At 71.8% G+C, this 57,671-nt stretch carries 43 protein-coding genes and 1 pseudogene (1 of these 44 running past the window's edge); 31 read left to right on the plus strand and 13 right to left on the minus strand.

All coding sequences use genetic code 11. The features are described 5' to 3' along the window. Positions 1 to 54 precede the first annotated feature (54 nt). The 7 genes from Dsi01nite_RS16155 (at position 55) to Dsi01nite_RS16185 (ending at position 6,070) form a co-directional block, all read left to right on the plus strand. Entirely contained in the window at positions 55 to 723 is a 669-nt protein-coding gene (locus Dsi01nite_RS16155; RefSeq protein ID WP_308442052.1) for a DUF4097 family beta strand repeat-containing protein, read from the plus strand. Between the two features lie 35 nt (positions 724 to 758). Then, positions 759 to 1,535, plus strand: coding sequence for an alpha/beta hydrolase (locus tag Dsi01nite_RS16160; protein ID WP_203846967.1), 777 nt, complete (start codon positions 759 to 761; stop codon positions 1,533 to 1,535). 183 nt (positions 1,536 to 1,718) lie between these two features. Then, positions 1,719 to 2,153 (plus strand): VOC family protein, encoded by a 435-nt coding sequence (locus tag Dsi01nite_RS16165; protein ID WP_203846968.1) that lies wholly within the window; start codon positions 1,719 to 1,721, stop codon positions 2,151 to 2,153. Between the two features lie 20 nt (positions 2,154 to 2,173). Further along, a complete protein-coding gene (locus tag Dsi01nite_RS16170; RefSeq protein ID WP_239135924.1) occupies positions 2,174 to 3,022 on the plus strand; it encodes an SDR family oxidoreductase in 849 nt (282 codons plus the stop codon). Positions 3,023 to 3,054: 32 nt separating this feature from the next. Further along, the gene (locus Dsi01nite_RS16175; RefSeq protein ID WP_203846969.1) at positions 3,055 to 4,128 is read left to right on the plus strand and encodes an NAD(P)-dependent alcohol dehydrogenase; all 1,074 of its coding nucleotides are present in this window, start codon (positions 3,055 to 3,057) and stop codon (positions 4,126 to 4,128) included. Positions 4,129 to 4,196: 68 nt separating this feature from the next. Next, on the plus strand, positions 4,197 to 4,700 hold the full coding sequence (locus Dsi01nite_RS16180; protein WP_203846970.1) for a SigE family RNA polymerase sigma factor: 504 nt from the start codon (positions 4,197 to 4,199) through the stop codon (positions 4,698 to 4,700). Further along, a complete protein-coding gene (locus tag Dsi01nite_RS16185; protein WP_203846971.1) occupies positions 4,697 to 6,070 on the plus strand; it encodes a WD40 repeat domain-containing protein in 1,374 nt (457 codons plus the stop codon). The genes Dsi01nite_RS16180 and Dsi01nite_RS16185 overlap by 4 nt, the downstream gene beginning before the upstream one ends. Before the next feature lie 99 nt (positions 6,071 to 6,169). Here the strand turns inward: Dsi01nite_RS16185 and Dsi01nite_RS58710 are convergent. Next, a pseudogene (locus Dsi01nite_RS58710) lies at positions 6,170 to 6,441 on the minus strand (transposase); the annotation flags it as partial. A gap of 162 nt (positions 6,442 to 6,603) precedes the next feature. Here Dsi01nite_RS58710 and Dsi01nite_RS16195 point away from each other — a divergent pair. From Dsi01nite_RS16195 to fxsT, 5 genes are all read left to right on the plus strand, one after another. Further along, a complete protein-coding gene (locus Dsi01nite_RS16195; RefSeq protein WP_203846972.1) occupies positions 6,604 to 6,939 on the plus strand; it encodes a CU044_2847 family protein in 336 nt (111 codons plus the stop codon). Continuing rightward, positions 6,926 to 9,547: a trypsin-like serine protease gene (locus Dsi01nite_RS16200; RefSeq protein WP_203846973.1), complete on the plus strand. Its 2,622-nt coding sequence runs from the start codon at positions 6,926 to 6,928 to the stop codon at positions 9,545 to 9,547. Before Dsi01nite_RS16195 ends, Dsi01nite_RS16200 begins: the two co-directional genes overlap by 14 nt. Next, positions 9,544 to 9,870 carry a hypothetical protein gene (locus tag Dsi01nite_RS16205; protein WP_203846974.1) on the plus strand — a complete coding sequence of 109 codons (327 nt, stop codon included), beginning with the start codon at positions 9,544 to 9,546 and terminating at the stop codon, positions 9,868 to 9,870. Before Dsi01nite_RS16200 ends, Dsi01nite_RS16205 begins: the two co-directional genes overlap by 4 nt. A 176-nt stretch (positions 9,871 to 10,046) precedes the next feature. Continuing rightward, positions 10,047 to 10,757, plus strand: coding sequence for a TIR domain-containing protein (locus tag Dsi01nite_RS16210; RefSeq protein WP_203846975.1), 711 nt, complete (start codon positions 10,047 to 10,049; stop codon positions 10,755 to 10,757). Positions 10,758 to 10,769: 12 nt separating this feature from the next. After that, entirely contained in the window at positions 10,770 to 14,720 is a 3,951-nt protein-coding gene (gene fxsT / locus Dsi01nite_RS16215) for an FxSxx-COOH system tetratricopeptide repeat protein (RefSeq protein WP_203846976.1), read from the plus strand. A 352-nt stretch (positions 14,721 to 15,072) separates the two neighbouring features. Here fxsT and Dsi01nite_RS16220 read toward each other — a convergent pair whose 3' ends face one another. After that, entirely contained in the window at positions 15,073 to 16,638 is a 1,566-nt protein-coding gene (locus Dsi01nite_RS16220; RefSeq protein ID WP_203846977.1) for a DUF2142 domain-containing protein, read from the minus strand. Positions 16,639 to 16,874: 236 nt separating this feature from the next. On the opposite strand from Dsi01nite_RS16220, the gene Dsi01nite_RS16225 reads away from it, so the two are divergent. Together Dsi01nite_RS16225 and murJ are read left to right on the plus strand one after the other, a co-directional pair. After that, complete coding sequence (locus tag Dsi01nite_RS16225; protein WP_203846978.1) at positions 16,875 to 18,161, plus strand: LCP family protein; 1,287 nt, start codon at positions 16,875 to 16,877, stop codon at positions 18,159 to 18,161. 69 nt (positions 18,162 to 18,230) lie between these two features. After that, positions 18,231 to 19,853, plus strand: a complete 1,623-nt coding sequence (gene murJ, locus Dsi01nite_RS16230; protein WP_239135925.1) for a murein biosynthesis integral membrane protein MurJ — start codon at positions 18,231 to 18,233, stop codon at positions 19,851 to 19,853. On the opposite strand, the gene Dsi01nite_RS16235 is transcribed toward murJ, so the two are convergent. The 4 genes from Dsi01nite_RS16235 to Dsi01nite_RS16250 form a co-directional block, all read right to left on the minus strand. Continuing rightward, on the minus strand, positions 19,835 to 20,848 hold the full coding sequence (locus tag Dsi01nite_RS16235) for a sugar transferase (RefSeq protein WP_203846979.1): 1,014 nt from the start codon (positions 20,846 to 20,848) through the stop codon (positions 19,835 to 19,837). The two genes, murJ and Dsi01nite_RS16235, sit on opposite strands and share 19 nt — an antisense overlap. A gap of 40 nt (positions 20,849 to 20,888) precedes the next feature. After that, positions 20,889 to 22,772: an asparagine synthase (glutamine-hydrolyzing) gene (gene asnB / locus Dsi01nite_RS16240; protein WP_203846980.1), complete on the minus strand. Its 1,884-nt coding sequence runs from the start codon at positions 22,770 to 22,772 to the stop codon at positions 20,889 to 20,891. Between the two features lie 46 nt (positions 22,773 to 22,818). Beyond that, a complete protein-coding gene (locus Dsi01nite_RS16245) occupies positions 22,819 to 23,598 on the minus strand; it encodes a WecB/TagA/CpsF family glycosyltransferase (protein WP_203846981.1) in 780 nt (259 codons plus the stop codon). A 454-nt stretch (positions 23,599 to 24,052) separates the two neighbouring features. Continuing rightward, positions 24,053 to 26,701: a DUF6493 family protein gene (locus tag Dsi01nite_RS16250; protein ID WP_203846982.1), complete on the minus strand. Its 2,649-nt coding sequence runs from the start codon at positions 26,699 to 26,701 to the stop codon at positions 24,053 to 24,055. Positions 26,702 to 27,290: 589 nt separating this feature from the next. Here Dsi01nite_RS16250 and Dsi01nite_RS16255 point away from each other — a divergent pair. Continuing rightward, on the plus strand, positions 27,291 to 28,535 hold the full coding sequence (locus Dsi01nite_RS16255) for a D-alanyl-D-alanine carboxypeptidase family protein (RefSeq protein WP_203846983.1): 1,245 nt from the start codon (positions 27,291 to 27,293) through the stop codon (positions 28,533 to 28,535). Positions 28,536 to 28,651: 116 nt separating this feature from the next. Here the strand turns inward: Dsi01nite_RS16255 and qcrB are convergent, their stop codons facing one another. Next, a complete protein-coding gene (gene qcrB, locus Dsi01nite_RS16260; protein ID WP_203846984.1) occupies positions 28,652 to 30,280 on the minus strand; it encodes a cytochrome bc1 complex cytochrome b subunit in 1,629 nt (542 codons plus the stop codon). A 271-nt stretch (positions 30,281 to 30,551) separates the two neighbouring features. Here qcrB and Dsi01nite_RS58320 point away from each other — a divergent pair, with 271 nt between their 5' ends. From Dsi01nite_RS58320 to Dsi01nite_RS16270, 3 genes are all read left to right on the plus strand, one after another. Continuing rightward, a complete protein-coding gene (locus Dsi01nite_RS58320; protein WP_275423372.1) occupies positions 30,552 to 30,683 on the plus strand; it encodes a hypothetical protein in 132 nt (43 codons plus the stop codon). A 566-nt stretch (positions 30,684 to 31,249) separates the two neighbouring features. Next, positions 31,250 to 32,461, plus strand: coding sequence for an ABC transporter substrate-binding protein (locus tag Dsi01nite_RS16265; RefSeq protein ID WP_203846985.1), 1,212 nt, complete (start codon positions 31,250 to 31,252; stop codon positions 32,459 to 32,461). 115 nt (positions 32,462 to 32,576) lie between these two features. After that, a complete protein-coding gene (locus Dsi01nite_RS16270; protein WP_203846986.1) occupies positions 32,577 to 33,149 on the plus strand; it encodes a nuclear transport factor 2 family protein in 573 nt (190 codons plus the stop codon). Positions 33,150 to 33,207: 58 nt separating this feature from the next. Here Dsi01nite_RS16270 and Dsi01nite_RS16275 read toward each other — a convergent pair whose 3' ends face one another. Beyond that, positions 33,208 to 34,170: a D-2-hydroxyacid dehydrogenase family protein gene (locus tag Dsi01nite_RS16275; protein WP_239135926.1), complete on the minus strand. Its 963-nt coding sequence runs from the start codon at positions 34,168 to 34,170 to the stop codon at positions 33,208 to 33,210. 462 nt (positions 34,171 to 34,632) lie between these two features. Here Dsi01nite_RS16275 and Dsi01nite_RS16280 point away from each other — a divergent pair, with 462 nt between their 5' ends. The 7 genes from Dsi01nite_RS16280 (at position 34,633) to Dsi01nite_RS16310 (ending at position 42,340) form a co-directional block, all read left to right on the plus strand. Further along, the gene (locus Dsi01nite_RS16280) at positions 34,633 to 35,568 is read left to right on the plus strand and encodes an NAD(P)-dependent oxidoreductase (RefSeq protein ID WP_203846987.1); all 936 of its coding nucleotides are present in this window, start codon (positions 34,633 to 34,635) and stop codon (positions 35,566 to 35,568) included. Beyond that, the gene (locus Dsi01nite_RS16285; protein WP_203846988.1) at positions 35,555 to 36,646 is read left to right on the plus strand and encodes an alpha-hydroxy acid oxidase; all 1,092 of its coding nucleotides are present in this window, start codon (positions 35,555 to 35,557) and stop codon (positions 36,644 to 36,646) included. The genes Dsi01nite_RS16280 and Dsi01nite_RS16285 overlap by 14 nt, the downstream gene beginning before the upstream one ends. A gap of 666 nt (positions 36,647 to 37,312) precedes the next feature. After that, the gene (locus Dsi01nite_RS16290) at positions 37,313 to 38,335 is read left to right on the plus strand and encodes a hypothetical protein (RefSeq protein WP_203846989.1); all 1,023 of its coding nucleotides are present in this window, start codon (positions 37,313 to 37,315) and stop codon (positions 38,333 to 38,335) included. Continuing rightward, entirely contained in the window at positions 38,325 to 40,853 is a 2,529-nt protein-coding gene (locus tag Dsi01nite_RS16295) for a sensor histidine kinase (protein WP_203846990.1), read from the plus strand. The genes Dsi01nite_RS16290 and Dsi01nite_RS16295 overlap by 11 nt, the downstream gene beginning before the upstream one ends. Then, a complete protein-coding gene (locus Dsi01nite_RS16300) occupies positions 40,850 to 41,332 on the plus strand; it encodes a roadblock/LC7 domain-containing protein (RefSeq protein WP_203846991.1) in 483 nt (160 codons plus the stop codon). The genes Dsi01nite_RS16295 and Dsi01nite_RS16300 overlap by 4 nt, the downstream gene beginning before the upstream one ends. Beyond that, positions 41,329 to 41,778 carry a DUF742 domain-containing protein gene (locus Dsi01nite_RS16305; protein ID WP_203846992.1) on the plus strand — a complete coding sequence of 150 codons (450 nt, stop codon included), beginning with the start codon at positions 41,329 to 41,331 and terminating at the stop codon, positions 41,776 to 41,778. Before Dsi01nite_RS16300 ends, Dsi01nite_RS16305 begins: the two co-directional genes overlap by 4 nt. After that, on the plus strand, positions 41,756 to 42,340 hold the full coding sequence (locus tag Dsi01nite_RS16310; RefSeq protein WP_203846993.1) for a GTP-binding protein: 585 nt from the start codon (positions 41,756 to 41,758) through the stop codon (positions 42,338 to 42,340). Before Dsi01nite_RS16305 ends, Dsi01nite_RS16310 begins: the two co-directional genes overlap by 23 nt. 32 nt (positions 42,341 to 42,372) lie before the next feature. Here Dsi01nite_RS16310 and Dsi01nite_RS16315 read toward each other — a convergent pair whose 3' ends face one another. Genes Dsi01nite_RS16315 through Dsi01nite_RS16325 form a run of 3 tightly spaced genes read right to left on the minus strand, consistent with a single transcriptional unit; the run spans position 42,373 to position 46,723 of the window. Then, on the minus strand, positions 42,373 to 44,658 hold the full coding sequence (locus Dsi01nite_RS16315; protein ID WP_203846994.1) for a GAP1-N2 domain-containing protein: 2,286 nt from the start codon (positions 44,656 to 44,658) through the stop codon (positions 42,373 to 42,375). A gap of 15 nt (positions 44,659 to 44,673) precedes the next feature. Beyond that, complete coding sequence (locus Dsi01nite_RS16320) at positions 44,674 to 46,002, minus strand: TRAFAC clade GTPase domain-containing protein (protein ID WP_203846995.1); 1,329 nt, start codon at positions 46,000 to 46,002, stop codon at positions 44,674 to 44,676. 52 nt (positions 46,003 to 46,054) lie between these two features. Further along, positions 46,055 to 46,723 carry a hypothetical protein gene (locus tag Dsi01nite_RS16325; RefSeq protein WP_203846996.1) on the minus strand — a complete coding sequence of 223 codons (669 nt, stop codon included), beginning with the start codon at positions 46,721 to 46,723 and terminating at the stop codon, positions 46,055 to 46,057. A gap of 415 nt (positions 46,724 to 47,138) precedes the next feature. Between Dsi01nite_RS16325 and Dsi01nite_RS16330 the strand changes: the two genes are divergently transcribed. The 4 genes from Dsi01nite_RS16330 to Dsi01nite_RS16345 are packed head-to-tail and all read left to right on the plus strand — an operon-like array spanning position 47,139 to position 52,037. Next, positions 47,139 to 48,395 (plus strand): nucleotide sugar dehydrogenase, encoded by a 1,257-nt coding sequence (locus Dsi01nite_RS16330; RefSeq protein WP_203846997.1) that lies wholly within the window; start codon positions 47,139 to 47,141, stop codon positions 48,393 to 48,395. 11 nt (positions 48,396 to 48,406) lie between these two features. Next, positions 48,407 to 50,542, plus strand: coding sequence for a Gfo/Idh/MocA family oxidoreductase (locus tag Dsi01nite_RS16335; RefSeq protein WP_203846998.1), 2,136 nt, complete (start codon positions 48,407 to 48,409; stop codon positions 50,540 to 50,542). After that, positions 50,539 to 51,090 (plus strand): hypothetical protein, encoded by a 552-nt coding sequence (locus tag Dsi01nite_RS16340; protein WP_203846999.1) that lies wholly within the window; start codon positions 50,539 to 50,541, stop codon positions 51,088 to 51,090. Before Dsi01nite_RS16335 ends, Dsi01nite_RS16340 begins: the two co-directional genes overlap by 4 nt. Further along, positions 51,087 to 52,037: a radical SAM protein gene (locus tag Dsi01nite_RS16345; protein ID WP_203847000.1), complete on the plus strand. Its 951-nt coding sequence runs from the start codon at positions 51,087 to 51,089 to the stop codon at positions 52,035 to 52,037. The genes Dsi01nite_RS16340 and Dsi01nite_RS16345 overlap by 4 nt, the downstream gene beginning before the upstream one ends. Here the strand turns inward: Dsi01nite_RS16345 and Dsi01nite_RS16350 are convergent. Beyond that, positions 51,998 to 56,029, minus strand: coding sequence for an nSTAND1 domain-containing NTPase (locus Dsi01nite_RS16350; RefSeq protein WP_203847001.1), 4,032 nt, complete (start codon positions 56,027 to 56,029; stop codon positions 51,998 to 52,000). The two genes, Dsi01nite_RS16345 and Dsi01nite_RS16350, sit on opposite strands and share 40 nt — an antisense overlap. After that, on the minus strand, positions 56,026 to 56,700 hold the full coding sequence (locus Dsi01nite_RS16355; protein ID WP_203847002.1) for a hypothetical protein: 675 nt from the start codon (positions 56,698 to 56,700) through the stop codon (positions 56,026 to 56,028). Before Dsi01nite_RS16355 ends, Dsi01nite_RS16350 begins: the two co-directional genes overlap by 4 nt. Positions 56,701 to 56,752: 52 nt before the next feature. On the opposite strand from Dsi01nite_RS16355, the gene Dsi01nite_RS16360 reads away from it, so the two are divergent. Together Dsi01nite_RS16360 and Dsi01nite_RS16365 are read left to right on the plus strand one after the other, a co-directional pair. Then, positions 56,753 to 57,445: a PIG-L deacetylase family protein gene (locus tag Dsi01nite_RS16360; RefSeq protein WP_345004286.1), complete on the plus strand. Its 693-nt coding sequence runs from the start codon at positions 56,753 to 56,755 to the stop codon at positions 57,443 to 57,445. A 153-nt stretch (positions 57,446 to 57,598) separates the two neighbouring features. After that, positions 57,599 to 57,671 carry the start of a non-ribosomal peptide synthetase gene (locus Dsi01nite_RS16365; RefSeq protein ID WP_203847004.1) on the plus strand. The gene runs 5,426 nt beyond the window's last position, so 73 of the gene's 5,499 nt are visible here — the first part of the coding sequence; its start codon is at positions 57,599 to 57,601; its stop codon lies beyond the right edge, outside the window.

The raw sequence follows: 57,671 nt of genomic DNA on the forward strand, positions 1-57,671 counted from the left end.
AAGGCAACGTAGCGTTTCGAACGTCAGAAACACCCGGAACGAACCCAGGAGCGCATGATGCAGCACTTCGACACCCCGGCCCCGATCGCCGCCGTCCTGGACATCCCCGCGGGGCGCATCCAGGTCATCGCCGCCGACCGCACCGACACCGTGGTCGAGGTCCGGCCGGCCGACCCGTCCAAGAACCGCGACGTCCGCACCGCCGGGATGACCACGGCCGACTACGCCGACGGCGTCCTGCGGGTCCGCACCGCCGAGGCCGGGAACAAGCTCATCGGCCACTCCGGATCGGTGGAGGTCACCGTCCAGCTGCCGGTGGGTTCGCGGGTCGAGGCCAGGTCCGCCGCCGCCGAGCTGCGGGGTGTCGGCCGGCTCGGTGACGTCGCCTTCGACGGTGCGTACCGCCAGATCAAGATCGACGAGGCGGCGAGCGTCCGCCTCGCCGCGGTCGACGGCGACGTCGTGGTCGGCCGGCTCAGCGGGCCGGCGGAGATCAGCACCGCCCGCGGCAGCATCCGGATCGCCGAGGCGGTCCGCGGCACGGTCGTGCTGCAGACCCGGTCCGGCGACATCGCGGTCGCCGCGGCGGCCGGGGTGTCGGCCGCGCTGGACGCCGGCACCGGCTACGGCCGGGTCAGCAACGCCCTCAAGAACACCGGCACCGCCGAGCTCGACATCCGCGCCACCACCGGCCAGGGCGACATCACCGCCCGCAGCCTCTGAGCCCGCAAGCCCACTCGAAAACCAAAGGAGCAGTCATGACCGCGCAATGGACCGGAATGGTCACCGTCGACGACACCGCCCTGGCCGTCACCGACACCGGCGGCACCGGCACCCCCGTGCTCTACCTCAACGGCCAGTTCGCCACCCAGGGCTACTGGGGCCGGGTCATCGCCGACCTGGGCCCGCAGTGGCGGCACATCACCTACGACGAGCGGGCCCGGGGCCGCAGGTCGAAGCGCTCCGCGGACTACTCGTTCGAGGCCGCCGTCCGTGACGTCGACGCCGTGCTCGCGGCGAGGAACGTCGACCGGGCGCTGGTCGTCGGCTGGTCCTACGGCGCGGTCATCGGGGCGCACTGGGCCGCCCGCAACCCGCAGCGCGCCATCGGTGCGGTCCTGGTCGACGGCGCGTTCCCGCACGACTGGCTCGACGACGCGATGGAGGTGCGAATCCGTAAGCTGTTCAAGCGGATCAGCTGGTTCACCGTGCCGCTGCGCGCGACGGGCCTGGCGCCGCGGATGAGCGCGGCGGAGCAGGCCGAGAGCAACATCGAGCTCGGCAAGCTGTCCCGCGAGCGGGAGCTGGGCCCGGTGCTGGACCAGATCAAGGTCCAGACCCGCTACGTGGTCGCGTCGGGCACGTCGTTCGGCAGCAAGGGCGACGAGCAGGAGCGGATCCGGGCCAGCCTCGACCAGGTGCTCGTGCGCAACCCGAACATCAAGATCAGTGCGAAGGTCGCGAGCAACCACGGCGCGATCCTCAAGAAGGACGCGGTGGCGATCGCCCTGGCGGTTCGCGAGGTCGCGGCGTGACCCACGACGTCCCCCTCACTCCAGCGGCAGCTGGGGGAGGGGGACGTGGTGCTGCCACCCCGAGGGGTGGTCAAGGCCTCTCGGCAGCTCGAGGCGGGAGGAGATTCCGCCGGCCCGGCTTGTCGGCAGTTGTCGCGGGTAGCGTCTCGAACGGTGCTCGGCTGCAACTCCGAGGAGGTATCGATGACCCGGACAATCGCGCCGTCATTCGAGGGCGTGCATCATGTCGCATTCACCGTCAGGGACCTCGACAAGAGCATCGAGTGGTACAGGAAGGTCTTTCAGGGTGATGTGGTGGAAGGGAAGCTGGCGCATTACGGGCGCGAGTGGAGCGGATACGCCGAACTCGTCGTCGAGCCCCGAACCGGACTGACGATCGGCCTGCACCACAACAATGCCAACCAGGGCGAGGAGATGGACGAGACCCGCACCGGACTGGACCACATCTCGCTGAAGGTCGACGGTCGTCAGGGCCTGCAGGCCTGGGCGGACTGGCTCGACAGCCTTGGTATCGCGCACTCCGGCATCCAGAGCATGAAGGAGCCGTTCACCTTCTCCACGGTCGTGTTCCGGGACATCGACAACAACCAGCTCGAGGTCATAGCCGTCGACGTCTGACAATCGATGAGGAGACTGACGTGACCAGGGTGCTTATCACGGGATGCGGCACTGGTTTCGGACACGAGGTGGCCATGCGTCTGGCGGAGAAGGGCTTCGATGTCATCGCCGCCGTGGAGATCTGGGCCCAGGTGCAGACCCTGAAGCAGCAGGCAGCTCAACGCGACGTGCGGCTGCAGGTGGAGAAGCTCGACGTCACTGACGAAGGCGACCGCCGGAAGGCGTTGACGTGGGACGTCGAGGTGCTGGTGAACAACGCCGGCGTCGGCGAGGGCGGCTCGACGCTCGACATCCCGGCAGCGAACATCCGCCGGGAATTCGAGGTCAACGTCACCGGACCGCTGCTGCTGACCCAGGGCATCGCCAAGCAGATGGTCAAGCGCGGCAAGGGACGTATCGTGTGGGTCTCCTCGCGAGAGGGGCTCAACGTCAATCCCTTCACGGGTATCTACGCGGCGTCCAAGCACGCGATCGAGGCCATCGCCGAGACAATGGCGATGGAGCTGCAGGAGTTCGGTGTCGAGGTCGCCACCGTCAATCCCGGACCGTTCCTGACCGGCTTCAACGATCGAATGTTCCAGACCTGGCAGAGCTGGGAGGATGACCCGTCCGAGCGGCTCTTCGACTACGCGAAACTCGCCTTTCCGCGCGCCCAGTTCGACCCCGAGCCGGTCTACGCCACGATGACCGCCGTCGCCGCCGGCGAGGTGGACACGTATCGCAACCTGGAACCCAAGCAGATGATCGACGAGACCAAGCGCCTGCAGCAGGCGCCGTGGGACAGGAAGACGACGGACGGTTTGGGCACCCGGTCCAGGCAGCTTCAGGCCTCCTACGACATGGAGCCCGAAACCCCGATCGCTGTGTAGTCGTCGGCATCCTCCGCTGGGGAGAGCAGATCATGCAGATGCGAGCCGCTCGGATGTACGGGTACCGGCAGCCGCTCCGGGTCGAAGAGGTTCCGGTGCCCGAGATCAGCCCGGACGGGATCCTGGTGAAGGTCGCCGCGGCGGGCATGTGCCGAAGCGACTACCAGCTCGTTGACGGCTACTTCAGGGACCCGTTCCCGGTACCGTTTCCGTACATCCCCGGGCACGAGATCGCCGGTCGCGTGGCGGGGCTGGGCAGCGCGGTGCCGGCTGCGGCCCGCCTTTCCGAAGGCGACCCGGTCGTGGTCTACCCGAGCTGGGGTGACGGCACCTGCCGGCAGTGCCGCGAGGGCAACGAGCAGTTGTGCAGCGGCGACGGACGATGGGTGGGCTTCGGCCCGCCCGGGGGATTCGCCGAGTACGTCGCCGTGCCCTACCGCTCCGCGATCCCGGTGGCCGGGGCCGGTGCGGACACCCCGGAGACGCTCGCGCCGCTGACCGACGCGGGCGTGACCCCCTACCGCGGGTTGAAGAAGCTCCGCGACGCCGGCAAGCTCGGGCCGGGCCGCACGGTCGGCATCACCGGCATCGGTGGCCTGGGCGCCTATGCGGTGCAGTACGCCAGGCTGTTCGCGGGCGGCTCCACGGTGATCGCGCTCGGCCGAACGGACAGCAAGCTGGCCGTCGCGGTGGAGAACGGCGCACACCACGGGATCAACACCAGGGACCGGTCCGTCGCGGCCATCCAGGACGAGCTCGCCGAACGCACCGGCCGGCGCACCGTCGACGCCATCCTGGACTGCGCGGGCGCCACGGCATCGGTCTCACTGGGGTTCGACCTGCTGGGCGCCGAAGGCGCGCTGGTGTCCGTCGGGCTGATGAGCGACCGCGTCGAGCACCGTCTGTTCCCCTTCGTCGGAACAGAGCTGTCCTACCACGGATCGTTCTGGTCCAACTACAACGACCTCGTCGAGGTGCTGGCACTCGCCGAGGCCGGGAAGATCAGGCATAACATCACCAAGGTGAGCCTCGAGGACATCAACGAAAACCTGGAGTCCCTCGGCCGCGGCGGCGTCGTCGGCCGCCAGGTCATCGTGTTCGACTGAGTTCCCGGAAACTCGTTCCCAACCAACTGGCGGCCCGCACCACTCAGAGTGGGTGAAGGAGGCCGGGGTTGCGGGATGAACGGGAGTACGTCCAGTACGCGCAGACACGTCTGCCGGCGCTGCGCCGGTTGGCGTACCGGCTGTGCGGCGACTGGTCGGGCGCGGACGACCTGGTGCAGGAGTGTCTCGTCGCGCTCTACCGGCACTGGCGCAGGGCGTCGGCGGCCGACGAGCTCGACGCCTACGTGCGCACCATGCTCGTGCACACGTACCTGTCCGAACGGCAACGCTCCTGGAGCCGCCGGGTCAGCCCCTTCGCGGAGGTGACCCCGCCACCCGCCCCACCGGTTGCTTTCGAGCACCGCGTCGACCTGCTCGCCGCCCTGGCCAGGCTGACCCGCGGCCAGCGGGCGGTGCTGGTGCTGCGCTACTGGGAGGACCTGGACGTGGCACAGACCGCCGCGGCCCTCGGCTGCTCGCCCGGCACCGTCAAGAGCCAGACCTCCGACGCGATCGCGGCCCTGCGCCGCCTGCTGCCCAACTACGTGCCGGGAGGGTCGGACCTGCCATGAAAGAGCTGTTCGCAAGCCTGCCCGACGAGCAGGCACCCCCACCGCCACCCGGCTACCTCGACACCGTCCTCACCGTGGCCCGCCGCTCCGCCCGCCGCCGCCGCGCGGTGACCCTCGCGACCTGGGCGGCCGTGCTCCTGGCCCTTGTCGCCGTCGCTGTTCCGCTGGTACGGCCACCGTCACAGCCGGCCACACCCAGCACCCGGGCCACCCTGCCGTCCCGCTTCGCCGGGTACTCCGTCCTCACCGCCGACGCCTCCCGATCCCCGGCCGGGCGGGCGATCGCCCTGTACGGCTACGGCAACGGCGAGCTGTTCAACATGCACCAGCCGCTCGTCGCCGGCGCCGACGGGAACACGTACCGCCGCATCGCCGCGATGCAGGACCGTGAGCTGCCCGCCGCGTTGCTGTCCCCGGACGGCACCCGCGTCCTGTTCGGCGACGAACGTGGTGCCGTCACCGACCTGCAGCTGCTGGACCTGACCAGCGGCCGGCAACGGCCCGTCCCCGTCGGCCAGGCGGTCGGGGTGCGGCTCCTCGCGTGGTCGCCGGACGGCCGGTACGTGGCGTACAGCGCGGCACCCGTGTCCGCGAACACCGACAACGCCGGCAACTTCGTCGACCACGAGGTGGCCCGCACCGGCACGCTGCGGATCCTCGACTTCACCACCGGCAGCAGCACACCGGTGCCCACCGCGACCCCCGCATGGACGGCGGCGTTCGCCTCCGACAGCCGCCGCCTCGCGGTCCAGGTCGGCAAGCAACTGCACCTGCTCGACGCGTCCGGCGCATCGTCGGGGGTAGTCGAGCTTCCCGCCGACCGGCAGCTCGTGGGCAACGTCGGGTGGTCGCTGGACGGTGGCGCCTTCGCCACCATGCCAATGCCCGTCGGCGGCCAGGCCGACGGCAACACCGGCCACGACACGTACCTCACCGAGCGGCAGACCCTGACCTTCGTGCCGGCGCCTGGTGTGGGCCGCCCCCTGCCGCCCTCGTTCGACGCCGTGCAACTGTTGGGCTGGAGCTCCCCGGAGCAGGTCCTGGTGCTGGACGCCGACGCGGTGGGGCACCTGACGATCGCCCTGGCCGACCTCCGCGCCGGCACCCGCCGCGTGCTGTCCCGGTTCGACACCGGCTCGTCGTGCGAGTTCGGCACCCAGTCGTGCCAGGTTTTCGACCTGCAACTGGCGACGGCCCTGCTGCCCGGGGTGACGGCGCGCGACGCCGGCTGGGCACACCGCGGCCCGTGGCCCGCATGGTTCATGCTCACGGTCGGCGTCCCCACCATCGGGGTCGCCGTGCTGGTGTGGTGGCTCATCCGCCGCCGGTCCCGACGGTTGCCCACCGGCACGCCGCCTACCGGCAACTGAACCGAGGCGTACGCAATGTCGCCGCAGACCCGTTGACCAGCGTCTGGCGGGTGGTCGCCAGGTCGGCGAGTTCGGACTCGATGGCGGCCACCTCGCTGGCGACTGGGTGTCCAGCACCACCGCGGACGGATCCTCACGGCGACCGGCCTTCTCGCGCGCCTGACAGCGCAGCAGATCATGGATCGCCTGGTCGGTGCCGTCATCACGCCACACCGCGAAGTAGTAGTACGTCGCGGAGTTCGGCGGCAGGTCATGCGGCAGATACGCCCACTGACAACCCGTCCGGTTCTGATAGAAGATCGAGTTCACGATCTCCCGCAACTCGCAACGCCCTGATGCCCCGACACTGACGGATGCCGAGCCTTCCACGCGTCCGCATCGACCTGACCGGGAACCGGCCCTGAGCCACCACACGCCGGGGTCGATGTGGTTGCGCCGTCCGGGGGGTTGCGCCGGCCCGGGGTGCTCGGCACGCTTGATCGGGAGTGCCGCGACCCTGCGGTGCCGAGTGTGGTGAGTCGAGAGGGTGCGCGATGCAACCCGGTGAGCCGCGGCGCAGGTCCGCACAGCTGGTCAGGATCGGCGACGTCGAGTTCTACGCCGAGCTGACCGAGGGGGGTGGCCCGCGCACCGTCGGGGTCCACGACGCGTTCTCCTTCGACGGTGTCCGGCGCACGATCGAGGCGGTGGCCGGCGAGCTCGCCCAGGCGTGGGACGTGGTCAAGCCGGCCGAGGCGACCGTCGAGTTCGGACTGTCGTTGACCGCCCGGGCCGGCAAGCTGACCGGCCTGGTCGTCGAGGGCGGCGCGGACGCGAGCCTGAAAGTGACGCTGGTCTGGAAAAACTCCGAGCGGCATGACGGGGCTTAGCTGGCTGGCCAACGAGACCACGGTCGAATCCTGGCAACTGCGGCGGCACACCGTCCGGATCAACCACCCGCACGGGCGGCTGCTGGGCAGCGGGTTCTTCGTGGCGCCCGGGTGGGTGATGACCGCCGCGCACGTGGTGTACGACCTCGTGGAGGGCGGTGAGCTGCCGGTCGTGTCGGTGACCCCGAGCGACGAGGACGTCGGCACCGACGGCGTCGAGGGTGAGGTCGTGGTGCGGTCCGCGCCGGGCAACGGCACCGGGGTGTGGCCGTTCCCGGACGTCGCGCTGGTGCGGCTGCGCCCGACGCAGGAGTGGGTCGGCCGGCACCCGTGCGTGTGGCTGGACGACCGGCACCCGGTGAAGACCTGCCACGCGTACGGGTATCCGGTCCGCGTGCCGGGCGTGACGCCGTCGGGTGGCCCGGCGACGTTCGACTTCGAGGGCGAGACCAGCGACCGGTACCTGCAGCTGAAGGCGGGCCAGGCGGCCCCCGGGCTGTCCGGCGCGCCGCTGGTGTGCCCGGTGCAGCGGGGGGTCGTGGGGGTCGTGGTCAGCTCCCGGGACGTGGACACCGACCTGGGCGGCCTCGCCACGCCGGTCGGCGCGCTGCTCGGCGAGCTGACGGGAGTGCCGCAGGACCTCGCCGAGAAGCTCCGGGAGGTCCGTGGGCTGGGGGTCGCGGCCGTGCTGGCCGACCGCGCGTCATGGCACCGGGTGCTGCAGATGCCGGCCGCGGAGACGTCCCTCGCCCCGCCCCTGGCAAGGTTCCAGCGCAAGCCCAGGTCGCTGCCGGCGGAGATGCTGCTGGCCGACGCGGGGGTGGTCCCGTACCTGTTCCGCGGCCATGAGCTGGAGGAGGCGCAGCGCTGGTGCGAGCAGGCCAGCGCCATGGAGGTCTGGCGGTTCACCGGACCGGGCGGCGCGGGCAAGACCCGGTTCGCGATCGAGCTGTGCAAGATCATGAAGGGTCGGGGCTGGCTGGCCGGGTTCTGGGACGGACCGGCGGCCGCCGCCGACACCGGCTTCGACGTGGCCGACGTGCCGCTGCCCCGGCTGATCGTGCTGGACTACGTGGAGGCGTTCGCCGCGGGTGACCTGCGGGTGCTGCTCGGCCGGCTGCAGATCCGCGCGTCGGAGCTGGCCCCGGTGCGGGTGCTGCTGCTGAGCCGCACCACGGCCGGCGACACCGACGTGCTGCGCGAGATCGGCAAGGCCGCCGGGGTGCAGCTGCGCAACGTGCTCAACGACGCCCCGGATCCGCTCGACGTGGGCGGCATCCCGGTCGGGCAGCGGCGGCGGCTCTACGAGGCGGCCGTGATGGCGTTCCGGGCCGCCTGGTTCCCCGACCCGCCGCAGCTGGCGATCCCCAGGATCGATCTGACCGCCGACCGGTACGCGGTGCCCCTGGAGGTGCTCCTCGAGGCGTTCGACCACGCGCTGTCCGGCAGACCCGCCGGCGGGGCGCCGGACACCGACCGGATGCCGGTCGAACGGGCACTGGACCACGAGGAGCGCTACTGGAGCCTGGCCGCCCCGCCGGAGCTGACGGACCAGGAACGGCGCACCGCCGTCGCCCTCGCCACCCTCGCCGGGGCGGACCGGGACAGCCGGGGCGAGGCGCTCCTCGAGGTGCTGCCGGTGTTCGCCGAGCCCGGCGCGGCGGGGCTGCGCCGGCGGACCGTGCAGTGGCTGCGCGGGCTGTACGACGGCTCCGCGCGGATCAACCCGCTGCGCCCCGACCGGCTGGGCGAGGTCCTGGTCGCCACCACTCTCGCGGAGCAGGACGACGGCGGCCCTGCGCTGCTGCGCTCGGTCCTCGCGCTGCCCGACGACGCCCAGGTGTCGCGGAGCCTGGACCTGCTGGCCCGGCTCGCCGCCACGGACGCGGTGAGCGCCGGGCGGATCGCCGAGGCGCTGTTCAGCTGCCACACCGACCTTGTGGAACGGGCCGAGCACGAGGCGCGCGGCGTCGCCGGGCGGCCCGGCCGGCTGGACATCGCGATCGGCCTGCAGCGGCTGCTGGCCAGTGTCCTCGCCAAGCGCCTGGAGGTCCTCGCCCGGCAGTCGCCGCGCCGCGTGGCGGCGCTGTTCGACCTGACCATGTCCTACAACCGGATCGGCGACCTGGCCCGCAAGTCCGGCCGCTTCGTGATCGCCCGGTTCGCCGGGTCGGACTCCGAGCGGCTGGCGGCGGCCGCGGAGCACCTTGCCGCCCTGGTGGGCCGCGACGTGCACGACGTCATCGTGACCGAGTTCGTGGACCGGCAGCAGTACGCCGCCTGCCCCGGGGTGTTCCTGGTGGACGCGGCCCTGACCGGCGCGGCGGCGGCGCAGTTGCGGGCCGTGCTGCCGCTGCTGCCGAACTGGTTCGTGCGGGTGCGCGTCGGGACGCCCGCGCCGCCGGTCCCCGATGAGCTGTGGCGGCGGTTCCAGGTCTTCGGGGACACCGGCGGGTCCTCCCGGCCCCGGATCGCCGCGCCGCCCGACGCGGCCGCCGGCCGCGAGCTGATCGCGATGGCGGTGCAGCGGCACGAGGCGGCGCGACGGCAGCACCAGCGGGTCCGGCCGTTCGCGCCCCGCATCCGGATCCTTGACACCGATGAGTGAGCTGGTGGCGAGGCAGCGGTCTCAACGACCGCGACGCCGCGTCCCCGCCGGTGCCAGCCGCTGGGTTCGCGCAGGACGGCCGCATCGACGAGCACCTGCCGGACGGCCTGTTCGAGCGGATCGGCTCGGGGCGCACCGACGCCGACGCGGTCGCATTCCTCGCCGACACGCAGGTGTCACTGACCCGGGCGCTGGTCGTCGCCGTCGCCGGTGGCGGGTCCGCGACCGCCGCCGCGGCCCTCGCCGGCTCCGGCGCGCTGACCCCCGCGGGGGAGCAGTTCGTGGCGCACCTGACGCAGACCGTCGACAGCTGGCCCCGATGAATCCGAAGCCCGGGTTTGTCGATACGTCGATCGGTGGACTTCGCCGTCGACTGGATGGTTCGGCACCGTTGATCCTTTCCGGCGCTGGCTTCTGGCCATCACCCAACGTATGGTGATGTCCACGCAACGCGCGGGTGACAGCAAGGGCGTGATGTGGATGGCCAGGCCATGAAGTGATGACGGTCGATTCCCAGACGCAGTTGCAGGCGGACGGTGTGTATTTCTTCCTGAGTCACGGGCACGATGCCGGCGACTCCGCACTGGACCGGGACTACTGGGTGTCGGCCGTGTTCCACGACCTCGTCCGCGAGATCGACAAGCGGCCCCGGGCGCAGCTCGGCTGGCGGATCGGCGAGGTGCGCTCCTGCAGCACCGCGCAGCGCGAGGACGCCGTGCGCCGCGCCCTGGAGCGGGCCCGGGTCTTCGTGGCGCTGTACTCCAAGGGCTACCTGAGCGACGAGCAGGCCCTGGCCGAGCGCGACGCGTTCACCGCCGCCGCGAAGGAGGCTGCCGAGCCGCGCATCCTGCCGGTGGTGTGGGAGCCGGCCCGCGACGGCGGCGCCGCCGAGCTGGCCCAGGCCGCGTCGATGGCACCCACGATCGCGCAGTACGTCGAATCCGGGCTCCTCGCGCTGAGCCGGCGCAAGCAGACCGAGGAGGTCTACCGCCAGGTGCTCGCGTTCCTCGGCGAGTGGATCGTCGCCGTCGCCGACGGGCGTCCGCCGCCGGCCGTGGTGGTCCGGCCGCCCGACGCGGCCGCCGGCCGCGAGCTGATCGCGGCGGCGGTGCAGCGGCACGAGGCGGCGCGACGGCAGCACCAGCGGGTCCGGCCGTTCGCGCCCCGCATCCGGATCCTTGACGCCGATGAATGCGACGCTGACGAATGAGGAATCGCTGAGATGGCGGAAAGCCGCAACGGTCAGGTGGTCACCTTCTACTCGTTCAAGGGTGGCACCGGCCGGACCATGGCTCTGGCCAACGTCGCCTGGATCCTCGCCGCGCATGGGCACCGGGTGCTCGTGGTCGACTGGGACCTGGAGTCACCGGGGCTGCACCGGTTCTTCCGGCCGTTCATCTCCGACAGCATGCTGGCCGGCACCGGCGGGGTCATCGACCTGATCCGCCGGTATGAGCAGGCCGCCCGGGAGGCCGCGGTCGACGACCCCGACGCGCCGCACGAGCTCGACCACGCCGCCTACGCGCGGATCAGCCAGGAGGCGTTCACGATCAGGTGGGAGTTCGACAACGGCGGCATGCTCGACTTCCTGTCCGCCGGGCGGCACAACCACCACTACAGCCGGTCGATCTCCGGTCTCAACTGGGACGACTTCTACGAGGAGCTCGACGGCGGCTCGTTCTTCGACGCGCTGCGCGAGGACATGAAAGCCAACTACGACTACACGCTCATCGACAGCCGCACCGGGCTCAGCGACGTCGCGGACATCTGCACCGTGCACCTGCCCGACATGCTGATCACCTGCTTCACCCTCAGCGAGCAGGGCATCGAGGGCGCGGCCAACGTCGCGCAGTCCATCAGCCGCAAGTCCAGGCCCCGTCGCATCCGGGTCCTGCCGGTGCCGATGCGCATCGACCCGGCCGAGCAGAAGAAGGCCGAGACCGGCAAGCTCATGGCGAAGCAACGGTTCGCCGGCCTGCCGGACGTGCTCAGCGAGGCCGACCGCGACACGTACTGGACGACGGTCGAGGTGCCGTACCGGGCCTTCTACGCCTACGAGGAGACCCTGGCCACGTTCGAGGACGAGCGCCAGCAGCCCGGGACGATGCTGGCCGCCTACGAGACGATGACCAGATACATCACCGGCGGGTCGGTGACGCACCTGCCGCCGATGAACCAGGCGGACCGGGCGCGGGTGCGGGCCCGGTTCGTGCGGACGGTGGCGCTCGTGGACACCGAGGTGACGCTGCGGTACGACCGCAACGGCGCCGTCTGGGCCGAGTGGATCGGCTGGATCCTGCGCGAGTCGGGCATCCGGGTGAACGACCCCGGCGCCGGCCGGTCACCGCAGGGCGCCGCGGACGCCGCCCGGCACCTGTTCATCAGCGCCACCGCCGGCGCCGGCGACCCCGGCCGGCCGGACGCCTACGGCCCGCTCGGCCGGGCGCCGCTCATCGTGTACGTCGCGGGCAACCAGCCGCCCGCCGGGTCCGGTGACGCCGCCAACACCACCCGCGTCGGCGGCTTCGACCCCCTCGTCGCCGCGGACCGGATCCTGCGGCTCGTCGGCGTCGCGCCGCCGACCCCCGACCTGCTCATCGGCGCGCCCCGGTTCCCGGCCCAGCCGCCGGACGTGGTGCAGGCACCGACCCGCAACTGGCGCTTCACCGGCCGGGAGGCCGAGCTGGACACGCTGCGCGAGCGGCTGCGCGGCGACAGCGAGTCGACGGTTCTGGTCGGCCTGCACGGCTTCGGCGGGATCGGCAAGACCCAGCTGGCGATCGAGTACGCGAACCGGTACCGCAACGCGTACGACGCCGTCTGGTGGATCGACGCGGACGCCACCACCGTCGAGGTCGACGAGCAGCTGCAGCAACTCGGCCTGCGGATGGGCATCCCACTGCCCGGCGGCACCACCGAGGCCGCGCAGGCGGTGAAACAGGCGCTGACCAGGGGTGAGCCGTACCCCCGCTGGCTCTTGTTCTTCGACAACGCCGAGGACCCGGCCAAGATCGAGGGGCTGCTGCCGGCCGGCCGCGGGCACGTCGTCGTCATCTCCCAGACGACGGTCTGGGGCGACCGAGCCATGCTGGTGCCCGTCGAGGTGTTCAGCCAGCAGGAGAGCGTCGTGCACCTGCGCTCCCGCCTGCCGGGCCTCCGCGACGCGGACGCCGCGCGCATCGCGGAGCTGCTGGGCAACCTGCCGATCGCCATCGCCGCCGCCGCCGCCTGGCTCGACGAGACCGGTTCACCGGTCGCGGAGTACCTGCAGGCGATCGAGAAGGGCAACCTCGGGCTGCTCGGCTCCGAGAGCGATCTCGACCGGATCGCGGCCGCCTGGAAGCTGTCGCTGGACCAGCTGCAACGCCAACAACCGGCCGCGTACCGAATGATGGAGCTGTGCTCCGTGATGGCGCCGGAGATCTCTCTCGACCTGATCTACAGCCGCGAGATGGCCGCGAAGCTGCTCGGCGATGACCCGACGGTCACGTCCAGCACCATGCTGCTCATGCTGAACCGCCTGGTGCAGCAGATCAAACGGTTCGCCCTGGTCCGGGTGGACAACCAGGGCGAGTTCGGCGCGCCGGGCGCCGACCGGGTCCGCGGCGGGCACGTCGAGATCCACCGCCTGCTGCAGTACGTGGTGCGCTCCCGCATGTCCGAGGAGACCCTGTCCAAGACCCGGCACGAGGTGCACCTGCTGCTGATCGCCGACGTCCAGGTGTCGATGGAGGTCGACGACCCGGCGCACTGGCCGCGGTACCGGATGCTCTGGCCGCACATCGAGGTCTCCGGCGCGGAGGGCTGCGTCAGCACCCCGGTCCGCCAGCTGCTGATCGACCGGGTCCGCTACTTCTTCCTGCGCGGCAACCCGGCCCGCGGCCTGGAGATCGCCGAGCAGATCGAGCGGGTGTGGACCTGGGCCCTCGACGAGGCCGCCACGACCGACGGCGACGACCAGGCGCTGCGGGCGCTGCAGTTGCAGCTGCTGCAGCTGCGGTTCAACAAGGCGAACATCCTGCGCGACATGGGCGCCTTCAAGGAGGCCCTCGAACTGGACCGGCAGGTGCTGGACGACCAGCGCGCGCTGCTGGGCGACGACCACCTCAACACCCTGATGACCGCCGGCAGCTTGGCCGCCGACCTGCGCAGCCTCGGCCGCTACGCCGACGCCCTCGAGCAGGACAAGCGGACTTACGACGCGTGGCGCGCCGGCTTCGACGACGACCACCCGCGGACCCTGAACGCGCTGAGCAACCTCGCCGTCTCGCACCGGCTGATGGGCAACCTGAGCGAGGCGCTGCGCCTGGACGGGCAGGTGTATCAGGCCCGCAAGGAACTGCTGCCGGAGAACCACCCCAGCACGCTGCTGTCCGGCACCTCGCTCGGCCGGGACCTGCGGGAGGCCGGCGAGTTCGAACAGTCGATCAACCTGCTCACCGAGATCCGCGACGCGTACGCCGTGGTCATGGGCGCCAACTCCCGCTTCGTGGTCAACGCCCGGGCCAACCTGGCGATCTCGCTGCGCAGCGCGGGCCGCCCGGAGGAGGCCGGCCGGCTGCTGGACCAGGCATGGAACGACCTGAAGGCCGAGCTCGGCCCGGACCACCCGGAGACCCTCGCCTGCCGGCTGAGCCGCTCGGTGACCCGCCTGGAGATGGAGCTGGACGACGCGGGGTCCGAGATCAGGGCGGTCCGTGAGGCGTATGAGAAGCGGCTCGGCTCCCGCCACCCGCACACGCTGGTCTGCGTGAACAACCTGGCCGCGGCGAGCCGCGCCCAGGGACACCTGCGGGCCGCCCGGGAGCTGGCCCGTGCGGCGATGGAGGGGATGCGGGAGGTCCTCGGCCCGAAGCACCCCTACTCACTGGCCGCGCAGATCAACCTAGCCGTGGTCGAGGCCGACGACAGCAACTTCGAGACGGCGCGGACCCTGATGGCGGACGCCGCGAAGGACCTCGCCGACGTGCTCGGCCGGGACCACCCGCACACCCTTCGGTGCGAGGCGAACCTGGCCCTGATCGACCTGCGGGTGCACGGCCACGCTTACCAGGAGCGGGTGAACGCTGCGATCGACGCGTTCGCCGGCCGGGTCGGCCAGGGCCACCCGGCGGTGAAGGCGCTGCGCCGCGGCCGCCTCCTGCGCCGCGTCATCGACCCGCACCCGTTCTGAACGGCGCCGGTGCTACGACCAGTTGGCGAGCCAGTCGAGCCTGGCCGGCAGGATCGCCACCGCGCCGAAGTGCGCCGCACCCGGCTCGACCCGCAACCGGACAACACCACCTTTGCGCATGCCCTTGTCTCGCCGGAGCGCAGGCGCCCCCGGCGACCTCATCGCCGACCTGCCCGTCAACGCCTGCATCCATCCCGCCGGCCGACCCATCGACACCTCCAACCTCAAGGTGTTGCGACCATCGGTTGAATCCACCTGCGCAGCCGCCCATCGGCGGGACCGTCGGATGCTGCCGATGCGCCGGTCGACTCCGCGATCCCGGCGTGACGCCGCGCCTGACGGAGGCAGCGTGTCACCGGACGTTCGGCATGGACGGCAACGCGTGCTGATCCGGTGGTGCGTGGACGGGACCACGCGGACTGTCGCCGGCCACCACCGCGGCCAGCACCGCGAGGATCGCGCCGCCGGCCAGCACCGCCAGTAACGGCGGCAGCGCGCCGGACGGTGGCCGCCAGGCGCCTGCGAACGGGTCGAGGTGCGCGCCCGGGCCGGACTGGAAACGCGTCATCACGAACGCCAGCAGGTACACGTGCAGGACTGCGGCCACGCCGGTCAGGACGGTGCAGTAGGAGCGTAGCCGGTGCCGCGAGGCAAGGCGGCGCTCGAATTGCGGCGCGCAGGCGGCGCACAGCACCACGCCGGCGGCTGCCGGCATCGCGTACCGGCCTTGCGCGAACCAGCCGATGATCGGCAGATAGTGCAGTTCCAGGGCCAGGAGCAGACCGAGGCAGGCGGTGCCGAGTGAGGCGGCGACGAGGATGAGCCGGCGGCCGCCGTGGATCAGGCTCGGCACCACCACGGCGCCCAGCAGCAGGCACCACGCCGCGATGACCACCAGCGGCGGCTTGGTCTCGCCGTAGTCGAACTGGCCGACGACCTGTTTGAGATAGAACGGGATGCGCCGGGTGACCAGGACCTGCGCGAGCTCCGACGGGGCGAGGTGCTGGGCGTCGCGGGCGACCGGAGCGACGCCGGCCACGCCGGAGTACGCCATCCAGCCGAGCGAACCGGCCAGGCCGAGCGACCACGAGCCGGCAACGATCCAGCGCGTCTCGCGGCGCTGCCACAGCTTGGCGATGCGGCCGGGGCGGGCCAGCGCCAGGCACGCCGCCACGATGAGCATCAGCAGCGCGGGCCCGAGTTGGCGGACGGTGAGCAGCACCAGCGAGCCGACCCCGACCAGCACCAGCAGGCGGCGCACGGCGCGGTCGCCGAGCCGTGCGTCGGGCGCGCGCAGCAGGGCGAGCAGCGCGCAGCAGACGGCGACGCCCGCGGCGATCTCAAGGCCGTTCGGGTTGACCGAGCCGGCCAGGTTCGCCGCCATCGGCGTCGCGGTGAGCACGACACCGAGCGCGAGCACCCGGCTGCCGAGCCGCAGCGCGGCGCCGGCCGCGCCGGCCAGGAGCGCGGCCGCGGCCAGCGCCGAGATGAGCCGCGCGAGCAGGATGCCGGTCCGGTCGGGCGCGAGCACCAGCGGCGCGCCGACGAGCAGGTAGTAGACCGGGCTGTACCTGGCCGCCCCGCTCGGGGTCAGGACGAGGGCCCGGTCGGTGGTCCAGTGTTGGCAGTCGGCCGAGCGCGCCGGGCGGGGCGCCCAGGCGCAGTCGACGTTGCTGTTGCTGGGCATCAGGCTCGCCGGCACCAGGAACGCGGGCTTGCGGTCGTCGCGCCGGTCGACGACCGTGCGGTGGGTGATGAGCTGTCCGGTGGTCACGGCGTACGCACGGGCGATGTGGTCCTTCTCGTCGTACGTGCCGTTGACCGGCAGCGCGACCGCCCACCCCGCAGCGATCAGGAAGAACGCCGGCAGGTAGAGCCACCACCGCGGCGCGGGCCCCGCGACGCTACTGCGCCGCATGGAGGGCGGGAAGTACCGGCATGGGATCCCCGTGAGTGACGTTCGTTGACGGATACGTGTTGCGAGCGGCCCGTTCGTACCCGGGCACAGACGGGATACACCGGCCGTGCGGACCCGGGCACCGGTTTCGTTGGGGGTGGAAATCAGGGTTGATGTCGCAAGACGCCGCGGCCGCCGGTCCACCTGATCCGTAGGTTTCTCCTGTCCGACGTACCTCGCGAACAGGAGCCGGCCCGGTGACCTCTCCGGATGAACCGCACCGATCCGGTGATTCGGTCGACGACCGGCCCGCCCCCGCGCGCGGCCGGGCGACCGTGACGACCGACCGGCCCGCCCCCGCGCGCGGCCGGGCAGCCGTGACGACCGACCGGGATCAGCGCGCACGGCCCAAGGATCCGTCGTGGGCGCGGTGGAGCATCGTGCTCGGCACGATCCTGGCAGTGCTGGCCGGCGCGGTGCTCGTGGCGAAGGAGGCCCTGTTCTCGTACGCGATGCGCGGCGTCGTCGAGCAGAACCTGCTCGGCGACACCGGCAACCAGGCCCAGCAGCCCGGCCACGCGTCAGTCACAGGGGCGAAGAACATCCTGCTCATCGGTGTCGACGCCCGCCCCGGCCAGGACCCTCACGAACCCGTACGCTCCGACTCGATCATCATCCTGCACATCCCGGCGACGTATGACGCCGCGTACCTGGTCTCGATCCCTCGGGACACCTGGGTCGAGATCCCGCCGTACGACAACGGGGCCAGGCAGTACCTGGGCGGCGACGACAAGGTCAACGCCGCGTACGCGTTCGGTGGCAACGGCCTCACCGGGCCGGCTGCCCGCAGCCATGCCGTCGAGCTGCTCGCCCTGACGATCAAGAAGCTGTGCGGGGTGACGTTCGACGGCGCGGCGATCGTCGACTTCACCGGCTTCCAACAGGTCGTCAACGTGCTCGGCGGGGTCGACATGTACGTGGATCAGGAGACCACGTCCGTGAGCATCGGTCGCAACAGCAAGGGCGGGACCGAGGTCCCCTTCCGGCAGTACACCAGAGACGACGGCGGCCAGGGCCTGGACCCGGTTCCGGGCGTGACCCCGGTGGCCTACCACGTCGGCTACCAGCACCTCGCACCGTGGCAGGCCCTCGACTACGTCCGGCAACGCGAGACCCTGCCCAACGGCGACTACGACCGGCAACGCCACCAGCAGCAGTTCATCAAGGCCGTCTTCAAGGGGATGCTCAGCAAGGACGTGCTCACCAACCCGATGCGGTTCAACAAGGTCCTCGAGGTCGCCGGCAAGGCGATCACCATCGACAGCGGCGGCATCGACCTGGCCGACTGGGCGTTCGCGATGCGCGGCGTGAGCGGCGACGACGTGGTCACCATCAAGTCGAACGAGGGCACGTTCAACCAGTCGCCCGGCAACGGCACCGCCGAAGACCTCGACCAGACCACCGTCAACCTGCTCGCCGCCGTACGCACCGACCAGGTCAGGAGCTTCCTCGCCGCGCATCCCCAACTGGTCGCCGGTGGCTGACCGGCCGGCCTGGTGAAGGTCGGCGGGACAGCCGGATCGTCCCTGGGACGCGCGGGCCGGGGAGCGGCCGTGGCGACGCTGGCATCGCGGGCGGCTGGATTCGTCAGGATCCTGGTGCTGGCGGCCGTGCTCGGACTCGGTAGCCGGTTACTGGACAGCTACAACCTGGCGAACGCGCTGCCGAACGTGGTGTACGACCTGGTGGTCGGGGGTGCGATGGCGAGCGTCATCGTGCCGATGCTGACCCGGGCGGCGCTGACGGAGCCCGACGGTGGCGTGGTCTACGCCCAGCGGCTGTTGTCGATGATCGGCTTCGGCCTGGGGGCGGTCACCCTGGTCGCCACGGTGCTGGCCCCTGTTCTGGTGGACCTGTTCACGCCCGGCTTCACCGCGGACCAACGGCATCTGACGGTCGTGTTCACCCGGTTCTTCCTGCCGCAGATCCTGTTCTACGGCATGAGCGCCGCGGCGGGCGCCGTGCTGAACATCCGGGGCCGGTTCGCCGCACCGATGTGGGCGCCGCTGGCCAACAGCCTGGTCGTCACCGCGGTCGGGTTGTTGTACTTCGTGGTCGGCGGCGCGACCAGCATGCCGGCGTTGACCACGCCCCATCTGCTGCTGCTGAGCCTGGGCACCAGCGCCGGAGTCTTCGCCCAGATGGCCATGGTGATGTGGGCGCTGGCCCGCAGCGGTTTTCCGTTGCGGCCCCGGCTCGATCCCCGGGGCATCGGGATGCGCCGGATCGGCCGGCTCGGCGGCTGGATGCTGTTCTCCGTCGCCGCGGCCCAGGTGCTGTTCACGGTCGCCACGAGATCGGCGTCGATCGGCGGGCCGGGTGGGATCAGCGCGTACCAGAACGCGTACGCGTTGTTCCAGATGCCGTTCGCGGTGATCACCCTGTCGGTGATGACCGTGATGCTGCCCCGGTTGAGCCGCAACGCGGCTCGCCTGGATCACCGCCGGATCACCGACGACCTGTCGCTGGGCATCCGGTTGGCCGTCGTTGCCCTCGCCCCGGTCGCGGCGGTCATGGTGGCGCTCGGACCGCAGCTCGCCGCGCTCCTGTTCGCCCACGGGCGCAGCGACGCGTCGACCGTGGGCCTGCTCGGGACGGTCATGGCGGTGTTCGGGCTGGCCCTGGTGCCGTTCAGTGGGTACGCGATCCTGCTGCGCGGGTTCTACGCCATGCAGGACACCAGGACGCCGGCGCTGATCGCCAGTGGGGTCAGCGCCGTCGGCGTGGCCGGCTGCCTGGCCGCCGGTGCGTTCCTGCCCCGCGCGGACATCGTCGTGGGCATCCCGATCGCCTACGGGGCGGCGTACACCACCGGCCTCATCACCGCGGGTCTGGTCCTGCGCCACCGGCTGGGCCGCATCGACGGTCGCAGGCTGGTGAGCACGCACGCCCGGGTGCTGCTCGCGGCCACGGCCGCCGCCGGTGTCGCCACCGCGGTCGCGCACCTCCTGGCTCCGCTGACCGGGCCGCTCGTCGTCGTCGCCGCGGCCGGCGTGCCCGGCGGGATCGCGTACGTCGTCGCCGCGCGGCTCCTGCGCCTCACCGAAATCGGCCGGCTGGTGGCCACCGCCACCGCGGGGATCCGGTGCGGAGACGGACCGGAACGGACCGGCACCGACCGGCCTGACCGGCCTGATCGGTTGAGCGCGGGTGCGCCTCACGCGCCGGGGAGCTGACCCGCGTGCTCGATCGGCTCGGACGGGCCGCCGGACCCGTTGACCGGATCAGCGGTGGTGCGGTTGGAGGGCACGAGCGGCGGGTCGCTGTGGTACCGGCGCTCGCCGCGAATCGTGGTCAGCACCGCGCGGCCGAGCAGCCGCAGGTCGAACATCACGTTCTGGTGCTGGATGTAGGCGAGGTCCTTCTCCAGCCGTTCCTGCGGTGGCATGTGGAACTTCTCGATCTGGGCGAGACACGCGATCCCCGGCCGGACCGTGTGCCGTTCGGCGTAGCCGGGCACGGTCCTCAGGTGGGAGAGCACCAGTATCGTCCGCAGCGGGCGCGGGCCGACCAGGCTCATCGTGCCGCCCAGGACGTTGATCAGCTCCGGGAGCTCGTCCAGGTGCCAGCGGCGCAACCGCTGGCCGACCCGTAGCGTGCGCGGATCTCCCGCGGGTGACGCCACGGGGCCGGTGAGCCTCTCCGCGCCGTACCGCATGCTGCGGAACTTGAACTGCCGGAACGTGGCACCACCCAGGCCGACGGAGTTCTTGGTGAAGAAGACCGGGCCCGGCTCCTCGAACCAGATGAGCAGCCCGATGATCGGCCACAGCGGCAGCGTGAGGGCGAGCCCGACGGACGCGCCGACGATGTCGAGCAGCCGCTTCCCCCGGGGCACCCGGCGGCGAGGGACCGTGCTCGGGGCGTGATAGGCGAGGACCATGCGCTGGACCCCCAACGAGGGCGGCGCGTTGTCCTCCACGATCCCGGCCGTGGCGGCGCTGAGCACGATCCCGCCCGCGAACGCCCCGGTCACGATCAGCAGAGCGGCTCGCGCCGGGACGTCGTAGCCCAGGCGCACCCAGAGCCACGGCGACAGGATCAGCCCCACCGAGACGAGGAAGGCGATCCGGCAGATCCAGGCCCGCGTTGCCCGGGAGATCAGTGACGTGAGGACGACGGCCGGCAGCAACGCCAGGACGATCGACAGGAGCAACACCCAATAGTTCACGGTCTCTTACCCTCAGCAGTACTACTCGTGACGGCAGGCGCTAGAGGTACGCCTTCTCCTGCTCGGCCCACATGGTGAAAAGCAACAGGATCCAGATCTCCCGGGCATGCTCGGCCGTGCCGCTCAGGTGCCGGTCGACGATCGCGTTCACCTCGTCGAACTGCAGGTAGCCCTGCCGCTCCAGGACATCCCGGCTCAGGTACTCGCGGAGCAACGGTCGGAACACACCGCGCAGCCACCTGGGGAGCGGGGCGTTGAAGCCCTTCTTGCGCATCGCGATGATCTCCGGCGGCAGCAGATCGGCCATCGTCCGGCGCAGCAGGAGCTTCGGCCGCAGACCGGGGGACTTCAGCCGGCCCGGCAGGGAGAAGGCGAACTCGATCATCGAGGTGGCGAGCAACGGGACCCGCACCTCAAGCGAATGCGCCATGCTCAGCCGGTCGACCTTGGTCAGCACGTCGTCGGGGAGGTACACCTGAGCATCCGTGTACTGGAACCGGGTCAGCCGGTCGAAGCCGGCGCCGGCCCGGTCGTGCGGCTCGTGCGTGTCGTAGGTGTCGGTCATCCCGGCGAACACGTCGGGCCGCAGGATCCGCGCCTTGTGCGCCTCGCGGAAGACCACCCGCCACAGGTAATGACTGCGACCCGGGTGCTCGACCGCGTTCTCGATGAACCGTCGCGCCTTGAAGTCGAAGCTCGCCCGGGCACTCGAGCGGGGCAGGAACCGCAGCAGCGAGGGAGCGATCCGCACCGTCAGCGCCCGGGGCAGGTGCCGGTAGTAGCGGGCGAGCTTGTCCGCCTGGTACGTCAGGTAGCCGGCGAAGAGCTCGTCCCCGCCGTCCCCGCTCAACGCCACCGTCACCTGCCGCCGGGCGAGTTCGCACAGGTAGTAGGTGGGCACCATGGACGGGTCGGCGAACGGCTCGTCGAAGCAGGGCAGCATGCCATCCGCCACATCCTGTGCGCGTGGTTCGACCAACAGCGCGGTGTGCTTGGTGCCGAACCGCCGCGCGACCAGGGCGGCCGCGCTGCGTTCGTCGTAGGACCGGTCCGCGAAGCCCACCGAGAACGTCTTCAGGACGGCGTCCGGCTCCGCCAGGCGGGCCGCGGCGACGACAGTGCTGGAATCCATGCCACCGCTGAGGAAGAAGCCGAGCGGTACGTCGGCGACCATCTGCTGGCGGACGCTGTCGACAACCAGGTCGCGCAGCATCTGACGGGCCGAGGCCGCCGTCAGGTCGCGGCGCGGCGCCACGTCGGCGAGGGCCCAGTAGCGCTCAACGGTGTACGCGCCGTCCTGCCACACCAGCGCCGTGCCCGGTTCCAGCTTGCGAATGTTGCGGTACATGGTTCGGGGCGCGGGCACGTACATCAGCGACAGGTATGCGCTGAACGCCTGCAGGTCCGGCGAGCGGTCGGAGACGGCGCACAGCACCGCCTTCATCTCCGAGCCGAAGACCAGACCGCCGTCGCGCTCCGCGTAGTAGAGCGGCTTCACCCCGACGCGGTCGCGACACACCACCAGACGACGCCTGGCCTCGTCGTACAACGCGATGGCGAACATGCCCTCCAGGTGCCGCACGAAGTCCGAGCCGTGCTCCTCGTACAGGTGCGGAATGACCTCGGCATCGCTGCCGGAAGCGAACCGGTGACCCCGAGCGGCGAGCTCGCGGCGTAGGCGCTGATAGTTGTAGATCTCTCCGTTGAGCACCGCGTGCACGGTCCCGTCCTCGGACCGCACCGGCTGCTGACCGTGCTCCACGTCGATGACGGCCAGGCGCCGCACGGCCAGGCCGACCGTGTCGCCGAGGTGGAAGCCCTCTTCGTCGGGGCCGCGGTGCGTCAGGGCGCGGCACATGACACGCAACCGGTCCGGGTCGACCGTGCCCGCGTCGGCGGTCACGATGCCGGTGATCCCGCACATCGAATTCTCCCTTTCGGTTGATCGGTGACAGCGGTGGCGGGCGCGATCAGACCGGCGGCGGGTCGGGCAGCCGGAACGCCGGTTCCGGTGCGGCCGGCGTCCACAGCCGCATCTTCTGCGCGGACAACCGGAGCAGGTAGCCGGGTCCGAGGAGCAGGTAGCGGCGCCAGAGCCGGCGCGGCTCGAACATCAACCGCCACAGCCAGGCCAGTCCGTACCGCTGCATCGGTCGCGGCGCGGGAGCGAGCCTGCCGGCGTGATAGTCGAACGCAGCCCCGACGGCCAGCAGGGGCATGGCCAGCAGCGGCCGCATCGCATGGACGAAGGTCTCCTGCCGCGGGCAGCCGAGGCCGACCAGGACCAGGCGGGCCCCCGAGCGGTTGATCCGATCGGCGATCTGCGCGGGCTCGCCGGGCCGGGCGGGACGGAACTTCGACGCTTCGGCGCCGGCGATCCGCAACTGCGGCAGCATCCCGGTCAGCGACGCCGCCAACTGCTCGACGGTTTGCGCCGTCGAGCCGTACAGATAGACCGGCAACGCCTCGGCGGCCGCCCGCCGCAGCACTCGCAGCGTCAGCTCCGGCCCGCTGACCCATTCCCGCAGGCCCGCCGCGTGCAGCAGGTTGAGCGCCCACCGTACCGGCTGGCCGTCCGCCGCCACCACGTCGAAGGCATTCAGCCGGGCGCCGAACACACGGTCCGAGACCCCGGTCATCACGCCGTGCACGGCCAGTGCGGTGAGGATGAACGGGCGCCTGTCGACGGCTGCCGCGACCACCTTCTCGACCGCCGCGTCGTAGTCGATGACGTCGACCATGACGCCCATCACGCTACGTTTGCCGGCATCGATCCCACGCGGCGCACGCCGCGATGCCGGACCGCCCGCCTCGCGGGAGCGGTCCAGCTCGAACCCGGTAGCCAAACGCGTTCCTTTCGTGTCGCCCACCCGCACGCCGCGCTGACCGTGCGGGTCGCACGCCGGCACATCTCCCGCGCCGGACCCGCTGCGGGCGTAGCCGAGCCGTACCCCTTCGGCGGCCGATCACGCCGCCCGATGGCACGATGCGGGGTGGCTTCGCGAGGTGAGGTAGCGCACGCCTCGGCACACGGCCGACGCCGTCGTGGGGGGCATGACGACCGTGCGGGGCGCTTTCAGCGCAGATCCGGCAGCTGGAGCGAGAAGCTGAGCATGAGGCGTTCGGGAGGCGCGGGTCGGGGTGCCGGCCGCCGCGTCCAGGAAGCCGGCGCGGACCACCGACCGTCCAAGGAGGGCGCGTCCGTCACTCGCGTGTGGGGTCCGAGTGGTCAAGCGGGTCGGCGGTGCGTAGCGATCGTGCGGCAGCGGCGGTCCTCGACGTACCGGTGGCCGCGGCCAGCCACTGCTGCAGGCCGGGTGCGGTGACCGGTGTGCCGGCCCGCAGGTGCTCGTCGCGGAGCAGTTCCACCAGCGAGTACAGGCCTCGGGTGGTCCGGTCCAGGGACGGCAACAGGGTGGTGAGGACCGCCCGGACCTGCGCGCCGCGCCCGGCGGTGGCCAGGTCGGCCAGCGACGCGCCCCACCGGTTCAGGGGTACCACCGCAGCCAGCGTCGTCATCGCGGACGCGAGCGCCTCGGGGCTCATCCGCTGGGGCAGCAGGTCCACGGCGGCGTCGACCGCGGCAACACGGTCGCTGACCCTGGCGCTCGCCAGGCCCGCGGCGACGGTGTACGGGCTCAGTGGCGGCAGCTCGACGACTGTCTGGCTGAGCAGGCGCAAGGCGTGGGCTCCGGCGCCGCCGTCGACGGTGCCGTCGAGGGACGCGAGCTGGTGCGGAAGTGCGATGGCCAGGAGTGGTTCGATGTTGCCGGGCCAGATCGAGGCCAGCCACGGGTGCCACGGCGCGCCGGGCTGCCGGTCCGACGAGGGGTTCACGGCGCCGAGCGTCACGGTCGGCAGTGCCGGGTCGGTGGGTGCCGGCGGTGCGGCCGGTCCGAGCGCGGTGACCCGGATCCGGCTGTACTGCCGTTCCGGGTCGAACGACACCCGCCACGTGGGTGCCCGTCCGGCGCCGGCTGCGTCGTAGCCGGGCCCGAGGCCGATCAGAGATGGATCGTCTCCCCGGGGTGCACGGGACCGGGCCGCCGCAATCCACAGTGGACGGTCGGCATGGGTGGGTGTCGCCGGTGGCGGTCCGCCGAGGGCGTACCGGAGGGCGGCACCCACGGCGCCGGGTACGGCGGCCGCGGCGGCCCGGATCGCCGGGTCCGCGCTTGCCGCGGCGGGTCCGAGCCGCAGCAGCGCGGCGACCGCGTCGAGCGGATCCGGCGGGGCGCCCGTGGACAGCCGCTGGACGAGCACGGCCGGCGCGATCCAGCCGCCGGCATGGGTCGGTTCCGCGCACGGGGCGTACCGGCGCCCGGCGCGCAATGCAGACTCCACGGCGGCGGCCCGCCCGGCGAGCAGCTGCAGCTGGGGTGCCAGCGGCGGCAGCCATCGCACCGGCGGCGTATGGGCCGCGGCGAGCACCACGCCGGCCACGACGTCGAGCAGGTGGTCCGATTCCCAGCTCGGGCCGTCGCGCAGCAGGCGTGCCGCCCGCCGGGCAAGGCTGGCGTACTCGACGGGATCGGGGCCGAGCCGGGCGGCCGCGCAGAGCGCGCGTTCGAGCAGTTCCGCGTCGGTCGGGTCGGCCAGCAGGACGGCGAACGCTTCGGCCAGCTCCGCCGGGTCGGTGATCGGCGCCACCGCATCGGGCACTGGCACCGGTGCGGTCCTGTCCGGCCGGGGGACCGGTGCCGCGACCACGGGTGGGGCGTCGTCGCCGAGCCAGCGGCGGGCCGCCGTCGCGACCGCGGGCGCCAGCGACGGCAACGCGGCCAGGACCGGGCCGGGCTCGCCGCGCACCCGCAACTGCTCGGCGGCGGCGGCCTGGACGTCGGCGTGCGGATGGCCGAGCGCGGCGGCGACGACCGCGGACGACTGCCCGGCACCGGCCCGCGCTGCGAGGGCGAGCGCCTTCATCGCGGTGGACTTCGCCGGTGCGAGGACCGCGGCGGCAAGCCCGGCGGCGAGGGCCGCGGCGTTGCCGTCGTGGTCGAGTCGGCCCGCCTTCTCCACCCCCGTGAGGGCGTCGACGGCGAGCGTGACGGTGGGCCCCACGGAACTGCGCAACAGGGCCGCGTAGCCGGCCTGGCGGGTGGCGCGTTCGTCGACGGACGGCGCCAGCGCGGCATGCAGGCGGGAGTACCAGCCGGCACGGTACTGCGGGAAGCCGAGCCCGAGCGCGGCGACCGTCGCGTCCAGCACCCGTGCGCGGTCGATCGTGGCGTCGGAAAGCAGGTCGAGGACCGCGTCGTGCCAGGACTGCACGGTCGCGCCACTGTACTTGTCAACGTTGGCGAGGCTCACCTGCCGGTTGCCCTCGACCTCGAAGATCCGCCAGAACGCCCGGGCCAGCAGGTCCGGATCGGCCCGAAGCAGGTCCGAGCGGCGTCCACCGGCGCTGAACCGCCCACCGAGCTGGTTGACCATCGCCAGCACATAGTCGTCGTCGGCGTCCAGCGTGACGAGGCCGTCGCGTTCGGCCCGGCGGATCTCGTTGAAGTCAGGGGCGCCGAAGTCCTCGGTCGCCATCGTGTGCAGCACGTGCCGGGCGAGCGCGGTCACGAACCGGCCGCCCCGGGATCGGGCGACCCGCAGCTGGTCATCGCCCGGTGGCCAGTACAGCCGGTCCGCCGGCGCGGCGGCGAAGACGATCAGATCCAGCCGCCGGCCCTCCGCCGGCGTGTACCGGTCCTTGCGGCCGTCGAGTTCGTCCCGCCAGCTGTAACGCTCCCAGGCGTGCAGCGCCGGCCGGTGCAGCGTCGCCCGCTCGTCGGCGGTGAACGCGCACACTCGGTCGAGCAGCACCCCGTCGTCGAGCGCCAGGAGTTCGGTCAACGTCACCACATTGGCAGGTTAGACGCGCCGTGGAGGCCCGGCGGTGCGGCCCCGTCCGCGGGAGTTCGGCGCAGCGGCCGACATCATGCCGCCGAGTTCCTGGACAGGGCGATGGGCTGGCCGTCCAGCGACCGGGTCTTTATCGGACTGGTCGAGGCCGGTCTCGTCGGCGCCGGGTTGCTTTGTCTTGCCGGACTCGCATAACGCGACACCCGACGTGACAGCGATCTGGGAGAGCGACGATGCCGTAGCCGGCGGCCTGGACGTCGCCCTCCAGGACCAGCCCGCCCGGCGCGGCGGGGTGAGCTGCACGCCCCCGTACGGAGCAGTTGAGCGCGGTGCCGGCAGGCTCGGACCGCACGGTGAGGGTGAGCGTGAGGCGCCGGCAGCCAGGGCTGCTGGCCACCCGGAGGATCGCCTTCCGGCATGCCGATATGGGGACAGTGGCACGACGTTCGACTGTGGCGAGCCAGCTCCCCGACGGCCACAAAGTCGATGGCACTTTGAGACGTTAGCCGGCGGTCGCATCGGGTAGCGCGGAACGCCGCGTTCGTACCGCGGCTTGAAATTTGGGGCGATCGGCCGTGGGGAGTTCAAGTTGACCAAGACCAGTGTGGAGCCGGTGGTTGTACCGCGGCAGGCTCGTCGTCGAGGGCTGTGGCTGTCTGTGGCCGCGGTGGTCGTGGTGCTCGCCGCCGGCGGGTTCGTCACGCTCAGGCTGGTCAGTCCGGTGCCGGCGCCACGGATCGTGCAGACTGTGCCGCGGGTATACGCAATCCCAGGCGTTCCGCCAGTGTTGCCGTGGCCGGAGGCCGGGCAGGCAGCGGTTGAGATTGACGGGCTCGGCCGGCTGGGCTCCTCCGGTGGTTCCCGACCCGTGCCGATCGCTAGCGTCGCCAAGGTGATGACCGCGTACGTTGTCCTGCGGGATCATCCCCTGCGCCTGGACGAGAACGGCCCCACGCTGACCGTCTCGGCTGAGGAGGCCGCCGCTTATCCGTCTCAGCTCGCCTCCGGCCAGTCGCTGGTCCAGGTTGTGGCCGGCGAGGTGCTCACCGAACGGCAAGCCCTTCAGGCCCTGCTTTTGCCCTCGGCCAACAACATCGCCCACATCCTCGCCCGGTGGGACGCCGGCAGCAGCGATGCGTTCGTGGCCAAAATGAACCAGGCCGCAGCCGGCCTCGGGATGGCAGACACGCGCTATACCGACCCGTCCGGGCTCGCACCGTCCACCGTCAGCACCGCTGCCGACCAGGTCACCCTGGGCCGGGCGGCAATGCAGGTGCCGGTGTTGGCGCAGATTGTGGCGATGCCGCAGGCCACGCTCCCCGTCGTCGGGCCGGCCAGTAACGTCAACACCCAGATTGGTAAGGACGGGATCGTCGGCATCAAGACCGGCTCCACCGATGAGGCCGGCGGCTGCCTGCTCTTCGCGGCCGAGATCTCCGCAGAAGGGCAGCGGCTCAGGATCATCGGCGCCGTACTCGCACCCGGCCCGAACATGGCAGACGCCTTCGAGGCCACCCGTCGCCTGATCCAAGCCAGCAGCGGCCTGCCGCACAAGTACCGGGCCGTGCGCGCCGGAGATGTTGTGGCGACCGCCCGGGGACCGATGGGCAGGAGTACAACCCTTGCCGCAACCGGCGACGTGGACGTGCTCGGCTGGCCCGGCTTGGCCTACCAGATCGATACCCTGACCACCATGCCGCGCCGCCACATTGCAGCGGGGACCCATGTCGGCACGCTCAAGCTCACTGCCTCAGCCACGGCCGTAACCACTGCCCTGCAGACCACTCAGGCACTCGCACCACCCAGCCGGTGGGAGAGGATCACGCACGGGTGACTGCCGGCATCCTGCTGTGGCGTCACCCGAACACACCCGCGCGACGAGCTGCGCGTCGACCCCGTTCACTGCTACGCCCAGATCTTGTGAGAACCGAGAGGTGAGACCCCTCCCGGCTACTTGACCTTGCGGCCCGTGGTGATCTCCCCGCGCTCTTCGGGCTCACGCCGGGCCGGCTTCGGCGGCGGGGCGGCCTTCTCGATCGGGAACCAGAAGCCCCTCACCGGCGGGGCGAGCGCGCCGACGCGGTTCATCTTCCTCGGCACTACCCAGCCGGCGTACTCCGGACCGTGCTCCTCCTCGGCGCCCCGCCCGTCGCCGGCCACCGGGAGCGGCTGGTGGATCTCAACGAAGCGGCCGTCCGGCAGGCGCTGGATGATGCCGGTCTCGATGCCGTGGACCAGCACCTCGCGATCGTGCTGCTGCAGGCCCAGCGCGATCCGGTATGCCAGGTAGTAGGCCAGCGGCGGCAGGATCAGGATGCCGATACGCCCCGCCCAGACGATCGCGTTGAGGCTGATGCTGAACTTGTCGGCCACCACGTCGTTGCCGCCGGAGACCAGCAGGACCATGTAGAAGGCGATGGCCATGGCCCCGAGCGCGGTGCGGGACGGGTTGTCCCGCGGGCGCTGCAGCAGGTTGTGGACAGCCTCGTCCTTCGAGAACCGCTGCTCGATGAACGGATACAACATCGGCAACATCGCCAGGAGACCGGGCAGCACAACCGTGGGCCAGAAGATCGGCGGGAGGGTGTAGCCGTTACCGAACAAGTGGAACCGAATCTCCCACGCCGGGAAGAGACGGGCCGCGCCGTCGAGGAACATGACGTACCAGTCGGGCTGGCTCGCCGCCGACACCACCGCGGCCTTGTACGGGCCGAACAGCCAGATCGGGTTGATCTGGAAGAAGCCGGCCAGCGCGGCCATCACGGCGAACACGATCATGAAGAAGCCGCCGGCCTTGGCCGCGAAGCCGGGGACCATGCGCACGCCGACCACATTGTTGTTGGTCCGGCCGGGGCCGGGCCACTGCGTGTGCTTCTGCTTCACCAGCAGGCCCATGTGCACGCTGATGAGCGCGAGCAGCAAGCCGGGGACCAGGAGCACATGCACGATGTAGAGCCGGCCGAGGATCACCTCACCCGGGAACTCACCCCCGAACAGCGAGGTGGTCACCCAGGTGCCGACGATCGGGATGGACAGCATGATCGCGCTCGCGATGCGAAGGCCCGTGCCGGACAGCGCGTCGTCGGGCAGCGAGTAACCGGCGAAGCCCTCCAGGAAGGCCATCCAGAACAGCAACATGCCGACGATCCAGTTGGCCTCGCGGGGCTTGCGGAACGCGCCGGTGAAGAAGACCCGGAACATGTGCACCACGATCGCGGCCACGAACAGCAGCGCGGCCCAGTGGTGCATCTGCCGCATGAACAGGCCGCCGCGCACGTCGAACGAGATCTGCAGCGTGCTGTTGTACGCCTGGGACATCTCCACACCGCGCAGTGGCGCGTAGCTGCCGTCGTAGACGACCTCGCGCATCGACGGGTCGAAGAACAGCCCGAGGAAGGTGCCGCTGAGCAGCAGCACGATGAACGAGTAGAGCGCGATCTCGCCCAGCAGGAACGACCAGTGGTCGGGGAATACCTTGTTGAGCAGGCGCCGCAGCGGCGTCGCCGCCTGGAAGCGCTCGTCGAGCGCCCCGGCGGACTTGGCCGGCAGGGCCCGGACGTCGGTTTTGCGCCGCTTCATGACCGCTCCCGGAGGGCTGGTCCAACCGCAACTTGTTGTAGTCCCTTTCGGGGCTTGCGTACGCTCCAATAGCCGCCACCCGGCGGTGTTCAATATTCCCGCTTGCCGGGCTGCGATCGCTCCCGCGTCGGGCCTTGGGGGTTCGTTCTGGGGCTGGTGCGGGTCTACTACGGCGCACCTCCCGTGATCGGAATGCGACCCCGGCTACCTACATTCTACGAGGTCGGCCGCGCTGAGGCTCCTCGCGGAGGTGGTTGAGCGCTGACCCGGCGTGGACGCCGTCGCCTCCACCATCGGGCTCGGCACGGCGCTGGAAGACAGCACGACCATCGAGGCCGTCGGCGTCACGGCACCGCAGGCACCCGGTGACCCGACCGGCGAGCCGCTGTTCGGCCTGCGGTAGGACATGACCCAGATCGATGTACCGCAGGCCTACTCGACCAGATCATCGCGGACACCGAGCAGCTGGCCCGGGAACGGGGCCTGAACCCGACTCCCGTCCCGCGGGGCTGAGGCACGCGGCGGTTTCAGTCGCGCTTGAACGGTGAAGCTCTCGAACCGTCGGCGTCCGTCCCTGCCACCAAGGTCGGCGTTCGCCGGGCTACGGTTCCCGCCCGACGTCATCATGGTCGCCGTCCAGCTCTACGTCGAAGAGGGTCCGGCGCACCGGCTTCAGACCGGAGCGTGCGGTGCGGTGCTGACCAGGGGCTCACCGCGAGACTTCCACCGGTGCTACGAGGGCGTGACGCCGGTGCGGCCGCTGACCGCGAAGGTTACCGGCTTGATCGTTCTGTAACCCGCTCGCGACCAAGCAACCCCTTGACACGGGGCGCGCCCGAAGAGATATTTGGCAACCAAGCGCTTGTTAGGTTCGAGGACTCCTCGCCCGACCGCACGCAGGAACGACGTGGCGATAGCGACGTAACGGTTGAGCCCAATGCATTTGTCCCGGTGAGGTAAGGGGTAGACGTGGCCACATTCAGGAGATCGGCGACGCTTGCTGGAGCGCTGATCGCCGCGTTGGTGGTGTTGGCGGGCTGCAGCAAGAGTGGCTCCGACGCACCGAACACCGGCACGGCGACCGGTAAACCCATCATCATCGGCTTGGACCAGGACAGCACTGGTCCGGGCGCTTCATACAGCAACATTTCCGGCAAGACGATCCGGCTGGCCATTCAGGACATCAACGACAAGGGCGGCGTGCTCGGTAGTCCGCTGCAGCTCGTGGTGGGCAACGACGAGAGCGACCCGACCAGGTCGCCGGCCGTGGTGCAGAAGTTGGTCGGCGAGGGCGCCAAGCTGGTGCTGATGCAGACGGGTAGTGCGGCAACGGCGCAGGCCAAGCCGATCCTCGCCCAGCTCGGCATCCCTGCCATCGCCCCCACCAGCGTGACCCAGACGCTGGTCGACCCGCCGAACAACGAGTTCATCTACATGCTCGCCAACGCGACCGGCGACTGGGCCAAGGTGTACTGCGGAGCGTTCGAGAAGGCCAACATCAAGAAGATCGGCGTGCTGACCGACGACTCCCCGACCATGGCCGCGGTGGACAAGGCGCTGTTCGACGCGATGCCCTGTGTGCAGATCGCAGCGTCCGAGAAGGGTGCCACCGCGGCGTCCGACCTGTCGGCGCAGGTGGCCCGAATCAAGGACGCGAACGTCGACGCGGTGATGGTGACGAGCCTCGGTGGCGCGTTCGAGGTGCTCGCGCAGAACACGCTCGCCAGCCAGTTGGCCGCGAAGCCGCGGTTCTCCCTCGCGTCGATCGGCAACCAGCCGGACTCCTGGAAGCTGGCCAACCCGGGCGCCCTCAACGGTTTGGTGTTCATGGGTTCCATCAACAGCCAGAACCCTCGTACCCAGGAGCTCACCAAGTTCCTGAAGGACAAGAACGGCGCCGACTACGAGATCACGGCCTACGATGCCCAAGCCTGGGACACCGTGCACATCGTCAAGCTCGCGATCGAGAAGGCCGGCGGCGCGGACGACCCGAAGAAGCTCAACGAGGCGATCCAGAGCATCACCGGATACCAGGCCTCGTTCGGCCAGGCAAGCTTCACCCTGTCCTACTCCGCCACCAAGCACCTCGGTACGGATGGCCTGTGCGGCCTGTCGCTGATCGAGTTCGGCGCGGACAACAAGCCGAAGGGACCGTGGGCGACCTACCAGCCGCTCTGCTGATCGGACCGGAAGCTGGCCGTGGGGCGGACATCCTCCGCCCCACGGTCGTCATCCGTCCTGGTTCAGCGGCCATGACGCAGCACCGCATCGACAGACTCGAGGAAGTGGGTGACCAATGCCGCAGGACGACCAGTTCGAGGAATCACGGGTCCGGGTGACCATGGCCGTTACTGACTGCCTGCACCGGTATGCGAGGGCGGTCGATCGGTGTGACTGGGACTCGGTGCGTGCGTGCTACCACGACAACGCCTTCGATCACCACGGTGCGTACCGAGGAGGGGTCGACGGGCTGATCGAGGACATGAAAGCTCGCCATGCACAACTGGACTCGTCGGTTCATTTCATCACCAACGTGATCGTTGACCTGCCTGACCCGGATGTCGCATTGGTCGAGTCCTACTGCCTGTGTTATCTGAGGCGCCGTGAACTCGAAGCCTCCGGCGCGCAGCAAATGACGACGGTGAAATGTCGCTACCTGGACAAATTCACGCCGGATGCCGTTGGGCGGTGGCGTATCGCCTCCCGCATGGTGTTGTTTGACGAACTGTGTGTCGGCGAGATTCGGGACAGCCGGCCACCGGCAGCCACTCGATCGGAGAGGGATCGAAAGGACCCATTGTGGGTCTTTCTTGATCGCGGAGCGGACTGGAACTCAGCAGATTATGCCGCTGGGTCGAAACGCCAGTGACCGGGAGCGCGCCGACCCCCGGCAAACCCTCGGCGCCGGCCGAGCCCGCCTTCGGCGCTTACGCCTCGGCCGGGATTACCCGAACCGGGGTGCCCTGCAGCCATGACACGACGTCTTCCACCACGTGCGAGAAGAACCGCTCGTACATCGGCACCGAGACATAGCCGATATGTGGTGTCAGGACGGTGTTCGGCGCGTCGCGCAGCGGGTGGTCTGCCGGCAACGGCTCGACGGAGAACACATCCAGCGCGGCGCCGGCGATGACGGCGTCCGACAGGGCCTCGGCCAGGGCGTACTCGTCCACGATCGGCCCGCGCGAGGTGTTGACCAGATAGCCGCGCGGGCCGAGCAGTGCCAGCTCGGGTCGACCGATCAGGTTCCTCGTGCGTTCACTCAGCTTGAGGTGGACGGTTGCTATGTCGGCGCGCTCGAACAGTTCGCGCTTGCCGACACGCTGCACGCCCATCGCCTCGGCCCGCTCGCTGGTGAGATTCTCGCTCCAGGCGACGACGTCAACGTCGAAGGCCCGCGCGTAGCGGGCGATCCTCGAGCCGATATTGCCCAGCCCGATGATGCCGAGGGTCGATCCAGCCAGCTCGGGACCGATCGTGGTCTGCCACCGCCCGGCCCGCAGCGCGGCATCCTCGGCCGGCACCCGACGGGTGACCGCCATGATGAGGGCCCAGGTCAGCTCGGCCGTGGTGTGCGGCACGCCGCCAGTTCCGCAGACCACGATCCCGCGGGCATGTGCGGCCGCGACGTCGATCGCCGCGTTGAACGGACCGGTGGTGACCAGGAGGGCCAGGTTGGGCAGCGTGTCGAGGACCGCCGCCGGGAACGCCGTCCGCTCCCGCATCGCCACGACCACCTCGAACGGCTCCAGCCGGCGGACCAGGTCAGCCGGGTCGGTGATGTGGTCGTGAAAGAACGTGACGTCGGCCCGGCCGTCAAGCGGTGTCCAATCGGCGCTCGACCGGGCGACGCGCTGATAATCGTCAAGGACGGCGATCCGGATCGGCATGGCGCGGGCTCCTTCGATTGTGGATCCAGTTCGTCGCGGTGGCGCCGCTGACCGTCAACACCCGCTATCGTGTACGCCTAACAAGCGCTTGGTTGTGCCATTCTGTTTCGGCGCTCGGGGCGTGTCAAGTCAGGTCGAGGCAGACGGGAAGGGTCGGTGTCGGCACGTGATATCCACAGTGCGCCTGTGTCCTCGTGGTGGATTACAAAGATTGACTTCCGGTGGGCCATCTGCGAGCGTGCGATGGCTGTTCCAACCCGGCGTGATCATCGCCGGCGACGATCCGGACGAGGTCTTCAAGATCCCCGCGGTTGTCGGCGCCGACCTGGGAGTTCGCCATGTTTGAGACCTCGTCCCTTGCCGTCAACGATGAGGGCACGCGGGCCCCATTCGGCGTGAACACCCGTCCCGGTCGGCGTTCGCTCGCCGACGTCGCCGGGCACCCGGTGGGCCAGGACTGACGTGGCCGACGGGACGCGGATCTGCGTGCTGCCGGCCGCACCGCACTCCGCTCCGGCCGACCGCGACCAGATCGAGGATGCGGTCCGGGCGGGCGGGGGCACGCTCAGTGGGGTGGCCGACGCCGACGGGATGATCTGGACCGACTGGTCCGACCCGGCGGCTCTGGGCGCCACGCTGCGCGAACACCCGCAGGTGCGCTGGGTGCAGCTGGTCACGTCGGGCGTGGACGCGTTCGGGCCACTCATCACCGATGACCGGGTGTGGACGTCGGCCAAGGGCGCCTACGCCGAGCCGATGGCCGAGTGGGTGCTGGCCACGCTCCTCGCCGGGTTCCGCGGCGTGCCGGGCTACGCCCGCGACCGCCGGTGGGAGCCGCAGTCCACCCGCTCGCTGTTCGGCGCGCGCGTCACGATCGTCGGCGGGGGAGGGGTGACCAGCGCCCTGATCCGGCTGCTGGCGCCGTTCGGGGTGACCATCGACGTGGTGCGCCGGGCTCCGGTGAACGTACCCGGGGTCCGTCGCACTGTGGGGCCGCAGCTGCTCGAGGAGCTCGCACCGCAGACGGACGTGCTGGTGCTGGCGCTCGCCCTGACACCGGAGACGGTCGGGTTGGTGGACGCCCGGTTGCTCGAGCGGTTGCCGGACGACGCCTGGCTGGTCAACGTGGCCCGCGGCGCGCTGGTGGTCACCGATGACCTGACCGTGGCGCTCGAGACAGGACGCCTCGGCGGTGCGGTGCTGGACGTCACCGAACCCGAACCACTGCCGGCCGGGCACCGGCTGTGGCGCCTCGCGAACTGCCTGATCACGCCGCACACAAGCTGTCCGGCCGAGTTGGCCGCGCCCTTGCTGTTGCGACGAGTTCGGGACAACGTCGCGCGGCGGGTCGCGGGGCTGCAACTCGACGGGGTGGTGGATCCGCGTGCCGGCTATTGATTGGGCGGACCTCGAGGCGACGGAGGCGGCCGCCAGGCTGCGGCTGCCCGAAGAGGTGTACGACTACTTCGCCGGTGGCGCCGGCGACGAAACGACCCTGGCCGCCAACGTCGCGAGCTGGCGGCAACGACTTCTGGCACCGCGCGTGCTGCGTGGCGTGCGTGGCGTGGACGCCGGCGTCGAGGTCCTGGGTTGCCGGATGACCACACCGATCGCGGTGGCGCCGATGGGTCTGCAGCGGATGGCCCACCCCGACGGCGAGATCGCCACCGCGGCCGCAGCAGCGGCGACAGGCACCGTCCTCAGTGTCTCGACCTACGCCACCTCCACTGTGGAGGAGGTGGCCGCGGCCGGTGGCGTCCAATGGTTCCAGGCCTACGTGCTGCGGGACCGCGGCCTGAGCCGGGATCTGCTGCAGCGCGCCGCGGCGGTCGGCTACCGCGCCGTGTTGCTGACGGTCGACGCGCCGGTCGCGGGCGACCGCCGCCGCGACCGCCGCCACGGTTACCGGCTGCCCACCGGCGCGAACCTGCGGCTGGCCAACTTCCCTGAGCGTGGGCAGGTTTCGGCCAGCTACTCGATCGAACTGGAGAACACCCTGACGCCCGACCTGATCGGCTGGGTCGCCGACGTCAGCGGCCTGCCGGTCGCGGTGAAAGGCGTTCTGCGCGGAGACGACGCGAAGGTCGTCGTCGCAGCGGGGGCCAGCGGGGTCGTCGTTTCCAACCACGGCGGTCGGCAGATGGACGGCGCGGTAGCCACCGCCGACGCGTTGGTCGAGGTCGCCGCGGCGCTGTCCGGCACCCCCGCGCACGTCCTGGTGGACGGCGGTATCCGCACCGGTGCGGATGCGGTGCGGGCGCTGGCGCTGGGCGCCCACGCGGTCCTGGTGGGTCGTCCGGTCCTCTGGGCCCTGGCGGTCGGAGGCGAGGAGGGTGTGCGTGGTCTGCTGACCGCGCTGCGCGAGGATCTGCTGCGCACAATGACACTGTGCGGCGTGTCGTCGGTGGCCGAGATCGGTCCCGACCTCCTGCGCGGACGGGTGATGGCAGAAGCCCCCGTCCCATCATGTTCATGAGCGGCCTTCGAAGGCTCGCGCGGACTTTCTGCGGTGGACGCTGTCGGACGGGGCCGGCGCGGTCGTGCTCCAGGCGCGGCCCCGTGCGGACCGGCCGAGTCTGCGGGTCGAGTGGGTGCGGTCGGTGTCGTAGGCGCACGAGCACCCCGCCTGCATGCGGGCCGGTGAAGGCCGGCTGGACGCGCCGTCGGCCGCCGCGGCTCCGTGAGGTCCGTTGTCGCTGCCGACCGCCACTCCTTGTTGTTGATGTTTCGATGGAACGCTGCGTCGATGAAGGGCGACGTTTGCGGAGAAATCCGAACTGGCCAGTGGATCTACCCGATGCCACAACATTGCCGGCACCGGTCGCAAATCGTATTCCGGGCGCAGAGCGGTACGGGAGCGGACAATTTTCGGTCGCTATTCGTGAGTGCCGCCGTACGGTCCGAATTTGGAGTGCTTTACCGAGAAAATGTGCGGTTCAATCGCCCGGCGGCCCGGGGACTTTGGTCTACCCTCTGCGACCGGCGCACGGCCGGGCCGTCACAGAACACACCGCGACGGCTCGTCACAGCGTGTGGCCGCCACCTTGGCACGTAGCCGGAGGCTCCGACGATGGCACAACACGCGACGCGGTCACGTTCATTGATCGCCGTCCTTTTGCACTGTCTGCTGGCATTCGCCCTGATGGCGCCGACCACGCTCCTCTTCACCCGGGTCTGGGGCTCGGTCGGGGAGCGGGCCCGGTTCGCCCAGTCGGAACGCAACGGCATCCAGTACATCCGCAGTCTCGGTCAGCTCACGATCGCGCTGACGGACGCGCAGTCCGCCGCGGTCTCGGGGCGCCCGTTCCCGCGGGACACGATCACCCGCGCGGTCGAGGCCACCGCTTCGGTCGACGCCCGGCTCGGCGGGGACCTGCGGACCCACGAGCGATGGTCCGGGCTGCGTGCCAAGATCGAGGCGCTCGCGGCGCTGAGTGCCGTCGACCCCGCCACGGCGTTCAGCACCTTCGGTGAGGCGACCGACATGCTCCTCGCGCTGTACAAGGAGGTCCGCGACAACTCGCAGCTGACCCGCGAGCAGGACGTCGACGCGTCCTACCTGCAGGACGGCGCGGCGCAGCAGCTGCCCGAGGCCGTGGTGGCCGCCGGCCGGTTCATGGACCTGGCGGTCATCGCCGCCGGGCGGCCCCGCAACGACCCGGCGGGCACGGCCGCCAACCTGCTCAACGCCCGTGACGCGGTGACCTACCCTGCCAACGACCTCGCCGCCGGCCTGCAGGCCGCGGTCGACGGCACCAGCAGCCGGACCCTCAGCGGCAACCTGCTGAGCCGGCTGGACCGGTTCCGGCGCGGCATGGAGACATTGACCGCGACGACGGTGCCGGTCGACGGCCGGACCGCGGTGAACACCGCGGCGCTGCGGGACGTCCGCAACGAGGTCCAGACGGCCGCGTCTGAGCTGGCGGCGACGATTCTGGACGAGCTCGACCTGCTGATCAGCGCCCGGATCGAGGACCTGGGCCGGCAGCGGCAGACGGCGGCGGTCACCCTGGCGGTGGCGGTGCTGCTGGCGCTGGTCCCGCTGACCGTGCGGCTCGTCCGGCCCCGCCGTCGACCCGTCGCGAACCCACCCGTCCCACCGGCCCCCCAACCGGCCGAGGACGTGGTCCCCACCTGGCGCCGGGAGCCGACCGGTGCTCGCTAGGCTCCGCATCCGTGGCAAGCTCGCGGTCCTCCTCATCGCCCCGCTGGTCGCGATCGTGCTGCTCACGGTCGTCGTCGTGGTCGACCGGGTCGGGCAGGCCGGCCGGGCGGCGGACACCGCCCGGACCGCCCGGGTCGCCGGTGACGTCGGCGCGCTCATCCAGGACCTGCAGCAGGAACGGCTGATGGCGGTTGGGTACCTCGTCCAGGTGGTCGGCCGGTCGCGGCTGCTGCTGCAGACGGCGGCGGTCACCGACCGGGTCACCAACCTCAGACTCGACTACGCCGGCGACCTGTCACCGGAGGTGGCGGACGCGATCGACGACGTGCAGTCGCTCGCCGGGCTGCGTGCCGCACTGGTGTCCGGCAGCGCCGACGTCGACGGGGTGCTGACCCAGTTCACCGCGGTCACCGGCCGGCTGATCGACGCGCTGCGGCTGATGGACGCGGCCGACGCGACCACCGCCGAGGGCCGGCAGCTCCTGGCGCTGGACGCGCTGCTGCGGGTCGACGAGGGCAACAGCGCCGGCGCCGCACTGATGACCGTCATGGTCGCCACCCGCGCCCAGCGTGATCTCGCCAGGTACGCCGCCAACGCCGCCGCCGTGCAGCCGAACCTGGACCGGTTCACCGCCTCCGGGACCCCCGAACAGGTGGACCTGTACGGTCTGGTCACGGCCGCGTTCGCCTCCCGCGTCGGCGGCGGCTTCGTGGAGAGCGTCGGGACCGACCCGGCCGCCGCGATCGCCGATCTGCGGGTCGCCACGCTGTTCCCGTCGCTGGAGTCCTACATCGCGCTCGGCCGCTTCGTGGAGAAGCGGATCGTCACCGACGTCACCGCGACGATGACCGACCTGGAGCGGCGGCAGACCACCACCGCGTATGGTCTCGTCGCCGGCATGCTCGTCCTGCTGCTGCTCGTCATCCTGCTGAGCACGGCGATCGCGCGCACGGTCGCGCGGCCGCTGACCCTGCTGACCGCCTCCGCCGCCCGCGTCGCGCAGGTCACCGAGGACGAACTGGTCCGGGTCGCGGACGACGAGTCCGCCGCGCCCGAGCCGGTGCGACTGGAGCGGATCACCGTCGGCGGCCGGGACGAGATCGGCGATCTGGCCCGGACCTTCGAGCGCGTGCAGCAGACCGCGGCGCAGCTGGTCGAGCGGCAGGTGGCCAGTCGCCGCAACGTCGCGCAGATGTTCGGTCACGTCGGCCGCCGCACACAGAACCTCGTCGGCCGGCAGCTCGGCCTCATCGACCAGCTGGAGCGCGACGAGACGGAGCCCAACCGGCTGCGGCAGCTGTACCGGCTGGACCACGTCGCCAGCCGCTTGCGCCGCAACGCCAGCAGCCTGGTCGTCCTGTCCGGCGGCACCGGCACCAACCCGCACCTGGCGCCACTGGCACTGGCCGACGCGGTCCGCCTGGCGCTCGGCGAGATCGAGGAGTACGACCGCGTCGACGTGCAGCTCACCAGCACGATCATGTTGGCGCCCGCGGTCATCAGCGACCTGGTCCTGATGCTGGCCGAGCTGATGGAGAACGCGACCTCCAATTCGCCGCCGCACACCCGGGTCACCGTCACCACCGGCGAGAGCGCGACCGACGTGCGGGTGTCGATCGTCGATCACGGCATCGGCATGCCGGCCGAGCGGCTCACGGTCGAGAACGCCCGGCTGGAGCGCCGCGAGCGCATCGACCTCGCCCCGACGGAGGTGCTCGGCCTGTTCGTGGTGGGCCGGCTGGCGCGCCGGCACGGGCTGCGGGTGTCGTTGAGCGACACGCCCGGCGGTGGCGTCACCGCGACCATCGTCGTCGGGCGAGAGCTCCTGGACGGTTCGGCCGCACCGGAGCCGCAATCGCGGGAGACGATCGCCTCGGTCGTCGACATCGGCGCACTCACCCGGGCCACCCACTCGATCGACGGCCGGCAGCCGTGGAACGCGTTCGCCGCGCCGCGCACGCTCGCCGCCGTCGCGTCACCGCCGGCCATCGCCGCTGTCGTGGCACCGCTGGATGCCGACGCCACCGCTGAGACCCCCGCGCTGCTGCGGCAACCATCGCGGCAGGGGCAAGGGTTGCGACGGCGGGTGCCGGGGGCGCAGCTGTCGGCCGGCACCCAGGCCGCCGGGACCCCGGCGCAGTTCGTGGCGGCTCCTCCCGATCCGAGCAGCGCGCAGGCACTCGTCGAGGCGTTCGAGGATGGTGTACGCCGAGCGCAGCACGACGTCACAGCACCCCCGGCCGACCAGACGCCACCGCTGCCGCCACCACCGTCACTGCCGCCACCGCCACAGTTTCAGTCGCCGCCACCGCGGCCGGCCACCGCCGGTCGGAACCTGAGCAGGCGGGTGCCGGGTGCCACGTTGCAGGACCCCGGTGCCATCCCGAGACCGGGGCTCCACCCGGTGGAGAGCCAGTCATCCCACGATCCCGACAGTGCACGGAAGCTTGTCGAGGAGTTCGAGTCCGGCGTCCTGCGCGCACTGCGCGAGGTCAGATCAGAAGGATCATCACAATGACGAGTCCGTTCATCCAGGACAGCACGCACCGCCAAACCTCTGGTGGGACGCCCAACGCCGCACCGATGAGCACGGAGGTGCAGACCTTCAACTGGCTGCTCGATTCGTTCACGTCCGGCACCGCCGGCGTGGTGGAGGCCATCGCGGTCTCTTCGGACGGCCTGCTGATGGCTACGTCGGCCTCGAAGGAACGGGCCAACGCGGAGCGCCTGGCGGCCGTCGTCTCCGGGATGACCAGCCTCGCCAGCGGCGCTTCCGCCTGGTACACCCTCGGCGGGCTCAACCGGGTCATCGTCGACATGGTCGACGGCTACCTGTTGATCACCTCCATCAGTGCCGGGTCGGTCCTCGGTGTCATCGCGACCCGCTCGGCCAACCTGAGCACGGTGGCCTACGAGATGACACTCTTCGCCAGCCGGGCCGGCGCGGCGCTCACCCCGCAGCTCATCGCCGAGCTGAAGAACGCGGTCCTGCGGTGACCGTGCCGCCCGGGCAGGAGCCGCCCGGCATCCGGCCGTATCTGCGTTCACCGGTCGCGCCGGTCTCACCGGCTCCGCCGGCAGCGTGGAACCGCCCCGCGCACCGCGCACCGGACAACCTGCGGCCGTACGTCCTGACGGCCGGGCGGGTGCAGGGCGACCACCCGGCGGTGAACCTGGAGACGCAGGTGACGATCCGGCCGGGGGCGCCGTCGGACGTGCGGTTCATGCCGACCGAGCTCCAGGCGATCCTCACCACCTGCGTTTCCCCGGTGTCGGTTGCCGAGATTTCGGCTCAGGCCCACCTGCATCTCGGCGTGACCAAGATCCTCGTCGGCGACCTATGCGCCGCCGGATATCTGGACATCCACCAGCTCGAGGTCGACCCCGTCCACAGTCCCGACGTCATTTTGCGAGTAATCCATGGACTCCGTGCGATCTCCTGACGCAGCACCCGTACCAGTCAAGATCGTTATCGCCGGTGGCTTCGGCGTGGGAAAGACCACGACGGTCGGCGCGATCTCCGAGATTCCTCCCCTGACCACCGAGGCCGAGATGACCTCCGCGGGGGTCGGCATCGACAACGCCGGGCACCGCGTCGACAAGGTCACCACCACCGTCGCGATGGACTTCGGCTGCGTGACGATCGACCGCGCGCTCAAGCTGTACCTGTTCGGCACGCCTGGCCAAACACGCTTCGGGTTCATGTGGGACGATCTCGCCCATGGCGCCCTCGGCGCGCTCGTGGTCGTGGACAGCTCCCGCCTCGACGACTGCTACCCGGCCGTGGACTACTTCGAGCAGTCGGGGCTGCCGTTCGTGGTGGCGGTCAACGCCTTTGACGGCGTGCTTGCCAACGACCTGGAGAGCGTCCGGTGGGCACTCGCCGTCGCCGACCACGTGCCGGTGATCGCGTTCGACGCTCGCGACCGCCTGTCGGTGCGCGACGCGCTGCTCGTGGTGCTCGACCGGGCCCTGGACCGGGCGGTCAGCAATTCCCGTTCATAGCCTCATTTCGGCGGACCAACCAGCCGCCTGACTCAGCCGTGTCGCGGCACGGTGTGCCACCCGTGCAGCCCGCGCAGCCAGCGTTCCGCGCGCGGCCGGTCGACGATCCACGCCTGCCATCGTCCTTCGAGGCGTGGGTCGCGCCGGGCGACGGCCGAGTAGAGGCGCATCGCGGCGTCCTGCGCCGCCTGCCGGGCCAGTTCGCCGGTGCGTTTATGCCGGCGGACAGCGGAGGGTTCGACCAGCCAGAGCGCCACGTAGAACAGCGCGGCGACACCGGCCTCGGGTCCGCGGGTCGTGACCGTGCCCCGCAGCCCGCCGCGGAGCACGAGCTCGGCCGTCTCGCCCGGGTCGTCGCCGAGGCCCGGCGCCAGGGTGTGGGCGATCTCCGCGACGTCCTGGCCGATCGTCGCGTGCGAGGCCGCGATGTACAGGGCGTACCGGACCGCCAGGGCCTGGTCCGGGGCCGGGAGCCGGGCAACGGCGTCGGCGAGGGCCCGGGCGTGTTGCGGCCACGTGCCGGGCACCGGTGCGCGGCCGGTCAACCGGAGAAAGTCCGACCATGCGCGGCCGTCGGGTCCGGCGTCGGTGCGCACCACGGCCGTCAGGTCGCAGCGGGCAGCGCCGACGTTGTCGAGCTCGTGGGCCAGCCGTTGCCGGATGACCTGGTTGCGCAGGGCCGGCCACGCGCCGGGACCGGTCCCGCTCACGCAGCCGGCGACGGCGGCCGCCGCCCGCCACTGCTCGCCGTCGGGCAGCCGGCGCGCCACCTGGCGGGCCAGATCCACGCAGATCCCGCAGCGTCGCGGGGCAGCCCATTCGCGCAGCGGCTCCAGTGCCTCCATCGGGTGCAGCGCGCCGAGCAGCGTCTTGAGCCGGGACGCGGGGAGCGTCGCACCGGTCGCGCGAGCGAGGTTGCCGTCGGCCCTGAGCGCCCTGGCTGCGGCGGCGACATCGACGAGGCCGTGGTCCAGCGCCGCGGCGAGCATCTGGGCCCACATGTCCGGCGGCATCCGCCGGTTGTCCGCGAGCCACAGCACGTGCGCCGCGCCGGCGCTGATGACGGCCGCGCGGAGGTCGCCCGTCGCCGGGAGGGCAGCGCCGCGACAGGCGGACGCGATGAGTCCCTCGGGCCAGTGCCGCACCAGCGCGGGGTCGGTGAGTGCCAGCCGGACCGACTCGGCGACGAACGCCTGGACGCCGTGCCGCGTGGTCGTGTCCAACAGGCGAAACGCCGTGCGGGACCCGTCGGGCGTGGCGACCGCCCGTGCGGCCAGCTCACCGATGGACGTCCAGGTCTCCTGTTCGAGGGCGGGTCCCACACCCCGCAGCGCCTCGACCGTCGGCCGGTCTCCCGCGCCGAGCGCGCCGGCAATCACCTCGCGGGCCTGGATGCGGTCGAGCAGGTCGGCGGCGGTGCCAGCGGAGCGCAGGCCGGGCAGCAGGTCCCGCGGTTTCGGGTCCTTGCCGTCCCGCAGCACCAGCAACGCCCGGCAGGCGCTGAGAAACGTCGCGCGCGGAGACGGTCCGCGCTCGCGCGCCGCCCAGGAGTGGGCGACGTACGACCGTGACCGCTCGTCGCCGTTGAGGGTCAGCCGGGCCACGTCGCGTGGCAGGGCGACGCCGGCATCGGCGAGCAGGACCTCGGCATGCAATTCCAACGGGTCGTCGTCCGGAGGCGTGGTCGCGGCGAGTCCGTAGTTCGCCCGGGTCGCCCGCGGCTCGTACGTCGAGACACTCAGATCGTCCAGGACTTCCGGCAGGACCGTGGTCACCCGCTGCAGGGCGCCGACGATCAACGCCGAATCCATCGACAACAGCACCGGCCGGCCGGCGTGCGCGAGGACCGCGGTCAGCACGGCCGTGGTGACGTCGTCGTCGGCGGGGATGGCCGCGCCGGGCTCGAAGTCGCCGATGGAGACGGCCGGCAGCCACGCGTCGTCGCCGACGATCGCCGCGCCGGACCACCATGACGGCGATGCCGCGCCGGCGAGCAGTTGCCGCGCCGGAAGCTGCTCGGGCCGGTCGATGAGCACGTGGGCGGCGAACACTCCGGGCCGGCCGAACTGGTCGACGCCGTTGTGCACGCGGCGAAACGCGTAGCGCAGACCCTCGACGTCGCGCCAGCCGAACGACGTCGGTGCGGTCGCCGGGTCCCGCCACACCGGTGGATACACGAACTCGGTGCACAGCTCGCGCGCCTGCCGCCGGGCGATCGTCAGCCGGTGGAAGAGCCGCTCGGTCGCGGCCACGATCTGCCACATGCCGCGGCCCTCAAGGCCGTGGTCGGCCCAGGTGAAGTACAGCTGCTCGGCCAACAGGCACCGGACCGGTCAGCGCAGTGCCGTGGACAGCCGCCACAGCACGACCGCGAGCGGGTCCAGCACGCGCCGCGGGCTCGGCAGGATCTCACCGTTGGGACCGGGCGTCGCGCCGATGGCCGAGACGGCGTGGAAACTGACTCTGCCGTACTGCTCGGCGGTCCGCACCAAGCGCTGCTGGCCGAGCTCGATCAGCAGGCTCCGGACGTAGGCGCTCGATTCCTGCATCGCCTGCAGCCACGCCTCCTGCGAGCGGACCCGGCCGAGGCCGGGATCGAGCAACCGCGCCCCGCCCGGGAACAGCTGGGCGAGCAGGTCGGCCTTGGAGATCACCACGGTCACCGGGACCTTCCGGCGGCCGGGCTCGAAGTCCAGCTCGCGCAGTGTGGCCGCGAGCAGGTCACGCTGATGGATACTGCGCGCCCTCGGCAGCTGCTCGCGCGGGACACGGGCCCGGACGGCGTCGAACTCGAGCGGGTCGACCAGGAAGATCAGACCCGAGGAGCGCCGCAGGAACCCGGCGTTCTGGGCCCGCTTCACGTGGTCCATCAGCGTCTCACCGGCGATGTCGTGCGTCATCACGAGCATCGGCCGGCCGCCGTCGATGTGGGCACGGAAATTCAACGGCTGCTGGTTCGCTCTGGTCTTCTCGGGTGTCGACTGCAGGCGGGTGTTGTCGCGGTACACGTGGTTGTAGTAGTTGGTGTAGAAGTGGCGCGCCGTCTCCTCGTCCGGTTCGAACTCGCGGAACCCGGCGGCGTCCAGGCCGTCGCCGTTCATCGCCTCGTTGAACGCGGTCGTCAGGTAGTACGTCTTGCCCGCGGCCGTCAGGCCGACGATGGACACGATGTGCGCCTGGCGTTCGTCCAGGTCCATCGGTAGCGGCGAGTCGCACTGGGGATTGCTGCAGAACCGGCGGGCCATCCGCTCCGGCGGGAACGTGTTCAGCGGCACCAGCGGATACTCGCCGGTGTAGGCCGGGGGCGGCGGGGTGAACCACCGCCCCCGGCGCACCGGATCGGGCGCGCGCGGCGCACGCCAGGACCAGAGCACGTCGGTCAGGCTGGGTTCCGCGGGCCGGCGCGGCGCGGGCGGCATCGCACGCGGCTCCGGGCGCCGCGATATCCGCGGGGTGGCCGTCTCGCTCTCGAACTCCTGCAGGGCCGCCAGGCCGGCGGCCCGGGCGGGCCTGGCCATGGCTTCGGGCGGCGGCTCGACCGGGTCGGGGTACGAATACGGGTCCTCGACGGGCGGCGGCGCGTTCGTCGCACGGATCGAGCAGCGGTTCAGCACGATCACCTCGCCGCAGAACGGGCAGACCCGTCGCACCGTGTAGTCCACGTCGTCTCATCTCCCGTCGGTGTTGCTGTCGCTGTCCGAGCCGGAACCGGCGTCAGTTGTCGAACGGATCCCGGCGGGCCTGAGCGGGCGGTGGCATCCAGTCGCCCCGCGGTGCGCCTGGGCGGGGCCCGGGTGCACCACCGCCGCCGGAACCGGTGCTTCCGCCGCTTCCGCCGCTTCCGCCGAAGAGCCGGCGGAGCTGGGACATCCGCCCCTGCCCGACCGGAAGGTCGGGGTCGAACGCGAAGACGATGGTGAGAATGACACCGACCACGAACGACACGTTCGGCAGCGCCGCCGCTCCGAGCATCACCCCGCGCGTGTGCGTCGCCTCCGCGTAGATGCCGACGAACGCGGTCGCCGAGAGCATGCCGACGAAGCCGAGGACCCGCGCACCGATCCGGGTGCTGCGCTTGTAGGTCCGCACGAGGAAGAAGCCGAGCGCGGCACCGGCGAGCGCCGGGACGACCGCGGCGCCGACGGCCGCGGCCGTGCTCGGTCCGCGCGCCCCGGCGAGCGCGTCGACGATGAAGAGCGCGTAGCTGGCTCCGGCCGACTGCGCGCCGAGGACGACGAGCGCCCCGGCGGCCAGCGCCGCGATGCGCAGCACGCGCTCCCGGCGGTCCGGGTCGGCGAGCGCGTCCGCGACGATCGCGATCACGAACGCCGCCATCGAGCCGATGAGCAGCACGTGGAGAATGAGATTGAAGACGACTGCCATGCCGGCACCTTTCGTCGTGCCACCGCATCGGTGTTGGTGACCGAGTGTATTGTCGACGGTTGCGCAGCGCCTCCAACGAACGGCGTCAGTTCCCGATCGGACGTCGTCAGGGACCCGACCTGGTGTTTCGAAGACCGCCGATCATCGAAGCGGCGTCGATCGTTCGGGTGTGCCGCGATCCTGCCGGCGTCGAACCGCGGCCCAACCGGTCAGCGATCGCCAACGGAACGGTCGTCGACGATTGCGGCGCGTCTGGTGCCACGTGCTGGCTGCGGTGCGGCGGTCGGCGTGTCCGGGATATGGCGCTTGTGGCAATCGCCTCTCTTGACGTTGGATGCGCAACCAGGTGTCAGCCGGCCCGACCGCCGGTAGGTTGCGGGTGACCCGCACAGCCCCTTACACCGGAGGGCGCAGCATGCCGGACGCGGTCACCGTCGTCGGTCAGGGGTACGTCGGGCTCGTCCTCGCCATGCGAGCGGTCGAGGCCGGCTTCACGGTGACCGCCGTCGAGTCCGACGCGGAGCGCCTCGAGCACCTGCGGGCCGGCCGCTCCTACCTCGAGGACGTCGGCGACGAGCAGCTCCGCGCGGCGCTGGACACCTGCCGCTTCCACCCTGTCGCCGAGATGCCCGGCGGTGGCCCGGCGACGATCGTGATCGCGGTGCCGACGCCGCTGGTCGACGGTGTGCCGGACCTCAGCCACGTGCGGGCCGCGTGCGGCGCGGTGGGCGCCCGCCTCGCGCCAGGCTCGACCGTGATCCTCGAGTCCACGACCTATCCGGGCACCACCGAGGAGCTGGTCCTGGAGATCCTCGAACGGGTCTCCGGTCTGCGCTGCGGCCGCGACTTCTGGCTCGGCTACAGCCCCGAGCGCATCGATCCGGGCAACGCGGCCTGGACGTTCACCCGCATCCCGAAGCTCGTGTCCGGTGTGGACGCCGCCTCGCTCGAGCGGGTCCGCGCCTTCTACGAGCGGCTCGTGGACACCGTCGTGCCGGTCTCCCGGCCGCGCGAGGCCGAGCTGGCGAAGCTGCTCGAGAACACGTTCCGGCATGTCAACGTGGCGCTGGTGAACGAGTTCGCGGTCCTGGCGCACGCGCTGGGCATCGACGTGTGGGAGACGATCGGCGCGGCCGCGACCAAACCCTTCGGGTTCCTGGCGTTCTGGCCCGGGCCGGGCGTCGGCGGGCACTGCCTGCCGGTGGACCCGCTCTACCTGTCGTGGCGGGTCCGGCTGACCGCCGACCGGCCGTTCCGCTTCGTGGAACTGGCCAACGAGGTGAACCGTCACATGCCCGGCTACGTCGTCGACCGGCTCACCGCCGCATTCAACCTGCGTGGGCTGAGTGTGCGCGACCGGCGGGTGCTGCTGCTCGGCCTGGCCTACAAACCCGACGTCGGTGACCTGCGGGAGGCGCCGGCGCTGGCCGTCGCGCAGCGGCTCGTCGCGCTCGGCGCCGACGTGCGCGTGGCCGACCCGCACGTGCGCCCCGCCGACGTGCCGCTCGGCGTGACGTTGGTCGACCTGGACCCCGACGCGCTGTCCTCCGCCGAGATGGTGGTGCTGCTGGTGCCACACGCCGCGTTCGACCTCGCGCTGGTTTCGGCGCAGGCCAAGCATGTGTTCGACTGCTGTCACCGGTTGACCGGCGCACACGTCGAGCAGCTGTGACGGGAGCCGCCGTGCGCGCAGTGACCTGGCCCGCCCCGGGAGTCGTCGAGGTCATCGACAGCCCGGAGCCCGTGCCCGGGCCCGGGGAGGCGATGGTCGACATCGCGGTCAGCGTGCTGAGCCCGGGCACCGAGCGGGCCAGGTTCCTCGGCCTGCCGACCGCCGTGGTGCCGTTCCCGCACTCGCCCGGATACCTGGCAGCGGGGTTCCTGCGCGGCGACGGGTCACGGGTCGCGGTGCGCGGCATCCCGCATCGCGCGGTCGCTGCCGTGCCGCCGGGTCTCCTCTGTGCGGTGCCCGGCCACGTGCCGCTCGTCGACGCCGCGGTCTGGCAGCTGGCGCTCACCGCCCGCTACGGCATGGCGGTCGGCGCGCACCGGGCCGGTGAGCCGGCCACGGTGGTGGGGGCCGGGTTGCTCGGGTTGATCCTGCGCCGGCTCCTGGCCGCGGAGGGCGCCCCCGCTGTCCGCGGCGTCGCGTCCTCCATGGCGAAGGCATGGGCGGCCGAGGCCGAGCCCGCGACGACGTTCGGGCCGGGGGAGCGTTCGCTGCTGACGTTCGACGCCAGTGGCAGCGCGGCGGGGCTTGCGGTCGCCGTCGACGCGACGGCCGACGGGGGGCGGATCGTGCTGCTCGGCTCGCCGCGCGCCGACATCGCCGAGGTGCCGCTGCGGGAGCTCTACGACCGGCGGATCGCGTTGGTCGGCGCGCACACCGTCAACCTCGACGCCGCCGGGGTGGGTGCCCTGAGCGAGCCGTTCTTCGCGCTGCTGGCCGGCGGGCGGTTCAGCGTCGCCGACGTCGTCCGCGAGTATCCGGCCGGCGACGCCCCGGCGCTGTACCGACGGCTCGTCGACGACCCCGCGTTCGTCGCCGCGGCGCTGCGCTGGACCCCGGACCGCGCCGTCCCGCTGACCGCGCCACTCCTGGTGTCGGGCCGCGCCGCAGCGCCGTTGCTCCCGGCCCCGGACCGCATGGCGGAGGCCCCGGACCGTGCGGAGGAGGCCCCGGACCGTGCGGAGGAGGCCCCGGACCGTGCGGTTCCACGAGCCGTGCCGCGGGATCGGCCGGTGCGGTTCGGGCTCATCGGCTGCGGCGACATCGGCATCAAGGACGCCGAGGCCCTCGCCGCAGCGTCCGGTGCCGCCCTCGTCGCCTGCCACGATCCCGTCGACCGGCTGGCCGCCGAGGTCGCGGCGGCCTTCGGTGCCCGGGCCGAGCCCGGTGTCGAGGCACTCCTGGCGCGACCCGACGTCGATGCCGTGCTGATCGCCACCCCGCACGACACCCACGAACCACTCGCCGTCGCCGCGCTCGACGCCGGCAAGCACGTCCTGCTCGAGAAGCCCCTCGCCAACGACCTCCGCTCGGCGCGCCGGATCGCGGCGGCCGCCGCCACCGCCGCCACTGCCGGCACCGTCACGAGCGTGCTGTTCCCGATGCGCACCGACAGCCGTTTCCTGCAGGCCCACGCGGCGCTGACCGGCGGGCTGGTCGGGACGCCGCTCGGCGTGTCGGCGAGCTATCTGGTGGACAAGCCCGGGTCGTACTTCCGCAGCGGGTTCAGCGGCCGGTCCCCGTCGTCCTGGCGGCTGTCTCGGGCCCGCTCCGGCGGCGGCTTCCTCATCATGAACCTGGTCCACCAGATCGACCTGATCCGGGCGCTGCTCGGCGTCGAGGCCGATCGCGTGTTCGCCGAGACGAGCCCGTCGGCGGCGGCGCCGGAGATCGAGGACGTGGTGACCGTGGTCATGCGGTTCGGCCCGGTCATCGCGACCCTGGTCGGCGGCGCCAGCGTGCCCGGCGCCGACGGCCAGCGGCTGCACCTGTGGGGCGACGCGGGGCGCCTGGAGGTGCTTCCCGGCTACACCCTCACGACCCGCACGCCGCGGCCCGGGCTCGCCGTGCCGCCGGACGTCGACCCGAGGGTGCTCGCGATCGACCGGTTCGTCGCGTCGATCCGCACCGGGGCACCGCCCGACGTCACCGTCGACGACGCCCTGGCGGTGCAGGCCCTGGCGGAGGCGGCCTACGAGTCGGCGCGTTCGGGCCGCGCCGTGGCCCCCGCCCCGGACGGCCGTTTCGCCGCCTCGGACAGCCGTCTCGCCGCCCCGGACGGCCGTTTCGCCGCCGTGGAAGGGCCATGAGCGGCCCGCAGCGCAGCGGCGGCGGGATGGGCCGCTGGCTGCCGATCAACGGGGAACCCGCCGGTTGGGAACCGGACGAGATCTGCTTCGTCGACGACCCGACGGCCGCGACCGGCTGGGGGCGCGCCTACCCGGCCGGGTTCCCGGTGGCGGGCGTGACCGGGGAGTGGGCGGCAACAGCCTGGGCGGCGCTCGACGCGGTGGGTGGCGCCGCCGCCGCCGTGGTCGGCGCCGGTGCTCTCGCCGGGCTGCTCCGCTTGGCCGTGGCGTTCCCGGCGGACCCGCGCCCGGCGGCCGTCATCGAGACCACCGGCACCACCGAGGGCGTCGAGCTGGCGCTGCGCACCGTCGCGCCGTGCGGCACGGTCGTGCTCGCCGCCCGTCCGCTGTGGCCGACCGCGGCGCTGCGGACCTATCACGACGTGCACCGCAGCGGGGTGCGCATCCTGCCCGTGCCATGGGCGCCGGCCGACCCGCGGGCGGCGCCGCTCGCGGCGGCCGGGCCGGGACCGGTGCGGTGGCCCAGTCCGATCCCGGAGGAGCGATGATCTACATCCATCCGTCGCAGGTGCGCATCCGCCGTCCGTATGACATCGAGGGCGACTGGATCCTGTTCAGCACCTGCAACTACCGGTGTGCGTACTGCTTCTGGGACGACACCGCCCTGGGCGCGCCGATCCGGCCGATCGCGCCGGTGGAGCAGCTCGCCGGGTTCTTCGACCGGACCGGCCTCAGCTGGCTGCTGCACCTCACCGGCGGCGAGCCGTTCATCTACCCGGACTTCGTGCGCCTCTGCCGGCTGCTGACCGCCCGGCATCTGATCAGTATCAACACCAACGCCGACTCCCCACACGTGCGCGCCTTCGTCGAGCAGATCGACCCGGCGCGGGTGGACTTCGTCAACTGCGGCGTGCACGAGCGGCAGCGTCGGGCGCACCGCGGCGATCGGCGGTTCATCGCCAACGTGCTGGCGTTGCGTGACGCCGGCTTCGACGCGTTCGCCTCATGCGTGCTGTCGCCGGACCTGTTCGACGAGTTCCCCGGGCTTTGGCAGCGGTACGCCGACGAGGGGATCGTCATCATCCCCAAGGCGTTCCGTGGCCCGGCCGGCGGCCGGCGCTACCCGGGCGCCTACACCGAGGCGGAACGCGCGCTGTTCCACGACTACTCCGCCCGGGCCGCCACCTTCTACGCCGAGCAGTTCGCCCGGCGGGACGAGCCGCCGACGGTCAACCCCTTCATGGACGAGCACCTGTTCCTCGACGAGCTGCCGGACTACCGCGGCGACCCCTGCGGCGCCGGGCACACGTTCGCGCGCATCATGCCCGGCGGCGAGATCCGGTTGTGCGGCCCGGAGGACATCATCGGCAACGTGAAGGAGGGGTGGTTCGAGCGGCGGGACGGCCCGGCGCCGTGCGCGAGCGTCGAGTGCCCGTACTTCTGCGAGAAGTACCGTCAGCCCACTGTCGGCAGCGTCGGGCGCGGCACCTCGTAGGGGTCGACAACGAACGCACCTTCGGGGTCGGCTTCGAGGCGTGCGCAGAAGTCACGGAGCGCCTCGTTGGCTGGCAGCGCCAGCAGCGGGTGCCGGCGGAGCCTGCCGCATCCCTCGGTCAGCCAGGTCCTCCAGTCGCCGAGGCGCCAGCGGCGCAGGGTGCCGTCGCTGCCGACGCTCAGCGCGACGGCGCCGTCGGGTGTGGTCACCACCGACGTCGCCCACGGCGCGTGGCCTTCGAGCGGGTCGCCGAGCTGGGTGCCGTCGAGGGCCCAGAGCCGGATGGTGCCGTCCCGGGCCGCGCTCAGCAGCATCGTGCCGTCCGGGGTGAAGGCGAGGTCGAGGATGGCACCCTCATGGCCGATGAAGGGTTCGCCGACAGGGTGCCCGGCAGCGTCCCAGAGCCGCACCAGGCGGTCGTCGCCGCCGGTCGCCAGCAGCCCGGTGGACGGTGCCGCGGCAAGCGCCCGGACCGCGCCGTCGTGGCTGGCGAACGTCGGCGCGACCGGCTCGGCGGTGGTGCCGGACCAGATGCGGACCAGGCCGTTGTCGTGGGCGCTGTACAGCCGCTCGCCGGTGGGGTCGAACAGCAGCTCGGTGACGGCGGCCGGGTCGGGCGCGGTGGCCGTCACCCGGCCCGTCACGAGGTCGGCGACGCGGACGGTGCCGTCGCTCGCGCCGGCCGCGATCAGTTCGCCGCCGGGCGCGAAGGCGAGCGCCTGCACGGCGGCCGTGCGGGGGAAGGGGCCGAGCGTGGCGTTGCCGGCGCGGTCCCACAGGCGGACCGTGCCGTCGGTGCCGGCGCTCGCGATCGTGCGGCCGTCGGGGCTGAACCGGACCGTCCGCAGCCCCGCCTCATGGCCGGTGAACACCCGGACCGGACCGGTGCCGGCCACGTCGGACAGCCGCACGGTGCGGTCGTCGCTCACGGTGGCCAGCCATCGCCCGTCAGGGCTGATGGCGAGGCGGTAGATGTGCTCACGGTGGCGGCGCTCGGCGGGTGCGAGCTGGAGCCCGTGCGGATCCCAGCGCCCGGAGCCGAAGAGCCGCTCCCCTGCGGGGGCGGCGGCGTCCGGATCGGCGTCCGGGTCGCGCCACTGCCACAGCCGCAGCATGCGGTCGGCGCCGCCGCTGACGACGCGGGTGCCGTCGGGGCTGGCGGCGACGGCGGTGACCGCGGCGGTGTGCCCGAGCAGCGGGTCGCAGACCGGGCGGCGGGTGTCGATGTCCCACAGCCGCACGGCGCCGTCGGCGGAGCCGCTGACGAGGAAGTCGTCGCCGAACGCGAGGCAGTGCACGGCGTCCTCGTGCGCCTGCCAGGCGAGGCCGAGCGGCCGCAGCATGTCACCGTCGCGGGTCCACAGGCGGATCACGCCGCCGGCCCCGCCGGACGCGACGATCCGCCGCTGCGGATGGTAGGCGAGGACGGCGATGAAGCCCTCGTGGGCGAACGGAATGCGCTGCCGCGGCACCCAGATCGTGCCGCCCAGCGTGCCGCCGGCCCGCCAGTCCGAGCGGGGATCGACCACCACGCTCGTCGTCGGGTCCGGGTCCGGGCCGGCGCCGGCAGCGACGGGTTGCGGGTCGCTGCCGCCGGTGAAACCGAGACCGCGGACCGCCGTGGCGAGGTCACGGTCGCCCAGGTGCCGCCCGTCGCGGCTCCAGGTGGACACTGCGCCGTCCTCGCCGCCGCTGGCGAACGCCAGGCCGTCGGCGCGGAAGGCCAGCGCGGTCACGCTGTCGCGGTGTCCTTCGAGCGGCTCCAGGAGCGGCTCACCGTCGGACCGCCAGAGCCGCACCAGGCGGTCGTCGCCGCCGGTCACGAAGCAGCGGCCGTCGGGGGAGAACGCCACCGCGCGCACCGTCGCCCCGACCGGCAGCACGCGCAGCTCCCGCGACCGCCCGGTCGCCAGGCGCAGCGCGGCGAGCACCGGCCCCAGCGGCGTCGTGCCCGGCAGCATCGACAGGTTGGCCCGCAGCAGCTCGACCGCGCCGGCCAGGCCGCGGACCGGCTCGGTCGGGACGAGCCGGGCGACGCCCGCCGACCGGTCGCGCAGACTGCGCTCCACCCGCGCGGTCTCGGCCTCGTCGAGCGTGCGGCGCACCGCCTCGCGCTCCAGCTGCTCGTGCTCCCACACCGCGCCGCTGCGCGCGATGAACTGCCGGGCAGTGGCCTCGATGTCGTCGGGACGCTCCGCGAGGTGGGCCTGCGCGACGGCCAGGTCGTCGCCGCGCAGCAGCCGGCCGTCGGCGCTCCCGCCGGCCGTCCAGGCGGCGACCCACGACTCGAGCTGCTGGCGCCAGGTGAGGAACGTGCGGTCCTCGGCCAGCCACGCGCGCAGCCACGCCCATTCGCGCAGGAGCACGTCGTGGATCAGCTCGACCGTCTCCGCGCCGTCGGCGTCGGCGGCCGTCACCAGCAGCCGCCGGGACGTCATCACGGCAAGGACCGCGTCCAGGCGCGGGCGCTGCTCGTCGGTGCGGTAAAGCTCGGCCAGGCGTCGCCGGCGCCGGCTGTCCGGCAGGCCGGTGCGCTGGTCACCCAGGTGCACGAGGCTGGTGAACATGGCGCGGGCCACGCCGAGCAGGTCGGGCGGCAGTGCCCGCACGGCGTCGTCGGCCCAGCCGGTCAGTGCGCCGGCGACGCGGCCGTTGTCGCGGTACGGCTGCCAGCGCAGCTCACCGTCGACCCGTTGCTGCCACAGCTGGGTGACGGTGAACTCGAGCAGCGGCAGCACCATGCTGTGGGCGCCACCGTCGCCGGTCCGGTCGCCGGGGGACGCCTCGATCGCGTCGTCGACGATCGCCTCGGCCAGGCCGGCCTCGAAGCGCAGGTGCACCGACCGGGCGGGCTCCCGCACGATGGCGGTCAGCTCCGCGCCGGTGAGCCGGGCGGGGATGTTGACCAGCCCGCGCTCGACCCAGCGGATCAGCGCGGGCGCCTCGGCGGCGAGCCGGCTGTAGAAGTCGTCGCGCATCACGAGCACGACACAGACCGACGCGGGGCCGTCGAGCAGCCGGCATAGCCGGTCGATCACGCCGGCCCGCCGTGCCCCGCTCTCCAGGAAGATCTCCTCGAACTGGTCGAGCACGAGCAGGATCCCGCCGGGGTGCGGGTCGGCGGACAGCAGGCGGTCGAGCTCGTCCGCGGTCGCCGGCCGGGTGACGATCCGCTCGAAGGCGGCCAGGCGGGGGATCTGGCCCCGGCCGACGGCGGCGAGCAGGCCGGCGCGCACGACCGACGACTTGCCGCTGCCGGACGGGCCGAGGACGGTGAGGAACCTCGGCTGGCGCCGGAGCTGCTCCAGCATCAGCTCGATGAAGGCGTCGCGGCCGTGGAAGAACCGGCTGCGCTCCTCCACGAAGGCGTCGAGGGACTGGTACGGGCAGACGTCGATCAGCCGCAGCTGCGGGCACGCGGCGCGGATCGCCTCGGTGGGCGTCGCGAGGATGGTCTGGATCTGGCGCTGGTAGGCGTCGCCGGACGTGATCGAGTGGACCATGCCGATCACGTGCCCGGTCGCCAGGTCGAGGACCGGGCCGCCGCTGAACCCGGTGGTGACGCTGCCGCCGCGCTCGATCTGCAGCACGGGCCGCCCCGTGTCGGGCTCGCGGACGGTGCCGATGACGACACCCTCGCCGTAGAGCCCGTGCACCGCCGAAGCATCGGGGAAGCCCCTGGTGCGGATCGCCGCTCCGGCGGCGCCGTCGGACGAGGACAGCGTCAGCGCCCGCAGGCCGTCCGGCCACGCCGCCACGCGGACGACGGCGATGTCGTCGTGGTCGGTGCCGCGCCAGGCGTCCTCGAGCACGGTGCCGGTGGTGACGGTGCCGCCGAACGCGACGCTCACCTCCTCGCCCGGCCCGGAACGGGCGTCGCGCACCACGTGGGCGCAGGTCACCACGAGCCCGTCCACGGCGAACCCGGCACCCGCGGTGCGCCCCGCGCGGTCGACGATCCGCACCACGGCGGCGTCGAGGTCCGCGGTCACGCCGTGCGCACCAGGTAGCACGGGATCCGGGCGCCGGGCACGTCGATCCAGCCGGCCAGGACGTTCTTCGGCCGGGAGAACAGCCGCACGCTGAGCACGGCGTCGCCCGCGGTCAGGGTCACGAGCAGCGGATCGTCCGGGTCGACGGCGCCGGCGAGCGGCAGTGGCCCGTCGCCGGGCCGGTGCACGACACCTTCGACGGCCCGCCCACCGGTGTGCGTGAGCTCCACCCGCACCGGCCCGGCGTCGCCGCGCAGCGTGTAGCGCCCGGCGAAGTCGCCCGGCTCGACCTCCCCCACCCGGAACGCGGCGATGGGACGCGGCGCGTCGCGCACGGCGTAGAACCCGTAGCGCTCGTCGCGCCACTGGGTGACGCCGGCGATCAGTGCCCGGCTCCCGGTCCCGACGCACCCGGTGAACCGCTGCGCGTCGAGCCCGTTGAAGTCGTGGATGTCCAGCGCGATCCCGGTCGGCAACGCGCCACCGACGGTCGCGGTCACCCGGTGCGTCGTGCCGAACCGCAGGCTCGTGTACTGGCCCGAGAGGGCCGAATCGCCGTGGGCGGACACGGTGAGCGCGCCGGCCCAGCCGTCGTCATACCAGGTGTATTGACCGGCGAACGCGTCGGCGCTCACTGTGGTGAGCGTGAACTCGGACCCGAAGACGCGCACCGGGACAACGATAGGGAAGCCCGCCAGGGTCGCGCAATCGCCGAACACGGTGGTGGTCTCGCCGCACCTCGACGATGCCGTCCTGTCGTGCTGGCACGCGTTGCGGGCTCCGGCGACAGGACGGCTGGTGACCGCCTTCGCGGGTGTCCCCGCGCCCGGCACACCGCCGTCGGCGTGGGATCTGCTCACCGGCGGCGAGGAGCCCGGCCCGCGGGTCCTGCGGCGGCGGGCCGAGGACCACCGCGCCCTCGCCGGCACCGGCTGCGAACCGGTGCACCTCGACTTCGTGGGCGCCGTGCACCGCGGCGCCGCGCTGGACCCGGCCGCACTGCGCACGGCGCTGGCCGAAGCGATCGGTGCCGGTGATCCGGTCTATGTCCCGGCCGCCATCGGCGGTCATCCGGATCATGTGGCGACCCGGGACGCCGCGCTCGCGGTGTGCGCCGACCGCCGGGTGCTGCTCTACGCGGACCAGCCGTACGCGGTCCGGTTCGGCTGGCCTGCCTGGGTCGGGGGCCGGGCGCCGGCCGGCGGGCTCGACGTCGACCGCTGGCTCGGCGCCCAGCTCGCCGCGCTCACGCCGGGCCCGCCGGAGGTCGTGCGGCTCGAGGGCACGGCGCGGGCCGCGAAGGTGCGCGCCGTCGTGGAGTACCGCAGCCAGCTCGCGGCGCTGACGGCCAGCGCCGGCCACGATTTCCCGAATGGTCCGGAATGGGGGTACGAAGTCATTTGGCCGTTGTGCTGATCCGGGCAGAAAGCCCGCGCGAGACTTCAGGCGCCCTGCGTCTGTTGTTAGCGTGATCGCGCCGAGGCCGGTGACCGAGGGGGCCACGTTCGTGTCGAAGCGCACACTGACCGGTTTCGCTGCCGTGCGCCGCCGCCGCGCTCCGGGCCGGGCATGACGGCCGTCGGTTCCCACAGCGACATCCCGGCCGACCTGCTCGAAGCGCTCCACGCACGGCTGCACGCCG

This window comes from Dactylosporangium siamense (genome assembly GCF_016862795.1).
GTDB classification, from domain to species: Bacteria; Actinomycetota; Actinomycetes; order Mycobacteriales; family Micromonosporaceae; genus Dactylosporangium; species Dactylosporangium siamense.

Coding starts and splice junctions, on each gene's coding strand:
- Dsi01nite_RS16165 (WP_203846968.1), top strand. CDS start 1,719: ATGACCCGGACAATCGCGCCGTCATTCGAGGGCGTGCATCATGTCGCA.
- Dsi01nite_RS16340 (WP_203846999.1), top strand. CDS start 50,539: ATGAGCGGCCCGCAGCGCAGCGGCGGCGGGATGGGCCGCTGGCTGCCG.
- Dsi01nite_RS16160 (WP_203846967.1), top strand. CDS start 759: ATGACCGCGCAATGGACCGGAATGGTCACCGTCGACGACACCGCCCTG.
- Dsi01nite_RS16175 (WP_203846969.1), top strand. CDS start 3,055: ATGCAGATGCGAGCCGCTCGGATGTACGGGTACCGGCAGCCGCTCCGG.
- Dsi01nite_RS16270 (WP_203846986.1), top strand. CDS start 32,577: ATGCCGCAGGACGACCAGTTCGAGGAATCACGGGTCCGGGTGACCATG.
- Dsi01nite_RS16275 (WP_239135926.1), bottom strand. CDS start 34,170: ATGCCGATCCGGATCGCCGTCCTTGACGATTATCAGCGCGTCGCCCGG.
- Dsi01nite_RS16300 (WP_203846991.1), top strand. CDS start 40,850: ATGACGAGTCCGTTCATCCAGGACAGCACGCACCGCCAAACCTCTGGT.
- Dsi01nite_RS16195 (WP_203846972.1), top strand. CDS start 6,604: ATGCAACCCGGTGAGCCGCGGCGCAGGTCCGCACAGCTGGTCAGGATC.
- fxsT (WP_203846976.1), top strand. CDS start 10,770: ATGGCGGAAAGCCGCAACGGTCAGGTGGTCACCTTCTACTCGTTCAAG.
- Dsi01nite_RS16325 (WP_203846996.1), bottom strand. CDS start 46,723: ATGGCAGTCGTCTTCAATCTCATTCTCCACGTGCTGCTCATCGGCTCG.
- Dsi01nite_RS16155 (WP_308442052.1), top strand. CDS start 55: ATGATGCAGCACTTCGACACCCCGGCCCCGATCGCCGCCGTCCTGGAC.
- Dsi01nite_RS16245 (WP_203846981.1), bottom strand. CDS start 23,598: ATGGGCGTCATGGTCGACGTCATCGACTACGACGCGGCGGTCGAGAAG.
- Dsi01nite_RS16200 (WP_203846973.1), top strand. CDS start 6,926: ATGACGGGGCTTAGCTGGCTGGCCAACGAGACCACGGTCGAATCCTGG.
- Dsi01nite_RS16210 (WP_203846975.1), top strand. CDS start 10,047: ATGACGGTCGATTCCCAGACGCAGTTGCAGGCGGACGGTGTGTATTTC.
- Dsi01nite_RS16290 (WP_203846989.1), top strand. CDS start 37,313: ATGGCGCCGACCACGCTCCTCTTCACCCGGGTCTGGGGCTCGGTCGGG.
- Dsi01nite_RS16220 (WP_203846977.1), bottom strand. CDS start 16,638: ATGCGGCGCAGTAGCGTCGCGGGGCCCGCGCCGCGGTGGTGGCTCTAC.
- qcrB (WP_203846984.1), bottom strand. CDS start 30,280: ATGAAGCGGCGCAAAACCGACGTCCGGGCCCTGCCGGCCAAGTCCGCC.
- Dsi01nite_RS16345 (WP_203847000.1), top strand. CDS start 51,087: ATGATCTACATCCATCCGTCGCAGGTGCGCATCCGCCGTCCGTATGAC.
- Dsi01nite_RS16310 (WP_203846993.1), top strand. CDS start 41,756: ATGGACTCCGTGCGATCTCCTGACGCAGCACCCGTACCAGTCAAGATC.
- asnB (WP_203846980.1), bottom strand. CDS start 22,772: ATGTGCGGGATCACCGGCATCGTGACCGCCGACGCGGGCACGGTCGAC.
- Dsi01nite_RS16185 (WP_203846971.1), top strand. CDS start 4,697: ATGAAAGAGCTGTTCGCAAGCCTGCCCGACGAGCAGGCACCCCCACCG.
- Dsi01nite_RS16330 (WP_203846997.1), top strand. CDS start 47,139: ATGCCGGACGCGGTCACCGTCGTCGGTCAGGGGTACGTCGGGCTCGTC.